The sequence below is a fragment of the Pelomonas candidula genome, assembly GCF_043555985.1.
Taxonomy (GTDB): Bacteria; Pseudomonadota; Gammaproteobacteria; order Burkholderiales; family Burkholderiaceae_C; genus Pelomonas; species Pelomonas candidula.
Genome location: NZ_JBIGIC010000002.1, coordinates 1 through 56988, shown reverse-complemented (window position 1 = coordinate 56988; position 56988 = coordinate 1). Strand labels below are relative to the sequence as shown.

Below are 56988 nucleotides of genomic sequence, written 5' to 3'. Positions count from 1 at the left end.
AACAGGCCCGCTTGCACGGCCATGCCTGCTACGCTGACTTCGCGCTGGAGGACACGATGGCGCGAAATCAGAGCGCCGTCATGAGCCTGCTGGAGCGTGTCTGGCAACCGGCGCTGGCCGCACAGGCGCGCGAGCGTGAGGCGGTGCAGGGCGCCATGGCCGCCGCCGGCGCCACGCACGCGCTGGAGCCCTGGGACTGGCGCTTCTACGCCGAGCAGGCGCGGCGCGCCCGCTTCGAACTGGACGAGGCCGAGGTCAAGCCCTATTTCCCGCTGGACCGCATGGTCGCGGCGATGTTCGACTGCGCCAGCCGCCTGTTCGGCCTGCAGTTCACGCCGCGGCCGGATATCGCCGCCTACCACGCCGACGTGCGCGCCTACGAGGTGCTGAACGCCGACGGTTCGCTGCGCGGCCTGTTCCTGCAGGACAACTTTGCACGGCCGCCCAAGCGCAGCGGCGCGTGGATGAACGCGCTGCGCAACCAGAGCCGCGCGCTCGGGGCCACCCCCATCATCCTGAACAACAACAATTTCGCGAGGGGCGCGGCCGGCGAGCCGACGCTGCTGAGCTTCGACGACGTGCGCACGCTGTTCCACGAGTTCGGCCACGGCCTGCACGGGCTGCTGTCCGATGTCGAGTACGAACGGCTGGCCGGCACGCAGGTGCTGCGCGATTTCGTCGAACTGCCGTCGCAGCTCTACGAGCACTGGATGGCCGAGCCCGAGGTGCTGAAGAAGTTCGCCCGCCACTGGCAGACCGACGAGCCCCTGCCCGACGCACTGCTCGCCAAGCTGCAGGCCGCACGCCAGTTCGGCCAGGGCTACGAGACGCTGCGCTACACGGCCAGCGCCCTCGTCGACATGGCCGCGCATGCGCTGCCCGGCGCGCCGGCCGATGTCGTGGCCTTCGAGCGCGACACGCTGGCCAAGTGGGGGCTGCCCGCCGAGGTCGGCATGAACCACCGGCTCACGCACTTCCAGCACCTGTTCAGCAGTGCAGGCTACGCGGCGGGCTACTACGTCTACCTGTGGGCGGAGGTGCTGGATTGCGACGCCTTCGACGCCTTCGTCGAGGCCGGCAATGTGTTCGACCTGGCCGTGGCGGCGCGGCTGCGAGAGTGCATCCTGTCGGCCGGCAACAGCGCGGAGCCGGGTGCGGCCTTCCGTGCCTTCCGCGGGCGCGATCCGGTGGTCGAGCCGATGCTCAAGGACCGGGGGCTGCTGCAACCTGCCGGCTGAGGCGGTGCCGCACGCGGGCGGCGACCAGCAACAGCGCCGCCGACAGCAGCACAGCGAAGAGCACGGCGGTCTCGCGGTCGCCGGCCTGCCAGCACAGCCCGGTCGCGCCCGCGCAGAGCGTCAGCGCGCTGAGCTTGGTGGCCCACCACAGCGGTTGCTCTTGGCGTTGCACCCAGGGCCAATCGCACCCGGCCTTCAGCCCCAGCAGCGCCCCGGTGCTGCCCACCTTGACGGCCATCGACAGCAGCACCAGCCAGCTCCAGGCGTCCTGTGGCGTCGTGAAGCCCAGCGACAGATGGGAGTCGAGTGCCATCTCTACACCTCGCGCCGGCGTGGCAGCCCGATCGTCACGGCCGTCATCATGATGGCGGCCCGCCACCTGGACCGGCGCGGCATGGCGCCGCGTCCGTGCCACAGCAGCCGTGCAGCAGACGGGCGCACCGCTACTTCAGGCCGCCGCTGAGGAACTGCTGCAGCCGCTCGCATTGCGGCTTGAGCAGCATCTCCTTCGGGTTGCCTTCTTCCTCGACCCGCCCCTGGTGCAGGAACAGACAGTGGTTGGAGACCTCGCGCGCGAAGCCCATCTCGTGCGTGACGACGATCATCGTGCGGCCTTCGGCCGCGAGGTCGCGCATGACCTTGAGCACTTCGCCGACCAGCTCCGGGTCCAGCGCCGACGTCGGTTCGTCGAACAGCATCACCTCGGGGTCCACTGCCAGCGCGCGGGCGATGGCGACGCGCTGCTGCTCGCCGCCCGACAGCTGTGCCGGGTAGACGCTCGCGCGGTGCGATACGCCCACGCGCGCCAGCAGCGCCTGCGCGCGCTCGACGGCTTCGGCCTTTGGCTTGCCCAGCACGTGGATGGGCGCCTCGATGACGTTTTCCAGCACCGTCATGTGGGCCCAGAGGTTGAAGTTCTGGAACACCATGGCCAGCCGCGCGCGCCAGCGCTGCAGTTGGTGGGCGTCGGCCGCCTTCAGGCTGCCGTCGCGGTCGCGCACGAGCTTCAGGGCCTCGCCGCCGAGCGCCAGTTCGCCTTCGTGCGGCTGCTCCAGCAGGTTCAGGCAGCGCAGGAAGGTGCTCTTGCCCGAGCCCGAAGAGCCGATCACCGTGACGACGTCGCCGCGCCTGGCCGCCAGCGAGATGCCTTTCAGCACCTCGCGGTCGCCGAAGCGTTTGTGGATATTGGCGGCTTGAAGCTGGATGTCGCTCATTCGGGTCAGGCCCCCAAAAGCTTGCCGGTACGCAGCGCGGTATGGCCGGCGACCTTGGCGACACGCATGCCGGCATTGGCGAAGCGCAGGAAATCGCGCGCGAAGAACAGGCCGTCGACGGGGCTCTTCAGCTCGGTGATTTGCGCCGTGATCGGGTCGATGACATGGGCCAGCACGTCGCCGGCCTTCACGTCGGCACCGACCGGTTGCAGGAAGGTCAGCACGCCGGCCACGGGCGACTTGATCGGCATGCTGCCGGCGAGTGGGCGGGCGTCGCCCACCGCGGCCGGCAGGGCCGGCTTGTCGCCCGAGATCAGGCCGCGCCAGCGCAGGAAGTCGACGATGTTCTTCGCATCGGCGGCGGCCAGCTCGTGGGTCACGTCGGTGGCGCCGCGCAGCTCCACGGTGACGGACAGGCAGGCCTGAGGGATGGGGAAGCGATTGCCGAACTGTGCCTTCCACTTCCACCAGACCTGCGAGCAGGCCTCGTCGAAGGGGTTGTCGCCCGAGTCCTGGGCCAGCAGCGTCAGGCGTGCGCCGAGGAAGCGCGCCAGCGGATCGCAGTCGGGCCAGCAGGGCGTCTCGGTGTAGAGGTGCATGACGGCCTGCGCGTCGCAGTGCAGGTCCAGCACGATGTCGGCGTCGCAGGACAGGCCCAGCAGCGTGCGGCGCTGCGACTGCAACTCGGTGTCGACCGGCGAGGCGGCCACGGCACGCTTGAGCGCTCTGCGAAGCAACGCGACGTTGGCCGCGGCGTCCTGGCCCAGCTGCGGCTCGACCTCGGCGGCGACGGCGGCGATCTGGTCCGGGTAGTGGCGGTTGAAGTTCTCGCCCGACATCAGCTCGAAGCGGCCCAGGTGGGCATGCAGCAGGAACTGGCTCAGGCCGATGGGATTGGCCATCGGCACCAGCACGATCTCGCCCGTGATCTGGCCGGAGGCCTCGAGCGCGTCGAGCTCCAGGCGCAGGTGGTGGGCCACCAGCATGCCGGGCAGCTCGTCGCCGTGCAGCGAAGCCTGGATGTAGGCCTTCTGGCCGCCTGTCTTGCCGTAGTGCAGCGAGACCAGTTCGCGTTGCGTGCCCGGCGCGGGGGAGAGGAGAGGGTGGCGAATGAGTTGCATGGTCAGCGGGACATCATCGGCTTGAGCCAGCGGTTCTCGGCCCAGCGGAACAGGCCCACCAGGCTGAGCGTCAGCACGAAGTAGAAGGCCCCGGCCGTGATGAAGGCCTCGAAGGGCAGGTAGTAGGTGGAGTTCACTTCGCGGGCGGCACCGGTGAGGTCCAGCAGCGTGACGACGCTGGCCAGCGACGTGCCGTGCAGCATGAAGATGGCCTCGTTGCCATAGGCCGGCAGCGCGCGGCGCAGCGCGGCGGGCAGCACGATGCGGCGCAGCATCATGCCGCGGCCCATGCCCAGCGCCTTGGCGGCCTCGATCTCGCCGGCCGGCAACGCGCGGATGCTGCCGGCGATGATTTCGGTCGTGTAGGCCGCAGTGTTCAGCGTGAAGGTCAGCCAGGCGCAGAACGTGGCCGACGACAGCCACGGCCAGGCGACGCTGTCCCTCACTGCGTCGAACTGAGCCAGGCCGTAGTAGCAGAGGAAGAGCTGCACCAGCATCGGCGTGCCGCGGAACACATAGGTGTAGGCCCAGACCAGCCTGGAGGCGATGCCGCGGGAGACCGTGCGCACGACGGCCAGCGGCACGGCCAGCAGCAGGCCGCAGCTCAGCGACAGTGCCAGCAACTTCAGCGTGACACCGAGCCCGTCCACGTACTTCGGCAGGTTCTCGGCGATGGTGTCGAAGTTCACAGCTTCGCCTCCTTGGCGCCAATGGCCAGCCGCTTGTTCGCCCAGCGGAAGGCGAGCTCCGACAGGCTGGTGAAGACGAGGTAGATCAGCGCCACGGCGAGGTAGAAGTTGAACGGCTCTCGCGTGGTGCCGGCGGCCTGCTGGCCACGCGTCATCACGTCCGACAGGCCGATGACCGACACGATGGCCGTGCTCTTGATGAGCACCAGCCAGTTGTTGGACAGCCCAGGCAGCGCGTGGCGCAGCATCTGCGGCAGCGTGATGCGCCACAGCACTTGGCGCGGGCTCATGCCGTAGGCAAGGCCCGCCTCGCGCTGGCCCGGCGGCACGGCCAGGAAGGCGCCGCGGAAGGCCTCGGTCAGGTAGGCGCCGAAGATGAAGCCGATGGTCAGCACGCCGGCGATGAAGGGGTCGATGTCGATGTAGTCGTCGTGGCCTAGCATCGGCGCCAGCGTGTTGATGCCAATCTGGCCGCCGTAGAAGACCAACAGCATGAGCACCAGGTCGGGCACGCCGCGGATCAGCGTCGTGTAGACGGCCGCCAGCGCCTGCGCCACGCGCGAGCGCGACAGCTTGGCCAGCGCGCCGGCCAGGCCCAGGGCGGCGGCGACGAGCAGCGACGACAGGGCCACGCCCATCGTGACGGCGGCGCCTTCGAGGAGGCTGGGAAGGAATCCGTGCAGCAGCATGTCTAGGGCTTCGGCGTCACGAGGTCGAAGCTGAAATAGCGGTCGTTCAAGGTCTTCAGCGCACCGCTGCCTCGCAGCGTGGCCAGGGCTTCGTCGATGCGCCGGCCCAGCGTCTGGGCCTCGGTCTTGCGCAGCCCGACACCGATGCCCTTGCCGTAGTAGCGCTCGTCGCGGCCGAAGTCCGGGCCGGCGAAGCCGAAGCCGCGGCCATCGCTCTGGTTCAAGAAACCGAACTGCGCAATGACGGCGTCCACCAGCGTGGCGTCCAGGCGGCCGGACTTGAGGTCCAGGAAGGCCTGGTCCTGAGTCGCGTAGCGCATCACCTGGCTGTCCTTGAACTGCTCGGCCAGGAATCGCTCATGGATGGTGCCGCGCTCCACGCCGATGCGCTTGCCCTTCAGGCTGGCGGGGCTCCCGTCCAGCCCGGTGCCACTGCGCATGACCAGGCGCACCGGCGAGAAGTAGTAGGGCGCCGAGAAGGCGATGACCCGCTGGCGCTCCGGCGTGATGGACATCGAGGCCATGATGGCGTCGATCTTGCGCGACTGCAGCGCCGGGATCAGACCGTCGAAGTCCAGCATGACCGGCACGCACTGCATCGCCAGGCGGTTGCACAGCGCCTGGGCCAGGTCGATCTCGAAGCCCTTGAGCTGGCCGTCGCTGCCCACCTCGCTGAACGGTGCATAGCCAACTGCGAAGCCCACGCGCAGGCGCAGCGGCGAGGTCTGGGCCATCGCCGGCAGGGCGACGGCCAGCGGAGCGGCCAGAGCAGAGCGTCGGCGCATCAAGGCTGCTTGGTGCGCGGTGCGATGTCGTAGTCGAAGTACTTGTCGGCCAGCTTCTTGAACGTGCCGTTGGCCTGCAGCGCGTCGATGGCGGCGTTGAACTTCTTGCCCAGCGTCGCCTCGTCGGCCTTGCGCATGCCCACGCCGGTGCCGACGCCGAAGATCTTGTCCTCGATGGCCGGGCCGGTGAAGGCGAAGCCCTTGCCCTCGGGCTTCTTCAGGAAGCCGAAGTCGGCGGCGGGCGTGTCCATCAGCGTCGCGTCGATGCGGCCGCTCTTGAGGTCCAGGAAGACCTGGTCCTGGCTGCCGTAGCGCACGATCTCGCTTTGCGTGAAGGTCTTGGCCGCGTAGGCCTCGTGCGTGGTGCCGCGCTGCACGCCGATCTTCCTGCCCTTGAGGCCGGCGGCGGTGGGGTCCAGCTTCAAACCGGCCTTGGCGACGAGGCGTGCCGGCGTGTTGTAGTAGGGCTTGGAGAAGGCGATGACCCGCTGGCGCTCGTCGGTGATGGCCACGCTGGCGAAGATGGCGTCCACCTTGCGCGACTGCAGCGCGGGAATGAGGCCGTCGAACTCCTGCTGCACGAGCGTGCACTGCGCCTGCATCTGCGCGCAGTAGGCCTGCAGCAGCTCGATCTCGAAGCCCTTGAGCTTGCCGTCGGGGCCGATCTCGGAGAACGGCGGGTAGGCGCCCTCGACGCCGATACGCAGTTTCTTCCATTCGGGAGCCTGGGCCTGGGCGACGGATGCGGCCAGGGCCAGCGCGAGCAAGACGGTTTTCTTCATGTCTGACCTTTTGGGTGGGACGGTGTTCAATGGGCGACTGCAGGTAGCCAGTCGCTCAAGGCCGCAAGGGTAGCAGCCGGGTCTTCCTCCTGAGGCACATGGCCCAGGCCCGGGAAAACCACCAGACGACTGCCCGGGATGGCCTGGTGGAAGGCCTCACCCCACTTCGGCAGGATCAACCGGTCCCTGCCTCCCCAGAGGATGAGGGTCGGCACCTTGATGTCGGGCAGTCGCTCGACGGGGCCGGGCGCGAGCTGGTCCATGCGCTGCATCAGGGCGATGCGGTTGCCTTCGCGCAACGTCAGCTCGTAGTAGCGGTCCACCAGCGCGGCGGTGACGCGCGTTGGATCGCCGTAGACGTTCATGACGCTCTCCTCGATGCTGCGGCGGGGCAGCACCCAGCGCATGGCCTGCCGGAGCACCGGGAGGCGAGCGATGCGGAAGCCCAGCGGCATGGACTCGGGCACGAAGGGATAGCCGCCGGCGTCGACCAGCACCAGGCCGGCCACGCGCGTCGGGTCGGCCAGGGCCAGCTGCCAGGCGATCTCTCCGCCCAGCGAATTGCCGCCGACGATGGCGCGGACTATGCCCAGCCGGGCCAGCAGGTTGCGCGTGAAGGCGACGTAGCGGGCGTCGCGGTAGTCGCCATCGGCGTTGGGGCCGGTCAGGCCGAAGCCGGGCAGGTCGAAGCTGATGACGCGGCGCGTCTGCGCGAGCTGCGTGGCCCAGCCTTCCCAGGTGTGCAGGCTGGCGCTGGTGCCGTGGATGAGGACGATGGGCAGCGGATCGCTGCTGGGGCCCTGGTCGCGGTAGTGCACCAGAAGGCCGTCCAGCTCGACGAAGTCCGACGGCGGCGGCGCCCAGCGCGGGACCAGGCTTTCCAGCGAGCGGTCCGGCGCCTTGCTGACGGCGAAGCCCAGCGCGGCCAGCATCATCAGGATGCCGACGACCTTCAGAGCGATGTCGCCGAGCTTCATCTGTGTTGACGTTTCGGGCCGAGCGCTGGGCCGCTCCCGAGCCGGCCCGTCCGGCGATGTGCGAGCGGCTCGACGCTGCGAGCATCGCCGTCCCCTCGGGGGACCGACCGAGCTTGCCCGCGTTCAGCGCGGCGAGACTGGGCGAGGGGTGGATTCACGTCGGTGTCAGATCGGCGTTGACGCCCCGGCGGTCGTCGAAGACGAAGCAGTTGCCGTGGTAGTGCTTGCCGCCGGTGTCCTCGAAGTACTTGAGGATGCCGCCGTCCAGCTGCCAGGCGGTCAGGCCTTGCTCCTGCAGCACCATCGCCGCCTTCTCGCAGCGGATGCCACCGGTGCAGTAGCTGACGACCGTCTTGCCCGCCAGCTCGTCGCGGTGGGCGGCCAGTGCGTCGGGGAAATCGCTGAACTTGTCGAGTCGCCAGTCGATGGCGCCGTCGAAGGCGCCGGCGTCGACCTCGAAGCCGTTGCGCGTGTCCAGCATGACGACCTCCCGGCCATCGTCGTCATGGCCCTGGTCCAGCCACCGCACCAGCGTGGCCGGCGGCAGTGCGGGTGCGCGCGGCGCCTGGTCGGGGCGAATGGCGGGCCGGTTCATGCGGATGATCTCGGGCTTGACCTTGACCTTCAGCCGCTGGAAGGGCTGCGCCTCGCTCCAGCTTTCCTTCGGCGTCAGTGTCGCGAAGCGGGCGTCGGCGCGCAGCTCGGCGACCCAGGCGTTCACCGCGTCGGCCGGGCCAGCCAGGAACAGGTTGATGCCCTCTTCGGCGATCAGCACGGTGCCCTTCAGGGCAAGGGCCAGCGCCCGCGCTTCGAGGCGGTCTCGCAGCGCCGCCGTGTCGGTCAGCGAGACGAAGAGGTAGCAGGAGATGTTGAGGATGGAGCCGGACTGCATGAGGGGGCGGATTATCAATCCGCCCATCGGGAGGCGATGCGCTTGACCTCGTCCACGCAGGCCTCCAGCGCTTCCACGACGCGCGGGTCGAAATGACTGCCGCTGCCGTTGCGGATGAAGGCCAGTGCCTCGTCGTGCGTCATGGCCTGCTTGTAGGGGCGCTCGCTGATCAGTGCGTCGTAGACGTCGGCCACCGCCATCAGCCGGGCGGACAGCGGGATGGCTTCGGCAGCCAGACCGTCGGGGTAGCCGCTGCCGTCCCAGCGCTCATGGTGATGGCGGGCGATCTGCTTGCCGAAGGTCAGCATCAGGCCGGCGTCGTCGCCGAGGCGGTCGATGGCGCGCTGCAGCAGGTCGGCGCCATGCTCGGCGTGGGTCTTCATGACGCGCCATTCGTCGGGCGACAGCTTGCCGGGTTTGAGCAGGATGCCATCGGGGATGGCGACCTTGCCGATGTCGTGCAGCGGCGCGGCCTTGGCCAGCTCGTCGATGGCGGCTTCGGTCAGGTCGTCCGGCCCGTCGGGCTGGGCGGCGATCCACTGCGCCAGCGTGCGCACGTATTCCTGCGTGCGCTGGATGTGATTGCCGGTGTCGGCGTCGCGGAACTCGGCCAGGCCCACCATGACGAACAGCGTCGTGTCGCGCAGCCGCTCGACCTCCCGGCGGCGCGCCTCCAGCTCGCCGCTGAGCTGCGCGTTGTGGTGCAGCAGGTGGTCTTCCGCGAGCTTGAGCTGCAGGTGGGTGCGCACGCGCGCCAGCACGGTGGCCGGGTTGAAGGGCTTGTGGATGAAGTCGGCACCGCCGGCCTCGAAACCGCTGCTCTCGTCCTCGGGGCGCGTCAACGCTGTCAGGAAGACCACGGGCACGCGGCGCGTGGCCGGGTCGGCCTTGAGGCGGCGACAGACCTCGTAGCCGTCCATCTCCGGCATCATGACGTCCAGCACGATCAGGTCGGGCGGCTGGCGGCGGCAGATCTCCAGCGCCTTGGCGCCGCTGACGGCCAGCTGTACGCGGTACTCGGGCTTGAGCACCTGGGCCAGCAGCGTCAGGTTGGCCGGCGTGTCGTCGACGACCAGGATGGTGGCTTGCGGCAGGACGATGTTCTCGTGCGGGATCATGGTTCGCTGTCACCTCGCAGTGCGGCCTGGGCCTCGTCGAAATCGAAGCGCTGCATGGCGCCGGCCAGCGCCTTGGCCTGGCGTGCCGGCAGCATGTCGAGGAAGGCCGGGCCATGCTGCTCCCACAGCGTCAGCGCGTGGCTGTCGGCCTCGCCCAGCAGCGTGTCGAGCTCGCTCATCAGCGTCGCCGGATCGGTGGTCGTGGCGACAGCCTCGGGCGGGGCCGCCGGCGGTGCCTCGATGGGCAGGGCGCGCTCCAGGTCCAGCAGGCGGCGCAGCGTGTGCGGCAGCAGCGGCTTGGGCGCCAGCGCGTGTGCCCCCTGGCGCAGCGCGCGGGCGCGCAGCACCGGCGTGTCGAAGGCGCTCAGCAGCACGACGCGGCGTGCGCCGCTGACGCCGGCGGCAGCCAGTCGGCGCAGCAGTTCGCCACCTTCCATGTCGGGCAATACCCAGTCGACCAACAGCAGGTCGGGCGGGGCGTCGCCCGATGCGTTCACGAGGCGGGCCAGCGCCTGGGTGCCCTGGGGCAGCAGTTCGAGGCGTGCCGTGGGCGCCAGCGCCTTGATGAGGCCCACCAGCGCGTCGTGCCCCGGGCTGTGCGGCGCCTGCACGACGAGGATGTGGTGCAGCCGTGCCAGCGGTGGCAGCGGCAGCTCGGGGCTGGGCGGCAACGGCAGCAGCAGCTCGAAGGCGCTGCCGCGGCCGGGCGTGCTGCGCGCCGTCAGCGTGCCGCCCATGCGCTCGGCCAGTGCGCGGCAGATGGCCAGGCCCAGCCCGGTGCCGCCGAAGCGCCGCGACGCGCCGGCCTCGGCCTGCGCGAACGGCGTGAAGATGTGGGCCAGCTGTTCGTCCGAGATGCCCACGCCGCTGTCGCGCACGCGCACCCGCCACGCACCGTTGGCCTCCAGGTTGACGCTGAGCTTGATCTGGCCCGCCGACGTGAACTTGACCGCGTTGACGAGCAGTTCGGTGATGAGCTGGGTCAGCCGGGCCGCATCGCCACGGCGCGCGCCGGCCGGGCCCAGCAGCTCGGGCGAGGCCACGTCGCAAAGCAGCTCCAGCTGCTTGGCCTGGGCGGCGGGGCGCACGGCGTCGAAGGCACTGCCGAGCAGCTGCTCCAGTCGCAGTGGCTCCTGCGCCAGCTGCATGCGACCGGCGTCGAGGTCGGAGTAGTCCAGCAGGCCGTCGATGAGCTTGACGAGGGACTCGCCGGCCAGCGCCACTTCCTGCAGCTGGCCGCGCTGGGCGGTCTGCAGACGGCCGGCCAGCAACAGCCGCGTCTGGCCCAGCACGGTGTTCATCGGCGTGCGGATTTCGTGGCCGATGGTGGCGAGGAAGTCGGACTTGGCGCGCGACGCCGCCTCGGCCGCGGCACGCGAGCGCTCCAGCTCCTGCAGCCGCGCCTTGACGAGGTCATCCGGCGTGGCCGGGCCGTCGCCGGCCGGCACTAGCAGCGTGAGCCGCGCGAACTGCCGGGACAGCCCCCACAGCGCGAGGCAGAACATCGTCTGGCACAGCGCCAGGTTGGCCAGCAACGGCCAGGACTGCAGCAGCCAGGCTGGCGAGTGGCCGGAGAAGCGCAGCAGCGTCGGTGGCGCCAGCATCAGCACCAGCAGGCCCAGCGAGATGGCCAGCGCCTGGCGCGCGCGCCAGGTGATGAACAGCAACAGGCAGCCGCCCAGCGTCCAGGGGGCGAGGCTGGCCAGCGTGTAGAGGCTGGGCCCGGGGTCGGGGCGCAGCGTGAAGGCCAGCAGGCCCAGGCTGAAGTACAGGGACAGCAGCGTGACGCCGGCGCGTTGCCACTGGCCCAGCCACTGCGGGCGCCACCAGGTCAGCGCGGTGAGCGCGGAGAAGGCCAGCACCAGGCAGGGGTAGGCGATGCGGTCGTTGGGGTCGATGACGCCCAGCGTCGATTCGCTGGCCCAGGCGCCCAGCGCCGACAGGACGATGAGGCCGAACAGCCAGCGAGTGCCGATGGGGCCGACGATGACGAGACTGACCGACCCCATCAGGCCTCGTCCTTGAGCGCCAGCAGCGCGGTGTCGAAGTCCAGCGCGGCCAGTGCCCGCGCCAGCCGGGCAGCTGTCGCGGGGGGCAGCCCGCTGTCGGCGCCATGCGCTTGCCACCAGTCCAGCGCGCGGCTGTCGCTTTGGGTCAGCAGTCGGCGCAGCTCGGCGATGTCGCCGGGACCTTGTGGCATTGGCGCGGCGGCCGCTTCGGCAAGAATCGCGCGGACTTCGTCCATCAGACGGGCCAGCCCGCTCTGCACGCGTTCCAGCTGGCCGGCGGCGGCGCCGGCATCGGCAGCGGCGGCGCTGCGTTCAAGTGCCAGCGCCTGGTGGTGCAGCGGCTGGGCGCCTATCGTGGCGGCCAGGCCCTGCAGCGTGTGCGCGGCGCGGCGCAGCTCGGTCCACTCGCCGCTCTGCAGCCAGGCGGACCAGTGGGCCACGCCGTCGGCGTACTGCGTGGCAAAACCCTGCAGCGTGCGGCGGTACAGCGCCGCCTGGCCGTCGAACTGGCGCAGGCCGGTGGCCATGTCCAGCGTGGGGGCCGGTGCAGGCGGCGGCTGGTAGCGCTGCAGCTCGCGGACGAGGCGGTTCACGTCCAGCGGCTTGGCAATGTGACCCTGCATGCCGGCGGCCAGGCACTGGGCGCGCTCCTCGGCCAGCGCATGGGCGGTCATGGCCAGCACGGGCAGGTGCTCGTAGCCAGGCAGCTCGCGCAGCCGGCGCGTCGCGCTGAGGCCGTCCAGCACGGGCATCTGCAGGTCCATCAGTACCAGGTCGTACGCCCCGGGGCCGCGGGCCAGCAGCTTGTCCAGCCCCTCCTGGCCATTGCTGGCGACCTCCACCTCGGCACCGCGGCTGCTGAGCAGGCGTAGCGCGATCTCCTGGTTGACGGGATGGTCCTCGACGAGCAGCACGCGCAGCTTGGCGAGCGACTGGCGGTCGAGGGCGGGGGCACGGTCGGCTGGCATGTCGCCGAGCAGGCGGCGCAGCTCGGTCGGCAGCAGCGGCTGGGGGCATAGCGAGCGGGCGCCGAAAGCGCGGGCCTGGGCGGGGGCGTCGTCGAGCACCGGCGTGTTCAGCACCGCGATGCGCAGGCCCGGGTGGTCGCGGCGCAGCCGGGCCAGCAGCTCGGCACCGGTCGGGCCCGGGCCCGGCAGATGCCAGTCCAGCAGCAGCCACTCGACCGCGCGGCCGGCCTGGCGGGCGGCGTCCAGCGCGCCGAAGGTGCCGGCGACGTCGGTCGCCGCGTCGACGCTGTCACGCAGGCCGAGGTGGCCCAGCAACGCCAGCGTGGCCCCGCGGCTGGCGGCGTGGCCTTCGGCCAGCAGAACGCGGCACGGTTTGAGCGGCGCGGGCGGCGTGGCGTTTTCATCGCGAGGGAGCGCCAGGCGGATCTCGAAATGGCTCCCGCGCCCGGGCTGGCTCTGCACCTCCAGGGTGCCACCCATCAGCTCGACGAGACGATGCGCGATGGCCAGGCCCAGGCCGGTGCCGCCGTAGCGGCGCGGGGGCGCGGCGCCGCCCGGCCGGAGCTCGCGGAACAGGCCGGCCACCTGCTCCGGGTTCATGCCGATGCCGCTGTCCTGAACGATGATGACCAGCGGTACGCGGCCCTGCTCATCGGCGGGCCGCGCGGCCAGGCGCAGCAGCACCTGGCCGGCGGGCGTGAACCTGACGGCGTTGGACAGCAGGTTGACCAGCACCTGCTGCAACCGCGGCGCATCGCCGCGCAGCAGGCCACGGGCGCCGAGCAGGCTGGCGTCGGCCCAGTCGCAGACCAGCGCCACGGCCGGATTGGTGTGCAGCGGCCTGACCAGCTCGACGGCCTGGGCGACGACGTCCTCCAGCCGCAGCGGCTGCGATTCGATCCGCATGTGGCCGGCCTCGATCCTGGAGACGTCCAGCACGTCGTTGACGAGGCCCAGCAGCGTGCGCGAAGCGGCGTCGGCCTTGGTCAGCAGGTCACGTTGCTCGGGCGTGAGCGAGGTCTGCAGCGCCAGCTGGGTCATGCCCATGATGGCGTTCATCGGCGTGCGGATCTCATGGCTGATCTGCGCGAGGAAACGCGTCGTGGCCTCGGCGGCCGCGTTGCGGGCCTGGGTATCGTCGTCGCGGCGGCGCAGCGCCGCCACGCCAAGCGGCGGCAGCGGCAGCAGCAGGAGGTTGAGTGCCAGAGCGGCATCCACGGCCGGGTGGCCGGTGCTGCGCAGACTGAGCAGCAGCGCCAGGAGCGCCAGCAGCGCCGCCATGGCAAGCAGGAGGAGTCCGAGCGTGATCTTGCGCTGGGGCATGGGCGAAGGGATTGGGCGCGCCGATTATGGTGGGGCGACCCCGGCGAATATGCGACGGAATCCACAGCTTTGCCCTGGGAAAAGCCTAGGGGCTGCGCCCGGTGGGACACATGATGCTGCGGTTATCCTGATTAGCCATGCCGCTCATCCTCGTTGTCGACGACCAGCCGAGCAACATCCACGTGCTCTACCAGCTGCTGGTGGACGAATGCGAGGTGTCCATGGCCACGAGCGGCGCCGAGGCGCTGGCCTTCTGCGCCGAACAGCTGCCCGACCTGATCCTGCTCGACGTGCTGATGCCCGAGATGAGCGGCTACGAGGTCTGCGACCGCCTCAAGGCAGACCCGCGCACGCGTGCCATTCCGGTCATCTTCGTCACCGTTCAGGGCGGTGCCGACGACGAGGCCGCCGGCTTTGCGCACGGGGCGGTGGACTACATCCCCAAGCCCTTCGTCGACGTGGTCGTGAAGGCCCGCGTGCGAACGCAGCTCGCGCTGAAGCTGGCGTCCGAGAGCTTCGCGCGCTCGCAGATCGAGTTGTTCCAGCGCGACAAGCTCGCCTCGGTGGGGCGCACCATCGCCGGCATCGCCCAGGAGCTGTCGTCCCCGCTGGGCAACGCGCTCATCTCCGCCTGCACGCTGCAGGACGACCTCGGTCATCTGCGCGGGCTGGCGCAGGGCGGCAACATGAAGCGCAGCGACCTCGACAAGCACCTGCGCGTCAGCGAGGAAAGCGTGGGCCTGGTGCTGTCCAACCTGCAGCGCACGCTGTCCATCGTCGACTCCTTCCTGCAGTCCACGGCGGACAACTTCGGCGACCAGCGCCGCAGCTTCTCGCTGCTGGAATTGGTGCACGAGGTCGTGGCCAGCCTGGCCGGCGCGCTGGAGGCGCACCAGGTCAGCTGCGAGCTGGACGCCGGCGACGACCTGCACCTGCTGAGCTTCCGCGGTGCGCTGGCCAAGGTGCTGGCCACGCTGATCCAGAACGCCATCAAGCACGCCTACCGCGAGGCGGGCGGCCAGGTCCACATCCGCGTGCGGCCACTGGGCACGGACCAGCTCACCATCGCCGTGCAGGATCACGGCGTCGGCATCCCGCCGGGCCTGGTGGGCCGGGTCTTCGACCCGTTCTTCTCGACGCGCTTCGGCACCAACCGCAGCGAGCCGGGCCTCTACATCGTGCGCAACCTAGTCACGTTCGCGCTGGGCGGGCAGATCCAGGTGGAGTCCACGCCTGGCGTCGGCACCACGGTGCGGCTGACGCTGCCGATGATCTCGCCCGAGGCGCGGCGCGCGGCCGGCTGAGGCGGGCCTGACGATGCGGGTCCGGCTCGCGCTGCTCGGTGCGCTGATCCTGCTGCTGGCCCTGGCGCTGGGCGCCTGGCTGTGGCGCAAGCCGGCGGCGGACGCGGCCCGCACGCCCATCGTCATCGGTCTGATCCACGCGCTGACCGGGCCGCTGGCGACCAGCGAGCAACCGTTGGTGGCCGCCGTCAAGCTGGCCGTGGACGAGATCAACCAGGGCGGCGGCCTGCTGGGGCGGCGCGTCGAGCTGCGCATCGAGGACACGCGCTCGCTTGCCGCGCAGACCGCGGCCGACGCGGCCCGCCGCCTCATCGACGAGCAGCATGCCGTGGCACTGTTCGGCTGCTGGAGTTCGGGCTGCCGCCAGGCGGTGCGCCCCGTCGTCGAGGAGCGGCGGCACCTGCTCTTCTATCCCATGGCTCACGAGGGCGTGGAGCGTTCCCCGAACATCGTCTACACCGGGCCCACGCCCAACCAGCAGGTGCTGCCGGCCGCCGACTGGGCCATGCAGGGCTTCGGCAGGCGGGTCTATCTCGTCGGCACGGATGGCCTATTCCCGCGCCGCGCCAACGCCATGCTGCGCGACTTCGTCCAGCTGTCAGGCGGTCAGGTGCTCGGCGAACGCTATGTGCCGCTGACATCGACGGACGTGAGCGCCGTCATCACCGACCTGCGGGCCTTGCAGCCGGACCTGGTGCTCAACACGCTCAACGGCGACGGCAACCGCGCCTTCTTCGATGCGCTGGTGGCCGCCGGGCTGACCGACCTGCCGCTGCTGTCCTTCACGGCGGCCGAGCCCGAGATGCGCGCCTACGGTGGCGGCCGGCTGGAGCGGCACTTCACCGCCTGGGGCTACCTGCAGTCGCTGCCCGGGCCAGCCAACACGGCCTTCCTGACCCGGCTGCGCGCACTGAACGGGGCCGATACCCAGGCCGGCGACCCGGCCGTGTCGGCCTACGTGGGCGTGCGGCTGTGGGCCGCGGCCGTGCGCGAGTTGGGCAGCGACCAGACCGAGGCCGTCAACGCCAACGTGCTGCAGCAGAGTGTGGAGGCGCCCTACGGCTTCGCGGCCGTGGATGCGCAGACCCGCCGTCTGTGGCGCCCGCTGCGCGTGGCCCAGGTGCGCCCTGACGGCCAGCTTGTGGAGGTCTGGCAGGCGACGCGCCACATCCGGCCGGCGCCCTGGCCCGCGTTCCGTTCGGCCGAGCACTGGAACGAGCTGCTGGCGGGCTCGGGAGCGCGCCCTTGATCGCCGCACCTGCCGTCGAGTCGAAGCGGCCGGCCTGGCGCGTGGGGCCGGCGCTGCTGCTGGGCCTGGTGCTGCTGTCCATGCTGCCGTTGGGCGTGATGGGGCTGTGGCAGCTCGGCAGTTTCGAGCGCAGCCTGCGCGAGACCGTCACCGACGGCCTTGTGGCCATCGCGCGGAAGAAGGTCGCAGAGATCAACGAATACCTCAACGAGGTGCAGACCGACGCGCAGATCGTGGCCCAGGCGGCCGACGCGCGTGAGCTGCTGGCGCAGAAGCGCGACGCCGTCGCCACCCGCGTGCCGGCGGCCAGCCGTGCCTTCTACGCGCGTGTCTATGACACCGGCAAGTACGTCAACCTGCTGCTGGTGCAGCCCGACGGCCGCATCAGCTTCGCGATGAAGCCGCTGGCCGGAGCCAGCCCGGAGCTGGCGCGGCTGGACGGCGGCGCCTTTGCCGGCACGGAGCTGTTCGCCGCCCACCGTCGCGCGATCGGCCGGCTGGACGTGCAGCTCACGTCGCTGGTGCGCCTGCGCGGAGAGACGACGCCGACGCTGTTCCTCGTCCATGCCGTCGTCGATGGTGACCGCGTGCTGGGCAGCATCGTGCTGCAGCTGGACCTGCCGCGGCTGCTTCACGTGGCCACCGACCGTGCGGGCCTGGCACTCAGCGGCGAGACGGTGCTGGTGCAGCGCAGCGGCGACCGTGCCTTCTTCGTCAACGACGAGTTGCGCATGCCCGCCGAGCTGGCGGCCCGCGCTCTGGACCCGCAGGCCACCGATGCCATTCCGGCGCTGCGTGGCCTGCGTGGCGAAAGCGGCAGCGGGCTGGCGCGCAACTACGCGGGCACGGAGGTCATCTCCTCGTGGCGCCACCTGCCGGCGCTGGACTGGGGCATTGCCGTCAACATCGATGCCGACGAAGCCTTCGCGCCGGCACGGGCGCTGCGCAACCGGCTGCTGGTCGCGATGTTGCTGGCGTTGCTGCTGTCGCTGGGCCTGGCACTGCTGCTCGGGCGGCGGCTGGTGGAGCCCGTGGTGCTGCTGAGCCGTGCGGTCGCGCGCATCGCCGGGGGCAACCTGGGCGAGCGCGCACCGATCTGCGGCTTCACCGAGTTCCGCGAGCTGGCGCGTGGCTTCAATCACATGACCGAACAGCTGGTCGTCGAGAAGCAGCTGCTGGAGGCGCGGGTGGAGCAGCGCACGCGCGCGCTGAACGATAGCGAGCAGCGCTTCCGCGGCGTCTTCGAGCGTGCGCAGGTGGGCATCGCGCTGTGCGACGCGCACGGCACCATCCTCGACGTGAACCAGGCGCTGACGGCCATGCTGTGCCGCACCGCCGACGAGCTGCGTGGCGCCAAGCTGGCCGATCTGCCGGACTTCCGTGCCGGCCGGCTGCTGGGCAGCGAACTGCACCGCCTGGCCAGCGGGCGGCTGGAGCATGTGCGCTTCGAGCGCGGCTTCGCGCTGCCGGGCGGCGGCGAGCTGTTCGTCGACGGCAGCGCCAGCGCCATCCGCGACCGCCGCGGCCGTCTCGTCAACGTCGTGCAGATGCTCATCGACGTGACCGAACGCCATCGGGCCGAGATCGAGCTCGTGCGCGCCCGCGTGGCGGCGGAGGCGGCCAGCCAGGCCAAGAGCGACTTCCTGGCCAACATGAGCCACGAGATCCGCACGCCGATGAGCGGTGCGCTCGGCATGCTCAACCTGCTGATGCGCACCGAACTGACGCCACGCCAGCACGACTACGCCAGCAAGGCGCGCACGGCGGCGCAGGCGCTGCTGGCCGTCATCAACGACGTGCTGGACTTCTCCAAGGTCGAGGCCGGCAAGATGGAGCTGGACCCGCACCGCTTCGAGCTCAGTGAGTTCATGCGCGAGCTGGCCGTCATCCTGTCGGCCAACGTGGGCCGCAAGGACATCGAGGTGCTGTTCCGCCTGGACCCGCGCCTGCCGCCGGCGTTGGTGGGTGACACGACGCGGCTGCGCCAGGTGCTGCTGAACCTGGCCGGCAACGCGCTGAAGTTCACCGAGCACGGCGAGGTGGTGCTCGCGTTGACCCTGCTGGACGAGCAGGGCGCCGAACCTCACAGGAAGGCGCGCATCCGCTTCGAGGTCCGCGACACCGGCATCGGCATCCCGTCGGACAAGCTGGAGCACATCTTCAGCGGCTTCAGCCAGGCCGAGCAGAGCACGTCGCGCCGCTACGGCGGCACGGGGCTGGGGCTGGCGATCAGCCGCCGGCTCGTCGCGCTGATGGGCGGCGAGCTGGGCGTGGCGAGCCGGGTGGGCGAGGGCAGCCGTTTCCACTTCGAGCTGGTGCTGGCCGAGGCGCCGGCCGAGCCGCACGGGGCGCTGCCCGACCGGCCGGGGCTCAAGGTCCTCATCGTCGACGACAACCCGATGGCCCGCGAGGTGCTCCAGGACATCGCCTCGAGCCTGGGCTGGGACTGCGACCTGGCCTCCAGCGGCGAGCAGGCGCTGGTGCTGGTGCACCTGGCCGCTGAGCGGGGCGAGCCGCACTATCAGCTCATCCTGATGGACTGGCGCATGCCGGGGCTGGACGGCTGGGAGACGTCGCGGCGCATCCGCGACAGCCACGAGTCCGACGCGCCGGTCATCATCATGGTCACGGCCCACGGTCGCGAGCTGCTGGCCGAGCGCAGCGAGCAGGAGATCGCCAGCCTGGGCGGCTACCTCGTCAAGCCGGTCACGGCGTCGATGCTGCAGGACGCCGTCGCCGAGGCCACGCGCGGCGGCCCGCGCGCGCGCCGCGCCGAGGGCGGCGCGCAGCGCCTGGCCGGCCTGCGGCTGCTGGTGGTGGAGGACAACGGCTTCAACCGGCAGGTGGCGCAGGAGCTGCTGGAGGACGAGGGGGCCGTCGTCACGCTGGCTGGCGGCGGCGTGGAGGGGGCGCACCTGGCGGTGGTCACGGAGCCGCCGTTCGACGCCATCCTGATGGACCTGCAGATGCCCGACCTGGACGGCTTCGAGGCCACGCAGCGCATCCTCAAGCGCCGTCCGAAGAGCCTCGTCATCGCGATGACGGCCAACGCCATGGATGCCGACCGCCAGGCCTGCCTGGCCGCCGGCATGCGCGACCACATCGCCAAGCCGGTGGACCTGGAGCAACTGGTGGCCTGCCTGCGGCGGCACGCGGGGCGGGGTGAGCCCGCCGGCCAGGCGGTCGCCGCGTCGTCGGCACCGCCGCTGCTGCTGGACCGCGCCGCTGCCCTGCAGCGCCTGGGGGGGCGGCAGCCGCTCTACGACCGCCTCGTCCAGTCCTTCGCGCAGGATGCGCCCGCCGAGATGGACGCGTTGCGCCGGTACGTGCGCCTGGCCAGCGTGGCCGACACGGTGCGCGTGCTTCACACGCTGCGCGGCCTGGCCGGCGCGGTCGGCGCCAATGCGCTGGCGGCGGAAGCCGGGGCGCAGGAGCAGGCCGTGCGCGCCCGCGGCGACGTGCTGGCCGCCGGCGCGGATGCACTGCAGCGCCGTCTGGACGAGACCCTCGCCGTGCTGACGCCGCCGCCCGCGCCCGCTGCGGCTGCCGAGGCGGTCGACCCGCTCGAGGGGCTGCGGCGGCTGCGCCAGCTGCTGGTGGAGCGCAACATGCGCTCGGTCGCCGCCTGCGAGGCACTGGCCGCTCAGGCCTCCGCGCTGGGACCGGAATTCACCGCGTTGTCCACGGCCGTCGGCCGGCTGGACTTCGCCAAGGCGCTGAAGGCCTGCGACGTGCTGCTGGAAAACCTCAATCCGCGCTGATTTCTTCGCGGCGGCGGCCGGGTATGGCGCGTACAATGAGAATCATTCGCATCAAAACGCTTGCCCGCCGAGCCGCCACCATGTCCGAGCCGCTGCCCTCCAGCCTCGCCGCCGCCCCTGCCGGGCAGGCACTGACCGTCCAGCAGGTCAGCGCACCCGTGCACTCGCCGGAATGGGCGTCCTGGCTGTCCGACCTGGGCTTCCTGCCGGGCGAGGCGGTGCGTGTGCTGCGCCGCGGCGCGCAGCGGACGGGCAACCTGGTGGTGCGCGTCGGGCAGTCGACGTTCGCGCTGCGCCATGCCGAGGCCGAGTGCATCGCGGTGACGCCGCGATGACCGAGGCCGTCGTCCACGTCCACCGCGGCGGCAAGCTTGTCGCCCTCGTCGGCAACCCGAACTGCGGCAAGACGGCCCTCTTCAACGGCCTGACCGGCAGCCACCAGAAGGTGGCCAACTACGCCGGTGTCACCGTCGAGCGCAAGGAAGGCCGCGTCATCTCGAGCGCCGGCAAGGCGCTGCGCCTGCTGGACCTGCCGGGCACCTACAGCCTGCACCCGCGCTCGCCGGACGAGCGCGTCACCTGCGACGTGCTGGCCGGCCGCGCCAAGGGCGAGAAAAAGCCCGACCTTGTCGTCATGGTGCTGGACGCGACCAACCTGCGCCGCAACCTGCGCCTGCTGCTGGCCGTGCGCCGCCAGGGGCTGCCGGTCGTCGTGGCACTCAACATGGCCGACCTGGCCGCCCGCCGCGGGCTGAAGGTGGACGCCGCGGCGCTGTCGGCGCAACTGGGCATGCCGGTCGTGCGCACCGTGGCCATCCACAAGGAAGGCCTGGACGAACTGCGTGCCCTGCTGGACAAGCCCGAGGTCTGGGATGTCGGCCACGCCGCGCACGCGGCCGAGCCGCCGGTGGACGATCACGTCACCGTGAAGACCTGGCTGCGCGCGATGGACCTGGACGAGGAGCTGCCCTCGTTGCCCAGTGACCGTGTCGACCGCGTGCTGCTGCACCCGGTGGCCGGTTCGGTCATCCTGGCGGTGCTGCTGTTCCTGCTGTTCCAGGCCGTGTTCTCCTGGGCCGAGCCGCCCAAGGACATGATCGAGAGCGGCATGGCCTGGCTGGGCCAGCAGGCTGGCAGCGTGCTGCCCGAGGGCTGGTTGCGCAGCCTTGTCGTCGACGGCGTCATCGCCGGTGCGGGGAGCGTGCTGGCCTTCCTGCCGCAGATCCTGATCCTGTTCTTCTTCATCCTCGTGCTGGAGGAGTCGGGCTATTTGCCGCGCGCGGCACTGCTGCTGGACCGGCTGATGGGCAGCGTGGGCCTGTCGGGCCGCAGCTTCATCCCGCTGCTGTCCAGCTTCGCCTGCGCCATCCCCGGCATCATGGCCACGCGGTCCATCGCCAACCCGCGCGACCGGCTCGTGACGATCATGATCGCGCCACTGATGACCTGCTCGGCCCGGCTGCCGGTGTACGCGCTGCTGATCGGCGCCTTCATCCCCAACCGCGAGGTGGCCGGCTTCGAGCTTCAGGGGCTGGTGCTGTTCGGCCTGTACGTGGCCGGTATCGTCGGCGCGATGGCGGTGGCCTGGGTGCTCAAGCGCTTCACCAGCGCCGGCCGTCTCGTGCGCCCGCTGATGATGGAACTGCCCAGCTACCACTGGCCGCACCCGCGCTCCATCGCCATCGGCCTGTGGCAGCGCGCGGTCATCTTCGTCAAGCGCGTCGGCGGCATCATCCTCGTGCTGACCATCGCGCTGTGGCTGTTGTCCAGCTTCCCCGGGCCGCCGGAGGGCGCCACCGGTGCGCCCATCCAGTACAGCATCGCCGGCTGGCTGGGGGCGGGCCTGGCCAAGGTCTTCGCGCCCATCGGCTTCAACTGGCAGATCAGCCTGGCGCTGGTGCCGGGCCTGGCCGCGCGTGAGGTCGCGATCAGTGCGCTGGGTACGGTCTACGCGCTGTCTGCCACGGGCGATGACGCTGCGCAGGCGCTCGCGCCGCTCATCCAGCACAGCTGGAGCCTGGCGACCGCGCTGTCGCTGCTGGCCTGGTATGTGTTCGCACCGCAGTGCATCGCCACGCTGGCCGCCATGAAGCGCGAGACCGGCGGCTACAAGATGCCGCTGATCGCGGCGGGCTACCTGTTCGGCCTGGCCTACCTGGCGTCGTTCGTCACCTACCGCGTCGCGGTCTACCTCGGCGCCTGACACCAGGTATTGGGGCCGAGCGCTGGGCCGCTCCCGAGCCGGCCCGTTTGACGATGCGTGCGGCTCAATGCCGCAAGCATCGCCGTCCCCTCGGGGGACCGGCTGGGCTCGCCCGCGTTCAGCGCGTGCGAGACCGGACGAGGGGCATCAGGGCATGGGCCGCGTCGGTACCGTGGCGCTGCAGACGTCGATGTGGCCCGGGCTGTGCACGAACCAGCCGCCGCGGTATCGGCGTGCGTCCAGCAATTGCGTCCAGGTGGCGGATTCGGTCTTCAGCACCTGCAGCGCCGGCCGCTCCTCGGGCGGCAGCTCGGCCAGCAGGCGCACGCGCTGGATGGCGGTGCGCTGCTCGGGCTTGTCGTAAAAGCCCATCGCCGCCGAGCCGCGGGGCAGGGCGGACAGCAGTTCCATGCCCTTGAGCACGCGCCCGACGACGGTGATGTTCAGGTCCAGCCCGCGCGGTGCCTGGCCGATGACGACGTAGAGCTCCGTGCCGTTGCTGGAGTCCACCGCGTCGCCGCGGCCGGCACCCACCATGCCGTAGCAGTGCGTCAGCCAGGCCTGGCCGGTTCGTGGGTCGGCGGCGACCGGAAAGCCCTCGGCGAAGCCGGTGCGCGGGGCCCAGCCGTCGACGTCGGGCAGCTTTGTGAAGCCGGCGGACTTGCCGATGCGGTCGATGGGCACGGAGAACTCGGCGGGCAGCTTCGGGCTGGCGCCCGCGGGCAGCGGGCGCGCCTTGGCGGCGTCATCCCCGTCGGGGTCGCCCCACTGGGTGACGAAGTTGTCCTGCACGCGCACGACCGCCAGGCCGTTCCAGTAGCCGCCGCGGGCCAGCGCGCGGATGTTGGCCGCGTGGGCCGGCGCGAAGCGCGGTGCCAGCTCGATGAGCACGTTGCCCGAGGCCAGCTCCATCAGCAGCGTGTTCTCGGGGTCCAGCGCCCGCCAGTCGCTGGCGGGCGACGCGGCCAGGATCTCCTGGGCAGACTTCTTGGGCGTGGTGGCCTTCGGCGCGGGCTTGGGTGCGGCCAGCGCGCTGGAGAGCAGGCCGGCGGTGGCCAGCGCGAGGGTGAGGTGTTTCATGGGCGCGCAGCTTAGCCGCCGTGAGCGGCCGGCCGAACTCGCGCAAACCTCAGGACGTCGGCAGGAAACGTTGCAACTCGCGCGCTCGCAGCGCGGCGGCGAGGCGTGTCGCCAGCGCCAGTGCCTCAGGGCTCTCCTGCTCGGCACGCGAGGCCATGCAGCCGTCGCCACGCAGGCAGGCCAGCCAGACCTCCGGGTCGCGCTCGTCGCAGGCCATGCCGAACTGGCAGGGCAGCAGCCGCAGCGCCGCCTGGGCGGTGGTGCGGCTGGTGTCGTCGTCGAAGCGCTGGCCGTCGAAATACAGCGTCGGCTGGCCATCGATGCGGCGCAGCAGCAGGCGCTCGCCGAGCTCGTCGAGCAGCAACGCGTCGGGCCGCGCGAACACGGCCCGCAGCAGCGCGGCGTCGTCGAGGTCGGACTGCTGCACGGCCAGCAGCGGGTCGCCGGTGCCGGTCTCGTCGGCCGGGCCGATGTTGACCAGCGCCAGCCACTCGGCAGCCGGGAACTGGCCGCAGCCGGTCGCGAGCGCGGACTGGCGGGCCACAGCGTGCTGGTGGCGGGCGTTGTTGATGTCGGGCGTTTCGGCCGCCTGCAGGCCCGCCAGCGTGGCGCAGCGCCGGGCCAGCGCGCGGGCGTAGAGGCGGCCGCCCTGGTCGCGGGCCGCGAGGGCGGCCTGCACCGTCGTGCGCAGGTCGGCCTCGGGGGCATCGAGCAGGCGGGCCAGATCCGTGGGCGCTGCCCGTGCCGACGCGGCAGCCGACGGGACCTCGGTGGTCGGCGCAACCGTCTCTCGTTGGGGCAGGGCCTTCATGGCCAGCGCGACGGCCGCCGTCGGCACGCGGGACGCGTCGGCTTCCGCCGATGGCCCCCACCAGGCCCAGCCCACCAGCGCGACGCCAAGCAGCAGGGCTGCTGGCGGGGCGATCACCAGACCGCGGCTGGCCACCCGTCGGACCCCCAGGTCACGTTGTTGATGAACAGCACCGGGGCGCCGTTGTTGTTGGCGTCGTAGGCATGCCAGGCCATCACCGAGCCGTCGGACAGCAGCGACTGTCCGCCCGGGCCCTTGAAGCGCGTGCCGCTGCTGGCGAGCACCGTACCGCCGCCCGACAGCATGGCCACGCCGGCCTTGTCGACATAGGGGCCGGTGATGGAGGTCGAGCGGCCGACGACGATGTAGTAGGTGCTGCTGGCGCCCTTGCAGCAGGCGCCCTTGGATGCGAACAGGTAGTAGTAGACGGTGCCGTTGATGGCCTTCTTGACGACGAAGCCGTTCTCGATGCCGTTGGTCGAGTCCTTGGCGATGTTGACGATGCCGCCGGTGGGCGGCTTCAGGTTGACCTTGCTGACGCGGGTGATGTGGATGCCGTTCCAGAACGAACCGAACACGAGGTAGGGGTCGCCGTTGTCGGCCAGCACGAACGCCGGATCGATGGCGTTGTAGGTGTCGCCGGACTTGGAGGTCAGGATGGCGCCCTGGTCCACCCACGCGCCCGCCGCGATGCCGCCGGCCGACGTCGCCAGGCCGATGGCCGACTTCTGCGAGCCGAAGCTGGAGATGGCGTAGTAGCAGTAGCCGTTGCCGGCGTACTCGCCGCAGCCGGGCGCCCAGACCATGGCCGTCTTGCCTGACGGCAGGTAGCTCGACCACCAGGACAGGCCGCCGCTGAAGATCGGCGTGCCCTGCGTCCACGCCGTGCCGTTGCTGGAGTACTTGACGCCGATGCCGCCGTTGTCGGTGGTCTCGAAGATCCACCAGGTCGAGCTGGTCTTGTAGATGTTGGGGTCGTGCGTCGTCAGCGCGCCGGTCAGCGTCCAGGGGGCGGCCTGGGAGGGGGCCAGGGCGGCGGCAAAGGCGCAGCCGACGGCCAAGCGCACAAGGCGCTTCAGGGTCAGGAACATGGGTTGTCTCCGGTCGTTGGTTCTTGGCTGCCTCGTCGGGCAGCTGAAATGAATTAAATATGACTATTCGCGGCGAGTGACCCCGAGATAACGCCGATCCGCGCTTTGATATCGATTAAAAGTAATACTTCATATTTCTGGCCGGAACCGTTTACAGCGTGCGGGAAGGTCCGTCCGAGAGCGGTGGCGAGCCGGCTTCCTACAATGCCGCGATGCCCGAGACTGCTGTTCAAGATCCGCCCTTCGTCCACCTGCGCATGCACACCGAGTTCTCGGTCGTGGATGGCACGCTCCGCACTGACGATGCCGCTGCGGCGGCGGCCAAGGACGGGCAGGTGGCGGCGGCCATCACGGACCTGGCCAACCTGTTCGGCGGCATCAAGTTCTATTCGGCCTGCCGCAAGAAGGGCGTTCAGCCCATCCTCGGCGCGGACTGCTGGCTGGAGCCCGACGCCACCGACAAGCCGCCCACCCGGCTGCTGCTGCTGGTGCAGAACAAGCAGGGCTACCTGAACATCAGCGAGCTGCTGTCCCGCGCGTGGATTCAGAACGTGCAGCGCAACCAGGCCTGCGTGACGTGGGAGTGGCTGCAGGAGCTGGGCGAGGGGTTGATCTGCCTGAGCGGCGCACAGCACGGCGGCCTGGGTCAAGCGTTGATGCAGGGCGACAAGGTGCGCGCGCGGGACTGGGCGCAGAAGCTGTCGGCCATCTTCCCCAATCGCTTCTACATCGAGCTGCAGCGCGCCGGCCTGCCCGGCCAGGAGGCGCTGGTGCAGGCCAGCGTGCCGCTCGCGGCCGAACTGGGCCTGCCCGTGGTGGCCACGCACCCGATCCAGTTCCTGACCGAGGACGACTTCGAGGCGCACGAGGCGCGCGTCTGCGTGGCCGAGGGTGAGACGCTGGCCAACCCCAAGCGCATCAAGCGCTTCCTGCCCAGCCAGCACTTCAAGACCCAGGCACAGATGCGGGAGCTGTTCAAGGACATTCCGAGCGCGATCCGCAACACGACCGAGATCGCGCGCCGCTGCTCGCTGACCTTGGTGCTGGGCAAGCCGCAGCTGCCCAACTTCCCGACGCCGCTGCTGGAAGACGGCACGCCCATGCCGATGGAGCAGTACTTCCGCGAGCTGAGCCACGACGGGCTCAAGGACCGGTTGATTCACCTGTTCCCCAACGAGGCCGAGCGCGAGAAGGAGCGGCCGCGCTATGTCGAGCGGCTGGAGTTCGAGCTGAACACCATCATCAAGATGGGCTTCCCGGGCTACTTCCTCATCGTGTCGGACTTCATCCGCTGGGCCAAGGAAAACGGCTGCCCGGTGGGCCCGGGCCGGGGCTCGGGGGCCGGCTCGCTGGTCGCCTACGCGCTGCTGATCACGGACCTGGACCCGCTGCGCTACAACCTGCTGTTCGAGCGCTTCCTGAATCCCGAGCGGGTCTCGATGCCCGACTTCGACATCGACTTCTGCCAGGGCAACCGCGACCGCGTCATCGACTACGTCAAGAACAAGTACGGCTTGCCGGCGGTCAGCCAGATCGCGACCTTCGGCACGATGGCCGCCAAGGGCGCGCTGCGCGACATCGGCCGCGTGCTGGGCATGGGCTTCGGCCATGTGGACAGCGTGGCCAAGCTCATCCCGGCACCGCCAGGAAAGACGGTGACGCTGGCCAAGCTGCCGCCCAACTTCGACCCCGACAAGGCCAAGATGGTCTATGCGCGGCATGAGTCGCCGGAAATCGAGGAGCGCGAGAAGTCCGACGAGGAAGTGGCCGGCCTGCTGGAGATGGCCGCGCGCGTGGAGGGCACCGTGCGCTCCATCGGCATGCACGCCGGCGGCGTGCTGATCGCCCCCGGCAAGATCACCGACTTCTGCCCGCAGTACCAGCAGCCCGGCTCGACGTCGGCCGTCAGCCAGTACGACAAGGACGACGTGGAGGCCATCGGCCTCGTGAAGTTCGACTTCCTGGGCCTGGCGACGCTGACCATCCTGGAGCTGGCCAAGGACTTCATCGTCCAGCGCCACCCGGAGCGCGCCGGCTTCGACTGGGCCAACGTGCCGCTGGACGACCGCAAGACCTTCGACCTGTTCGGCAAGGGCCTGTCGGAAAGCATCTTCCAGTTTGAATCGCCCGGCATGCAGCGCCTGCTGAAGGATGCCAAGCCGTCGCGCTTCGAGGACCTGATCGCGCTGGTGTCGCTGTACCGCCCGGGCCCGATGGACCTGATCCCGTCGTTCGTGGCCCGCAAGCACGGCAAGGAGGTCATCGAGTACCCGCACCCGCTGCTGGAGCAGGTGCTCGCCGAGACCTATGGCGTCTTCGTCTACCAGGAGCAGGTGATGCAGTCCGCCCAGGTGCTGGGTGGCTACAGCCTGGGCGGCGCCGACATGCTGCGTCGCGCGATGGGCAAGAAGAAGGCCGAAGAGATGGCCATGCACCGCGAGATCTTCCGCAAGGGCGCTGCGGAGAAGGGCATCGACCAGGCCAAGGCCGACGAGGTGTTCGACCTGATGGAGAAGTTCGCGGGCTACGGCTTCAACAAGTCGCACGCTGCCGCGTACGCCTTGCTGTCGTATCACACGGCCTGGCTGAAGCAGCACTACACGGCCGAGTTCTACGCGGCGAACATGACCATCGAAATGGACGACACCGACAAGCTCAAGGTGTTGCTCAACGACGCCAAGATCTTCGGCATCGACTTCCAGCCGCCCTGCGTGAACAAGGGCATGTACCGCTTCGAACCGCTGACCAGCCGCCTCGTCAACTACGGCCTGGGTGCCGTCAAGGGCACGGGCCGCGGTGCTATCGAGGCCATCATCGCGGCGCGCGAGGCTGGGGGGCCGTTCCTGAGCTTCTACGACTTCTGCCTGCGCGTGGACCGCAAGGCCGTCAACAAGCGCGTGGTGGAGGCGCTGATCAAGGCCGGCGCCTTCGACTCGATCAACCCGGAGCGCTCCAAGCTGCTGGCCAGCGTGGCCCGCGGCTACACGCATGCCGAGACGACCGAAGCCAATGCCGACCAGGGCGGCCTGTTCGACTTCGGCGACTCGCATGCCTCCAGCACGGCCGAACCGGACCTCGTCGACGCGCCGCAATGGAGCATCAAGGAGCGCCTGTCGCTGGAGAAGACGGCCATCGGCTTCTACCTGTCGGGCCACCTGTTCGACCAGAGCGGCGCCGAGGTCCGGCGCATCGTCAAGCGCCAGATCGCCGACCTGCAGGACAGCCGGGAGCCGGTGCTGGTGGCCGGCATCGTCAGCGGCATGCGCGTCATCAACGGCCAGCGCGGCCGCGTCGGCATCTTCAAGATCGACGACAAGAGCGACGCCATCGAGGCCGTGGCCAACGAGGAACTGCTGAACTCGGCCAAGGAGCTGCTGGCCGAGGACGAGCTCATCATTGCCCAGGGCAAGGTGCAGAACGACCGCTTCTCCGGCGGCCTGCGCATGAACGTGCAGGCGGTGTGGAGCCTGGCCGCTGCGCGCGCGAAGTTCGGCCGCCACCTGCTGCTGGCCAACGCGGGCGCGGCCGGCCTCATCCACGAGCTGGTGCAGCGCTTCCCGCCGCGTGAGGTCGAGACGGAAGAGGGGGGGCTGCGCAAGCAAGGCCTGCCAGTGCGCGTCAGCATGCGCGCCGAGCCCGAAGGCGGCCAGGTCGGCGCGCGCTGGCTGGTCGAACTGGGCGAGGCCAGCCGCTTCTGGCCGGCCGACGAGGCGCTGGCCAAGTTGGGCAGCGCGGCTGAGGTTATTTACGAAGCCGGTTGAGGGGCAGCATCGGCGATGATTTCGCCCGATGCTGCACGCTGTGCCCAAGCCCCTTTCGGGGCTGATCCGCTCGCAGCCGGTCACGGGCCTGATCCTGACCGGCGGCGGCGCGCGTGCGGCCTACCAGGTGGGCGTGCTGGCGGCCATCGCCCAGTTGCGTCGTGATGCCGGCGCCACGCAGCACAACCCCTTTCCCATCATCAGCGGCACGTCGGCCGGCGCCATCAATGCGTCGACGCTGGCCTGCCATGCCGACGACTTCGACGGCGCCGTCGATGGCCTCGTGCACCTCTGGCAGGGTCTGCATGTCGAGAGCATCTACCGCGCCGACGCCTTCGAGGCGGTGAAGAGCGGGGCGCGCTGGGTCAGCATGATGAGCCTGGGCTGGGCCCTCGCGCGCTGGACGCGCAGCCGCCCGCGCAGCCTGCTGGACAACGGACCGCTGCGCGAACTGCTGGGGCGCTACCTGAGGATGGACCGCATCGAGTCCATGCTGGACGGCGGCCACCTGCGCGCGCTGGCGCTGACGGGCTCCAGCTACACCTCGGGCCAGCACGTCACGTTCTTCCAGACCCACCACCACATCGTGCCGTGGCTGCGCGAGCAGCGCATGGCCGTGCAGACGCAACTGACGCTGGCCCACCTGATGGCTTCGGCGGCCATCCCCTTCATCTTTCCGGCCGAGTCGCTGGAGCTGGACGGCATGCCCGAGTGGTTCGGCGATGGCTCCATGCGCCAGAGCGCGCCGATCTCGCCGGCCGTGCACCTGGGTGCCGAGCGCATCCTCGTCATCGGCGCGGGCCGCATGAAGGAGCCCGAGGGCCGCCGCTACAAAGGTGCCGACGAACACCCCAGCATGGCGCAGATCGCCGGCCATGCGCTGTCCAACATCTTCCTGGACGCGCTGGCCGTGGACGTGGAGCGGCTGCGCCGCATCAACCGCACGCTGGCGCTGCTGCCGCACGAGACGCGCACGGCCACGGCGCTGCGGCCCATCGAGCTGCTGGTCATCGCGCCCAGCCGCCGCCTGGACGACCTGGCCGGCGAGCACCAGGCCAGCCTGCCCAAGTCCGTGCGGGCCATGCTGCGGGCCTTCGGCGTCAACGGCAAGGGTGACAAGACCAACGGCTCGGCGCTCGTCAGCTACCTGCTGTTCGAACCCAGCTTCGTCAACGAGCTGATCAACCTCGGCATGAGCGACACGCTGGCCAAGCGCGCCGAGGTGCAGCGTTTCTTCGGCTGGCCCACGCGCGCGCCGCAGATCGACCCGGCGTCGCTGCGGCGCAGCCGTTCGGCGGGCTTTGCCGCGAAGGTCTGACGCGGTGCGCCTGGCTGCCCTGGCCCTGCTCATCGGCGCGCTGGCGGCACCGGTGCAGGCCGCCGACATCGACTTCTGGAACACGCCGCGCCACGGCGGCAACAGCTTCAACGGCCAGCCTCCGGACGAGGCGTATTTCCGGGCGCTCAAGGCCACCGGCGCCACGTGGGTGCGGCTGACGTTCTCCAAGTGGAAGGGCGAGGGGCGCGACTTCCTCATCGGCGACGCCGACGGCTATCGCGGCATTCCCGCCGCGGACCTGGCCACGCTGCGCCGCACGATGGACGCCGCGCAGGCGGCCGGCATCCGGGTCGTGCTGGTGCCGCTGTCGCTGCCCGGCGACCGCTGGGTGCAGCACAACGGCGACAGGCAGGATGAGCGGCTCTGGAACGACCGCCGGTTCTGGGAGCAGTCGGCGGACTTCTGGCGCGACCTGGCTTCAGCCGTGAAAGACCACCCCGCGCTGGCCGGCTACAACCTGCTCAACGAGCCCACGCCGGAAAAAGGCAGCGGCCTGGATGAGCAGGCCGCGCCCGCCGTGCGCGAGGCCTGGTACGCGAAGCATCGCGGCACGGCGCGGGACCTGCCAGCGTTCTACGCGCAGCTGATCGCCGCCATCCGCAGCGTCGACGCCGACACGCCGGTCATGGTCGACGGCGGCTGGTACGCCCATGCCTGGAGCTTCAGCTACTGGACACCGCTGCCGGACGACAAGGTGCTCTACGCCTTCCACATGTACGAGCCGTGGAACCTCGCCAGCGCACCGCAGATCACGCGCAAGCCCCAGCTCCGGTATCCGGGCGCGGCCTTCGACAAGGCGGCGCTGCAGCGCTTCCTCGGCGAGCCCTTCGCGTGGGCGAAGGTCCATGGCGTGCCGGCCAGCCGCATGGTGGCCGGCGAGTTCGGCTGCGTGCGCGTGTGGGCGGACTGCGGCGCCTACCTTGGCGACGTGCTGAACACGTTGAACGGCTACGGCGCGCACTGGGCCTTCTACAGCTTCCGCGAGGACGTCTGGGAAGGCATGGACTACGAGATCCCACCGGCCTTCCCGGCGGGCCGGGTCTACACGCTGCGCGAGCAGGGGCAGGGCGGCAAGGTGCCGCTGGATGGTCCGCTGATGGGCGTCATCAGGCGCGCCATGCGTCAGTCGCCGTAGGCCTGCCCGCCGACGCGCAGCCCGGCCGCCGACAGCTTGCGGGCGCTCGCCGCGCGGATGCCCGGCACGCGCTTGATCAGGTCGGCCCAGTCCGCGAACGGCCGCGCGGCCAGCAGCCGCTGCACGAGCGCCGGGCCGAGGCCGGGCAGGGATTCGAGCTGGGCCCGCGTGGCCGTGTTGGCGTCGACCTCGGCCGGCTGCGCGAAGGCGGGTGCCGCCACCCACGTCAGCAGCGCCCGGCGCTTCATCAGTCCTCGCCCGCCTGCGCGCGCACCATCGCCGCGTAGGCGCCATCGCGGGCGATCAGCGCGGCGTGCGTGCCGGTCTCGATGAGCTTGCCGGCGCCCATCACGTGGATCGCGTCGGCGTCGCGGATGGTCGACAGCCGGTGCGCGATGACGATCAGCGTCTTGCGGCCCGACCACGCAGCCAGTGCCTGCTGCACGGCGCGCTCGCTCTCGGTGTCCAGCGCCGACGTGGCCTCGTCGAAGATCCAGATCGGCGCTTCCTTGTAGAGCGCGCGGGCGATGGCCAGGCGCTGGCGCTGGCCGCCGGACAGCTTGCTGCCGTTGGCGCCCACGGGCGTCTCGATGCCCTCGGGCAGCGCTTGCACGAAGTCCCACAGGTGAGCGGCGCGCAGCGCGGCCTCGAGTCGTGCGTCATCGCGAGGTTGTGCGTAGGCGATATTGGCGGCGACGGAGTCGTCGAACAACACGATGTCCTGCGACACGACCGCGAACTGGCGGCGCAGCGACGCGCGCGTCAGCGTCTCGATGTCGTCGCCGTCCAGCAGCACGCGGCCACCGTCGGGCAGGCCGAAGCCCAGCAGCAGGTTCACGATGGAGCTCTTGCCCGCACCCGAGGCGCCGACCAGTGCCGAGGTCTTGCCGGCGGGAAAGAGCAGGCTCAGCCCGTCCAGCGCGGGCTGGGCGGCGCCGGGGTAGGTCAGCCGCACCGCGTCGAGCTGAATCTCGCCGCGGGCCGGGCCTTCCAGCTCCCGCGTGCCGCGGTCGACCTCCTTGGGCGCATCCATCAGCTCGAAGCAGCCGTCGGCGATGACCAGCGCGCGCGTCACCGGCGCGGCCAGGTCGGACAGGTGGCGCAGCCGCGACGTCAGCAGCAGCAGCGCGGCGACGAACTCGGCGAAGTCACCCACGCCGGTGCCGGTGTGGCGGGCCTGCCAGAGCGCGATGCAGATGATGGCGGACAAGCCGACCGAGGCCACCAGTTGCGACAGCGGCTGCCCCAGCGCGCCGGCCGTGGTCGTCTTCAGATTGGTGCGGCGCACCTCCTGCGATACGTCCGTGAAGCGCTGCAGTTCGTGCTGTGCCGCGCCGAACTGCCGCACGACACGCCAGGCGCGCGTGATGTCGTCGACGCGGTTCACCAGCGCCAGCTGCGTGTCGTAGGAGCGCGAGGCCATCTGGCGCACGCGCTGGTTGACCTTCTTCATGACCAGCGCCATCAGCGGCGTGACGACGAGGCTCAGCAGCGTCAGCTTCCAGTTCACGTAGAACAGGTAGATCAACATCGCCAAGGCGGGCAGGCCGTCGCGCAGCACGTTGATGCCGACCTCGCCGACGAGCTGCAGGATCTGCTGCGGGTCGTTGACGACCTTGCTGACCGCCGTGCCGGGCTGCATGCGCGTGTAGACCTGGGCGTCCAGCCGCAGCAGCGCGTTGACCAGCGCGGTGCGGAAGTCCATCACGCAGCGCGACACGGTCCAGTTGAAGAGGTACTGGCCCGCGAAGCCGAACACGCCGCGGATGATGTACAGCCCGATCAGCACGACCGGCACCATCCACAGCTCGAAGGCATTCTTCGCGAAGCCCTCGCCGAAGGCGTACTTGATGAGCTTGGGGATGGCGGGCTCGGTGGCGGCCAGGCCGACGTAGGCCAGCACCGTCCACACGGCGCCCCAGCGGTGCGGGTAGACGAACTGGCCGAGGCGCCGGGCGGGAGAGACGTTGTCGGAAGACATGGGGCGCGATTGTCGTCGGTGTTCGGAGGGCGTTCGAGCGGCGCCGTGGCTTCACGAAACCTGCTGACGGGCAAGTTGCGCCCGCAAAGCGCTGTCTAGGCCGAATTCAGGCCCAGTGGGCGCGGATCGAGCAAGAAACCCGCGATAACTACGCCGCAGCGCTGCGAATTAAGTGCTGACTTCTCGATTGACCGTGATCACCGTGGCGTTTTGGATTTCGAGAGGCTCCGCTTCTCTCTTCGAGGCGAATCAATGGACCGAGTTTTCAGTCATCGCCGTGCTCAGATTTTCGGTGGCAACGCCAAAATTTAACCTGGCCGCAAAATTATTTTCATTCTCTGCGCACATGTGATTCCCTGGTGGCTGATATGCCAGTTTGGTTGGCTCGTCTCTCGCCTATCACCGCGGGGCGCAATTCAATGGGCTCGGAGATGATTTACAAATTGTTTCACCTAACGTTTCAAGATGTTGGAGTAAATTTCGATTGCCCGAGAGTTACTTGGGCTCTTTAGTCAGAAAATTCAGTGGAGTGGATGTATGAAAAAGTTCCTTTTTGCTGCTGGGGGGATTATTCTCTCCTTCAATATTTTTGCTGCGACACCGCCGGTGCTGACCAGTTCTGGAGCAGTGGTTTACGTGGGCCAGGCGTTTGAAGGCGCAAGTCGATCAGTTGGTATCGTTGGAACCGTAGGGGATAATGATCTGGCCGGCACACAATTTCAGGATTCAATCAAATCCGTTGTTGTCGGGCCGAACACTTGTTTGATCCTTAACGCGGATTCCCAATTTACCGGCGGTGCATTGTTTTTGACCGAGGGGCGCATACAGACTTGGGGATATACGGCGCTAGCAACATAACCTCCTCCGTGCAGGCTTTTGTGGTGCGGCCGGGTGATAGGTGCGACGAGGATGGTGTGGCCCGGTTGTATGTGGACTCCAACCAAAGAGGGCGTGCCGCTCGTGTTGCTCCACTCCATTGGAGCGGCACAAACCTAAACGGCTCTATTGGCAATATGAATGACCAAATTTCTTCACTCTATGTGCCGTCCGGTTATTGCTTGGTAGTTTGGAACGACAATACAATTGGGGATTTCCATCCGGGCACGACTGTCTCTAAGAGATTTGGGCCTGGATATTGGGACAACTTGTCTCTCTATGGTTTTAATGATGTCATCAGCGAATACCGTCTTGATAAACTTAGCGACTACCCGGGAGGTTGCTACCCGTGGGCTAGCTCATCTAGCTCAGGAAGCGATACACCTCCTTCGGACAACGGGAACCAGCAGCAATGAGCCACCCGGCCGCCAGACTTGTTGCAGTCGCCCCTGAGTGAGGGCGGTGGGCTAGGCGATGAGCGCGTTGGTCAAGCTCACTAAACTCCGCGCCCATGCCGAACGACATTCCGCCTGGAGCGCGCCCTAAGGTCGTCCACTTCGTCACCGGCGGCTTTTCTGGTGCCACGCAGGTGGCCATCGACCTGTGCATGTCCGCACTGCGCGATGGCCCCTACGAGCCGGTCCTGGTGCTGCGGCGAAAGCGTCAAACGCCGCAGTCCCGCATCGACGCGCTGCAAGACCGTGGGCTCACGGTCATGGTCGTGTCGGGCGGTTGGTCACACCTGCCCACCATTGCCGAACTCGCCCGCCTGCTGCGCGAGCTGCAGCCGGCGGCGTTGCTGGCGCACGGCTTTCCGGAGCATCTGATCGGCCGTCGTGCCGGCCTGCGGGCCGGGGTGCGCGTGATGATCCAGGTCGAGCACAACTCGCGCGAGCGCTACTCGCTCTGGAGTCGTTGGCTGAGCCGGCGGCTCGCGCGCGTGAGCGCCGCGCTGGTCGGCGTCAGCGAGGGCGTGCGCCAGAGGCTGATCGCGCAAGGCCTGCCACCCGAGAAGACCATCGCGATTCCCAACGGCATCGACCTCTCGCGGTTTGCTGGTCCCGGCGGTGAGCGTGAAGCCGGCCTGGTCATGTCGGCTCGGTTTGCGCGCCAGAAGGACCATGCCACGCTGATTGCTGCACTGGCCCGGCTCGTGGTGCGGGGGCTGAAGCCGCCGTTGCAACTGGCCGGTACTGGGCCGCTGATGGGCCGAATGCAGGCCCAGGTTGCACGCTGTGGGTTGCAGGCGCAGGTGCGGTTCCTGGGGCATCACGCTGACATGCCGGGGCTCCTGCGCTCGCAGCGCATCTTCGTGCTAGCCACGCATTTCGAGGGCATGCCGTTGGCGTTGGTTGAGGCCATGGCCTCGGGTTGTGCCTGCATCGCATCCGATGTCATCGGTGTGCGCGGTGTGCTTGATCACGAGCAGACCGGGCTGCTGGTGCCGGAGGGCGACGCCGATGCGCTGGCGGCGGCGGTCGAGAGGCTGCTGTTGGACCCGGCGCTGGCTGATCGACTCGGTGCCAGCGCTCGCCAGCGCGCGCTGGCCGAACACGGCCAGGCCTTGATGCGCCAGCGCTACGATACGTTGCTGGCGCAGGCCATCTCCGCAGACCGACGACCTTCTTCCGCATGAATCACTTTGGTGCCACTCCGGCGAGCCGCGGGGCGGCTGACACAAGGCCTCATACGGCGGTGCAACTGCAGCTCAACGGCATGGGCGACTTGGTCTGGCACGCGCAGTATTTCCGTTGCGTGGCTGAGCAGAGCCGCGACGGCCAGGTCAGCGTCATCGTCGCGCCGACGACGATGGCGCGCGAGCTGGTCGGCCACGAGCCCTGGGTGCGCGAGGTCATCGACTTCGACCGCCGGCCGCGCAAGAGCGAGCGCCGCAAGGGCCGCCACAGCGGCTGGGGCGGCGTGCTGCGCTTCGGCGCCGAGCTGGCGCCCAAGCGCTTCGACCGCATGGTGCTGTTCTCGGACCACCCAGGCCGCGCCATCCTCGCCTGCTGGCGCGCCGGCATCCGCACCATCATCGGCTTCGGCGATACCTGGCTGCAGCGGAGGCTGCTGACGAAATCGCCGTGGATCAGCCGCTACCGCGGCCCCGCCGTGGCCGGCTACAAGGACGCGACGGCCTTCTGCATCGCCCAGGGTTTCTGCAGCGCGCCCATCGTGCCGCGCATCAGCGTGCGGCCCGATGCGCTGGAGCGCATGCGTGAGCGCCTCGCGCCGCTGCGGCGGCCGCTGCACGCGCTGGCCATCGGTGCGTCGGAACCGTACAAGCAGTGGGGTGAGGGCAACTTCGTCGAGCTGGCCAACCGGCTGGCCGCGCGGGGCCACGGCGTGCTGCTGCTGGGCGGGCCGGCGGAAGGCGAGCTGGCGACGGCCATCCAGGCACGCGTCGACCCGGCGCTGCGCGGCCTCGTCGCGACGATGACCGACAGCACGGTGGCCGAGAGCGTGGCGGCGCTGTCGCTGGTGCAGTCCTGCATTGGCAACGACACCGGCGCCGTGCAGTTTGCGGCCGGCGTCGGCACGCATGCCTTCGTCGTGCTGGGCCCGCGGCCGCCGCTGGAACATGACCCGGAGCATGTGCACATGCTGCAGGCGCCGCGGCTGGCGGACATCAGCGCTGCGGACGTCGAGGCGCGTGTGCTGGCCGAGCTGGGCTTGCTCGATTAGCGAGAGAAGACGCGCCGCAGGCCGTAGCGCAGCGTGATCCAGAGCGTGTCGATGCGCATGCGCAGCGGCCCCGCCAGTCGGCGCAACAGGAGTTCCTGCACGACGGACCGGCGCCCCAGCAGCAGCGACTTCTTCAGCAGCACGCGGCCCTCGGTGGAGCGCACGATCTCGTCCGGTGCGGCGCGCAGGAAGGCCACCAGCCCGGCTTCGTCGTAGGCCTCGTTGAAGTTGCCGAAGCGATGGAAGCCGAAGGGCTGGTATTCGTAGCCGTCGGTCTCGGCCGAGAACTCACGCGCCAGGGGCAGCGGCGCGAAGCGCATGCCGAGGGCCTCCAGCTGCGGGCGGTTCCACAGGCAGATGAACGAGTCTTCGGGGTGGCATTCGGGCTGCGGCAGCGTCGACACGGCCTGGTGCAGCCGTACCGAGCGCAGCGAGAAGCCGCCGTTGCCGACGGCGTAGTCCCGGTGTGGCCAAGGCGCGCCGATGTAGTCCCAGTCCAGAAAGTCTTCCCGCCACTTGTCGGGATGGATGACGAAGCCGTCCCATTGCGCGACGAGGAAGTGCGGCGCGCGGATGTGCCGGTGGAAATCGCCCAGCATGAACTTCGAGTATTCCTCCGCCGAGCGGATGGGCTCGCAGCGCACGATCGTCACGCCGTCCACGGCCCAGTCCTGGTCGGTGAACAGCAGGATCTCGTCGAAGTGGAAGCGCTCGGTGCAGCGGCGGATGGCGTTCATCGCCAGCCCCAGGTGGCGTGTTTCCAGGCAGACGAGGGCGACGCGGCCGCGCAGGTCGGCGATGAGGGGTTCAGTCATGGAGCAGCGCGTCGACCGCGTCGGCAAGGCTGGCGAACGCGGGCTGCCCACCCTTGGCGGCCGCGAGGTTGGCGTTCTTCGCGAGCAGCACCGAACGGCCGACACCGGCGCGCTGGCCGGCTTCGATATCGGAGGGCTTGTCGCCGAACATCAGCGAGCGGCCCAGGTCGATGCCCAGCGCCTGCGCGCTGCGCAGGATCATGCCGGGCGCGGGCTTGCGGCAGTCGCAGTCGATGGCGTAGCGGGCGACCAAGCCTTCGGGCAGGTGAGGGCAGTGCTCGATGGCGTCCAGCGTGACGCCTTGTGCGGCGAGGTGCGCCCGCAGCGCGTCGTGCAGCGTCTGCAGCGCGGCCTCGTCGTAGTAGCCGCGGGCGATGCCGGACTGGTTGGTCACGATGACGAGGGCATAGCCGGCAGCCTGCAGCCGGCGCAGCGCGTCGACGGCGCCAGGAACGAACTCGAAGTCTTCCCAGCGGTACAGGTAGCCGTGGTCGATGTTGATGACGCCGTCGCGGTCGAGAAAGGCGGCGGGGCGCATCAGCTCTGCTTGCGGATGCGGTTGACGAGCGCGGTCGTCGAGTAGCCGTCGACGAAGGGAATGGCCAGCGCGTCGCCGCCCCAGGAGCGCACGAGGCGGGTCTCTTCGAGCTGCTCCATGTCGTAGTCGCCGCCCTTCACGTAGAGCTGCGGCTTCACGCGTTGCAGCAGCTCGCAGGGCGTGCGCTCGTCGAAGAACAGCACGGCGTCCACCGACGCGAGGCCGGCCAGCACGAGGGCACGGTCCACGTCACGGTTCAGCGGCCGGTCAGGGCCCTTGCCGAGCATGCGTGCCGACGCGTCGGAGTTGACGGCTACGACGAGGCTGGCGCCTTGCGCGCGGGCGTCGTGCAGGTAGGCGACGTGGCCACGATGCAGCACGTCGAACACGCCATTGGTGAACACCATCGGGCGGGCCAGCCGGCCCAGCCGGGCGGTCAGCGCTGCGTCGTCCAGCGCGGCGGCGTCGATGAGCTTGTCCTCCAGAGCGCTCATCCGGCCAGCTCCTCGTAGCTGACCGTCGCCGTGCCGAACTTGCCGACGACGATGCCGCCGGCCTTGTTGGCCAGGCGCATCGCGTCGGGCATCGTCACGCCCGCAGCCAGCAGCGCGGCCAGCGTGGCGATGACGGTGTCACCGGCGCCGGTCACGTCGAACACCTCGCGGGCGCGCGCGGGCTCGTGCGTGACGCCGGTGGCGTCGAACAGTGTCATGCCCTCCTCGGAGCGCGTCAGCAGCACGGCGCCGACGCCGATGTCGGCGCGCAGCTTCCCCACCTTGGCCAGCAGGTCCGGCTCACCCTTCCAGTTGCCGGTCACCTGTGCCAGTTCGCCGCGGTTGGGCGTGATGACGCTGGCGCCCGCGTACCGGCGGTAGTCGCTGCCCTTGGGGTCGATCAGCACCGGTTTGCCGGCCGCGCGGGCCAGTTCGATCATGCGCGGGATGTGCGTGAGGCCGCCCTTGCCGTAGTCGGAGAACAGCACGAGGTCGTGGCGCGGCAGCTGTTCCTCGAAGGCGTCCAGCATCTCGCCGAGCACCTCGTGGTCGGGCTCGTTTTCGAAGTCGATGCGGATGAGCTGCTGGGCGCGGCCGATGACGCGCAACTTGACGATGGTGTGCAGCTGCTTGTCGTCGCGCAGCACGGTCTCGATGTCCCGCTCGTGCAGCAGGCGGCGCAGCTGCTGGGCGGGTTCGTCCTGACCCACGACGGTCAGCAACGTGGCCCGCGTGCCGAGCGTGCGCACGTTCAGCGCGACGTTGGCGGCGCCGCCCAGGCGCAGTTCCTCGCGCTCCACGCGCACGACGGGCACCGGTGCCTCGGGCGAGATACGCTCGACGGCACCGTGCCAGTAGCGGTCTAGCATCACGTCGCCGACGACGAGCACGCGGCGCGCCGCGAGCTGTTCCTTGCTGGGGAGGGGGGCGCTCATTGGCCGACGCCCATCTCGGCTTCGATGACGCCACACAGCGTGTGGCCGATCAGCAGGTGCGCTTCCTGGATGCGGGCGGTGACACCGTGCGGCACGACGATGCTGGCGTCGCACAGCGCACCCAGCTTGCCGCCATCGCGGCCCAGCAGGCCCAGCGTGAAGATGCCCATCGCCTTGGCGGCTTCGACGGCCTTCAATACATTGCCTGAGTTGCCCGACGTCGAGATGCCGATCAGCGCGTCGCCGGCGCGGCCCAGGCCTTGCACCTGGCGCACGAAGACGTCGTCGAAGCTGTAGTCGTTGCCGATGCAGGTCAGCGCCGAGCTGTCGGTCGTCAGCGCCAGGCCGGCCAGCGGGCGGCGGTCCTTGATGAAGCGGCCGGTCAGTTCGGAGGCCAGGTGCTGGCTGTCGGCGGCCGAGCCGCCGTTGCCGCAGAACATGATCTTGCCGCCGGCGCTCAGCACGGCGGCCAGGCGCTTGCCGGCGGCCGACACCGGCGCGTCGAGCGTGCCGAGGACCTGCATCAGCTGCAGGTGCTCATCGAGATTGCGGAGAAACAGGGAACTCATGGGTGCCAAACCTCGGCAAACGTTGAAGGGCGCGCGGTCACTCGCGCCAGTGATCGGCGATCCAGCGCGCCGGGCGGGCGTGGCGCCAGTTGCCGTTGCTGCGGCCGGCCAGCGCGTCGGGCGGGTTCATGACGCCGTGGAAGATCAGGATGCGCGCGCCGCTCGGCACGAACGGGTCGCGCCAGTAGCTGGTGGGCCAGGCGGGGATGCAGTGGTACTTGTAGCTGGCGCACCAGGCGGCGTCCCAGTACTGCAGCTTGCCCTGGCGGTGCAGCACGGCGGACAGGAAGGCCTGCTCGTTGCGGAACTCGGCCTTGGCCTTGGCCTGGTCGGCGACGAACTCGGTCAGCACGTCCTGATGCGCGCCCAGTTCCCAGCGGTAGACCGACGAGTTGCCAGTGATGCGCCAGGGACGCTTCCAGTCGTGGATGACGAGGAACTCGCCCGGCACCTCGAAGAACGGCGTGATGTCGTCGACGATGACGACGTCCAGGTCCAGGAACAGCGCCGTGCCGCTCAGGCCGTACTCGTTGACGAGCACGGGGCTGAAGGTCGTCAGCTTCTTCCAGCCGCGCTCGGGCTCCCCGTTGGGCAGCATCAGCTCGGGGATGGGAAAGCAGGTCACCTCGCCGCGGATGCCTTCGGTGCGGTCCGTCAGGCAGACGAACGAGAACTCGCCCTTCAGGTGCCGGCGCACCATCGCGTACAGGCGGTTGACGTACTCGGGGCCGTACTTGGTGCCCCACTTCATGCAGACGATGGTGCGCTTAGAGTTCTTCGACATGGCGCGGGGGGTAAGAGTCCCAGTTCAGACAACCGGGACACTGCCAGAAATAGTGGGCGGCCTCGAAGCCGCAGGCGGCGCAGCGGTAGCGCAGCAATGGCTTCGTCGCCTTCTCCAGTGTCTGCACCATCGGGCCGGCCTCGTCGGCAGGCAGGGCGGCGGCATTGAGCTTGAGCAGCTCGGTCGCGGCCGACAGCGCGGGCTGTTCACGCAGATGCGCGGCGAGCCGCTCGCGTTGCGGTTCGGGTTGCAGCGTGGACAGGGCGCGCAGCAGGTGCATGCTAGGTGCGCGTTGGTATTGCTCGGTCAGCAGCGTGATGGCGCGTTCCGGCTGGCCCAGCGACCTGGCCGCCGCGGCGCAGTCGGCAGCGACGAGATTGAACGCTGGCGGGTTGGCCGTCAGCAGCCGGGTGAATGCGGCCAGAGCACCTTCGGCCTGGCCGGCTTTCAGCAGCAACTGGCCCTGCAGCACGTAGGCGCGGGCGGCTTCGGGCTCGCGGCGCTGGGCCTGGCCCAGCAGTTCCAGCGCGAGGTCGCCATGGCCCTGGGACTGCGCGACCAGCGCCTGCTCGCAGAGGTAATGCGCGATTCGGCCCGAGAACGAACCGGTGCCGGCGGCTTCCAGCTCGGCAGCGACTTCGGCGGCCTTGGACCAGTCGCGCGAGCGTTCGTACAGCGACAGCAATGCCAGGCGGGCCTCGCGCTCGAAGGCAGTGCCGCGCAGTTCCGCGTAGGCCGCCTCGGCACGGTCGAACAGGCCGGCCTTGAAGAAATCCTGCGCCAGCTCGTGTTGTGCACGGTCGCGGTCGGTCTTGGGCAGGTCGCCGCGGCGCAGCAGGTGCTCGTGCACGCGCACGGCGCGCTCGGTCTCGCCGCGGCGGCGGAACAGGCTGCCGAGTGCGAAGTGCAGCTCGGACGTATCGGGGTCGTTCTGGACGGCTTCGATGAAGGCGTCGATAGCCTTGTCCTGCTGCTCGTTCAGCAGCAGGTTCAGGCCCTTGAAGTAGGCCTTCGGCGACTCACGCTGTTCGAGCTTCCATTGCTTGGAATCGAGCTTGGAGGCCAGCCAGCCGAGGACGAAGACGACGGGCAGGACGAAGAGCAGCCAGCGCGGATCAAACTCCATCTTGGTGGGCGGCGAAGGGCGTTGCGGGCGCGTCGGGCGCCGGGGTGGGAGCGGTGGGCAGGGGCTCGATGCGCTGGGCGGCGCGGCGGTGCCGCCACCACGACGGCACCATGGCCAGCACACCGAAGGCGGCACCGAGGCCGAAGGCCAGCAGCACGATGATGACCTGTGGCGCACGCCACTCGTGGCCGAAGAACCAGCGGACGGTGGCGTCGTGGCTGTTGTTAAGCGCGAACGCGAACAGCGTGAAGAAGAGCAGGGCTCGCAGGAGCCAGACGAGGGTGCGCATGGCCCGGGATTTTGCGTCAGGTCGGCTCAGGCGTCGGTAACGGGCAGATGCTTGTCGACGGCCTCGCGCAGCGCCTTGCCGGGCTTGAAATGGGGGGCCAGCTTCTCGGGGATCATGACCTGCTCGCCACTGCGTGGGTTGCGGCCCACGCGGGGGGGGCGGCGGCTGATCGAGAAGCTGCCGAAGCCGCGGATCTCGATGCGGTGGCCGCGCGCCAGCGCGTCGCTCATCGCGTCGAGGATGGTCTTGACCGCGAACTCGGTATCGCGCTGGGTCAGTTGGCCAAATCGTTCGGCGAGCACGGCGACGAGGTCGGAGCGGGTCATGTGAGGGCTCGATTCAAAAGGCAGTCACAGTGGCACGGAAAGTGGCGGACGCCGTGGCGCTGTGGTTGCCTTCGTGGGCTTCAATTGAAACAGGCCCGCTGGCGAGGCCGGCGAGCCTGTGGGGAGCATACCCGGCCTGCAAGCAGGCCGGGCGGGCTGCGAGGGCTTAGTTGCCCTGGTTGTCCAGCTTGGCGCGGAGCAGGGCGCCCAGGCTGGTCGTGCCGGCGTTTTCACGCTCGTTCGACTGGCTGATGCGCTGCATGGCTTCCTGCTGGTCGGCGTTGTCCTTGGCCTTGATCGACAGCTGGATGTTGCGGGTCTTGCGATCCACGTTGACGATGACGGCGGTGACTTCGTCGCCTTCCTTCAGCACGTTGCGGGCGTCTTCCACGCGGTCGCGGGAGATTTCCGAAGCGCGCAGGTAGGCCATCACGCCTTCGGCCAGCTCGACTTCAGCGCCGCGCGGGTCGACGGTCTTGACCTTGCCGGTCACCGAGGCGCCACGGTCGTTGATCGTGGTGTAGGCGGTGAACGGGTCGCTGTCCAGCTGCTTGATGCCCAGCGAAATGCGCTCGCGCTCGACGTCCACGGCCAGCACGACGGCTTCGACTTCCTGGCCCTTCTTGAAGTTGCGAACGGCGGTTTCGCCGGACTCGTCCCAAGACAGGTCGGACAGGTGCACCAGACCGTCGATGCCCTGGGCCAGGCCCACGAACACGCCGAAGTCGGTGATGGACTTGACCGGACCCTTGACCTTGTCGCCGCGCTTGACGTTCTCGGCGAACTCTTCCCACGGGTTGGCCTTGCACTGCTTCATGCCCAGGCTGATGCGGCGCTTGTCTTCGTCGATTTCCAGGACCATGACTTCGACTTCGTCGCCCAGCGAGACCAGCTTGCTGGGGGCGATGTTCTTGTTGGTCCAGTCCATTTCGGAGACGTGCACCAGGCCTTCGATGCCCGGTTCGATCTCGACGAACGCGCCGTAATCAGCGATGTTCGTGACCTTGCCGAACAGGCGGGTGCTGGTCGGGTAGCGGCGGGCCACGCCGAACCACGGGTCGTCGCCCAGCTGCTTGATGCCCAGCGAGACGCGGTTCTTCTCGGCGTCGAACTTCAGGACCTTGGCGGTCAGTTCCTGACCGACCGTCACCACTTCGCTCGGGTGACGGACACGGCGCCAGGCCATGTCGGTGATGTGCAGCAGGCCGTCGATGCCGCCCAGGTCCACGAACGCACCGTACTCAGTGATGTTCTTGACCACGCCATTGACGATGGCGCCTTCGGACAGCGTTTCGAGCAGCTTGGCGCGCTCTTCACCCATGGAGGCTTCGACCACGGCACGACGCGACAGCACAACGTTGTTGCGCTTGCGGTCGAGCTTGATGACCTTGAATTCCATGGTCTTGCCCTCGAACGGGCTCATGTCCTTCACCGGGCGGGTGTCCAGGAGCGATCCGGGCAGGAAGGCGCGGATGCCGTTGACCAGAACAGTCAGGCCGCCCTTGACCTTGCCGGAGACGGTGCCGGTCACGAAGTCGCCGGACTCCAGGGCCGTTTCCAGGCTCAGCCACGATGCCAGGCGCTTGGCCTTGTCGCGCGACAGGATGGTGTCGCCGTAGCCATTTTCGATGGCGTCGATGGCGACGGAGACGAAGTCGCCGACCTGGACTTCCAGTTCGCCTTGGTCGTTCTTGAACTCTTCGATAGGCACGTAGGCTTCGGACTTGAGGCCTGCGTTGACGACGACGAAGTTGTGTTCGACACGAACGACTTCAGCCGAGATCACTTCGCCAGCGCGCATGTCGGAGCGCTGCAGCGACTCCTCGAACATGGCGGCGAAGGATTCCATGCCGGAAGCGGCGGTTTGGGTTTGGGACATGTTGATGGACCTTGTGCGGCGGGGAGCCCCGACGCGGCGTGCAGACGAGCTGCGGGTTGAGTTGTTGACATCGCCCCTCTCGGTGAACTGACGTTCGGAGGGAAGAAGGGCGGGCCGTGGCTTCTCGGGCCTGGGCCGAACCGACCGGTTTATTGAATTCCGATCAGAACGGCCGGCGCGTTTGCCACCAAACCAGCATCTGATCCACCGAGGCTTCGATGGTCAGCGCCGAGTTGTCGAGCAGCTGCGCGTCCTGCGCGGGCTCCAGAGGCGAGGCCGAGCGGTTCTTGTCCCGTTCGTCCCGCGCCTCCAAATCTTCGCGCAAGCCTTTGATATTAGCGGAAATCCCTTTGGAAATCAATTGCTTATACCGCCGCTCGGCGCGCGTCGCGGCGCTGGCGGTCAGGAAGACCTTCAGCGTGGCGTCCGGGAAGATGGCCGTGCCCATGTCGCGGCCGTCTGCCACCAGCCCGGGCAGGCGGCGGAAGTCCAGCTGCAACTGGTGCAGCGCCTGGCGCACCTCGGGGTGGACGGCGACCTGGGAGGCCAGCAGGCCGGTGGCCTCGGCGCGCAGGCGGGCGGTGACGTCTTCCTGGCCCAGGAAGACCAGGCCATCGGCAAAGCGGAGCTGCAGCGTCGGCACGATGGACGCGACGGCTGGCCCGTCGTCGAGGTTGAGGCCGGCGCGGCGCGCGGCCAGGCCGGTGACGCGGTACAGCGCGCCGGAATCCAGCACGCCGAAGCCCAGCGCCTTGCCCACCTCGTCGGCCAGCGTGCCCTTGCCGGATGCGGTGGGGCCGTCGATCGTGATGACGGGAATGTCGGCGGCGTTGGCCGTCACGACACCGAACAGCGTCTCGAAGTAGTCCGGGAAGGTCTTGGCGACGCAGTGCGGCTCGAGGATGCGCACCGGCACCGCAGCGTCGGTGACGAGGCCGTTGAAGGCGGCCAGCGAGAAGCACATCGCGACGCGATGGTCGTCGTAGGTGTGGACGGACGCCGCCTTCCAACTTTGCAGCGGTTGCACGCGGATCCAGTCCGGGCCTTCGTCGACCGTCGCGCCCAGCTTGCGCAGCTCGGTCGCCATCGCGGCGATGCGGTCGGTCTCCTTGACGCGCCAACTGGCGATGTTGGTCAGCGTCGTCGGGCCGTCGGCGTACAGCGCCATGACGCTCAACGTCATCGCCGCGTCGGGGATGTGGTTGCAGTCCAGCGTGATGCCCTTCAGCGGCCAGGCGCCACGGCGGACCTCCAGCCAGTTCGGGCCGGTCTTGACCTCGGCCCCCATCGCGGCGGCGGCCTCGATGAAGCGCACGTCGCCCTGCAGCGACTCGCTGCCGACGCCTTCGATGCGGATCGGCGTGTCGACCGCGGCGATGGCGCCCAGGCCGACGAAGTAGGACGCCGACGACGCGTCGCCCTCGACGAAGACCTCGCCGGGCGAGACGTAGCGGCTGCCGGCCGGAATGACAAAGGCGGCCCAGCCCTCGCGCTTCACGGCGATGCCGAAGCGCTCCAGCAGCGCCAGCGTGATCTGGATGTAGGGCTTGGAGATCAGCTCGCCGATGACCTCGATGCGGATGTCGCGTTCGGCCACCAGCGGCAGCGCCAGCAGCAGCGCGGTGAGGAACTGGCTGGACACGTCGCCGCGCACGCGTACGGGCGTGTCCAGCGCGAGGGCAGACGGGCCGCGCAGGCGCAGCGGCGGGTAGCCGGGGTTGCCCAGGTCGTCGATCTCGCAACCCAGCCCGCGCAGCGCGTCGACGAGGTCGCCGATGGGGCGCTCGTGCATGCGCGGCACACCCGAGACCTCGAAGCTGCCGCCTTGCGTGGCGGCCAGCACGGCCAGCGCGGCCGTCAGCGGGCGCATCGCGGTGCCGGCGTTGCCGAGGAAGAGCTTGGCGTCCTTGGCGCGCAGCCGGCCGCCCAGGCCGTCGATGACGACCGCGTCGCCCTCGCGCCAGACGCCGCAGCCCAGCGTGCGCAGCGATTCCAGCATGACGGCGGTGTCGTCCGACGCCAGCAGGTCGCGCACGAAGGTCTTGCCTTCGCTCAGCGCCGCCAGCAGCAGCACGCGGTTGGAGATGCTCTTGGAGCCGGGCAGGCGCACCGTGCCCGCGGCACCGCGCAGCGGCGGCAGGTCGAGGAAGGGGATCTTGAACATCACTTAGCCGCGGGACGGCCGGGAGGGACTGCGGGAAGGGAGGGAAGGTTCCAGGCCGCGCGGCCTTCGGCGATGGGGCGCAGCGCGGCCTCCAGCGCGGCGGCGTCGCCGGTTTCGATCAGCGCTTCGAGCTGGTCCAGCATCGTGCGGAAGCGCTTGGACTGGGCCAGCACCTCGTGCTTGTTGGCCAGCAGGATGTCGCGCCAGACCGACGGCTCGCCGGCGGCGATGCGGGTGAAGTCGCGGAAGCCCGGGCCGGCGAGGCTGAGGTAGTCACGTGCGGCGGGCTGTTCGGCGATGGCCTGGAAGTAGGCGAAAGCCAGCAGGTGGGGCAGGTGGCTGACGGCGGCAAACGCCGCGTCGTGGTTGTGCGGCCGCATCTTCAGCACGGTGGTGCCCAGCGCTGACCAGACATCGGTTGCGAGCTGCACAAGCTGCGGGTTCGTGAAGGGCTGCGGCGTCAGGATGACCTGCCGCCCCTCGTACAGCGTGGCGTCGGCGTGCTGCACGCCGCCCGACTCCTTGCCGGCGATGGGGTGGCAGGGCACGAAACTGGCGGCCCGCTCACCCAGCGCGCGCCGCGCGGCCTCGATGACGTCGCATTTGGTCGAGCCCACGTCCATGAAGAGGACGCCGGGATTGACCAGGTGGCGGATGGCCTTGAGCGTGCTCTCGGTGGCCGACACCGGCACGGCGATCAGCACGATGTCCGAGCCCGACACGGCCAGCAGCGCCGATTCGGCCGCGACGTCGATGACGCCCAGCTTCTTGGCCTGCTTGGTCGTCGACGGCGACTTGCTGTAGCCGACGACACGCTTGACGAGGCCGGCTTTCTTCATCGCCAGCGCGAAGCTGCCGCCCATCAGGCCGCATCCGATGACGCCGAGCTGTTGGAACATCAGTTCTTCACCGGGTAGGCGCCCAGCATCTTGAAGAAGGCGCAGATCTGGCGCAGCTCGGCGAGCGCGTCGGCCACGTGCGGCTGGGTGGGGTGGCCGTCGAGGTCGATGTAGAAGTAGTACTCCCACTGGCCGTTGCGTGCCGGGCGGGACTCCAGGCGTGTCATGGACACGCCGTGCTTCTTCAGCGGCACGAGCAGGTCGTGCATGGCGCCCGGGCGGTTGGCCACGGAGACGACCAGGCTGGTGCAGTCGCGGCCGGTGGCAGGCGGCGTGGCCATGGTCTGTGGCAGGCAGATGACGGCGAAGCGCGTGCGGTTGTAGGCCTCGTCCTGGATGGCGTGGGCCGTGATGTGCAGGCCGAACAGCGTCGACGCGCGCTCGGCGCCGATGGCGGCCCAGGCCGGGTTCGTCGCGGCCAGGCGGGCGCCCTCGGCGTTGCTGGACACGGCACGGCGCTCGACGTCGGGCAGGTGCTTGTTCAGCCAGTTCTGGCACTGGGCCAGCGCCTGCGGATGCGCCAGCACGGCCTCGATGCCGTGCATCGACGGCTCCTTGCGCATCAGGTTGTGGCGGATCAGCAGGCTGACCTCGCCGACGACGTGGCAGGGCGTGTGCAGGAACAGGTCCAGCGAGCGCGTGACGACGCCCTCGGTCATGTTCTCGACGCCAACGACGCCGAACTGCGCGCTGCCCGACGCGGTAGCGTGGAAGACCTCGTCGAAGGTCGCGCAATACGTCATGTCGGCCGCGCCGCCGAAGTACTCGATGGCGGCCTGCTCGCAGAACGTGCCGACCGGGCCCAGCACGGCGACGCGCTGCGGCGACTCCAGCGCCAGGCAGGCGGACATGATCTCGCGCCAGATCGCCGACACGTGGTCGGCCTTCAGCGGGCCGGGGTTGGCGGCGCGGATCTTGTCGATGACCTGGGCGACGCGGTCCGGGCGGAAGAACGGCGTGCCCTCGGCGCGCTTGATCTCGCCGACCTGTTCGGCCACGCGGGCACGCTGGTTCAGCAGCTGCAGCAGCTGTTTATCGAGGCCGTCGATCTGGTCGCGCAGCGCGAGCAGGGCCTGGGAGGCGACAGGTTCAACCATGACGGGCCTCGAAGTCCTTCAGGAATCCGACCAGCGCCTGCACGCCTTCCAGCGGCATCGCGTTGTAAATGGAGGCGCGCATGCCGCCCACGGACTTGTGCCCCTTCAGCGACAGCAGGCCGGCGCTCTTGGCCTCGGCAAGGAAGGTCTCGTTGAGGCGGTCGTCCTTCAGCAGGAAGGGCACGTTCATGCGCGAGCGGCAGCTGGGGTCGATGTGGTTCTTGAAGAAGCCGGACGCGTCCAGTGCGCCGTAGAGCAGGGCGGCCTTGTCGATGTTGCGCTGTTCGATGGCGGCCAGGCCGCGCTTGCCGGCGTACTCCAGGCCTTTGACCCACTGGAACACCAGGCCGGCGACGTAGATCGCAAACGTCGGCGGCGTGTTGAACATGGACTGGTTGGCGGCCACGGTCTCGTAGTTGAAGGCCGAGGGGCAGATATCCAGCGCGTGGCCCAGCAGGTCGTCGCGCACGAAGACCATGGTCATGCCGGCCGGGCCGATGTTCTTCTGCGCGCCACCGAACGCCAGGCCCACACGGCTCCAGTCGATGGGGCGGGACAGCAGGTGCGAGGACACGTCGATGACCAGCGGTACGCCGGTGGCAAGCTGCGGCAGCTCATGGAACTCGACGCCGTCGATGGTCTCGTTGGTGCAGACGTGCACGTAGGCCGCGTCGTCGCGCAACGCCCAGTCGCGCGGGATGACGCCGGTCTTGCCGATGTCCGCGGCGATCTGCACGTCGGCGTAGCGGCGCGCCTCGGCCGCGCTCTTGCGCGACCACGAGCCGGTGACGACCACATCGACCTTGCCGCCGCGGCTCAGGTTCATCGGCACGATGGCGTTCTCGCCCAGGCCACCGCCCTGCATGAACAGGATGCGGAAGTTGGCTGGTACGGCGAGCAGCTCGCGCAGATCGCGCTCGGCGGCCTCGAGGATGCTGCCGAACTCCTTGCCGCGGTGGCTCATCTCCATGACGCTCATACCGCTGCCGTGCCAATCCAGCATCTCGGCAGCGACCTGGCGCAGGACGGGCTCCGGCAGGGTCGCAGGACCGGGGGCGAAATTGAACGGACGGGCTGAGGTCATCGATGGGGTGGCTGCAGGCTTACTTCTTGGGGACGGCGGAGGCTGCGGGCTTGGGTGCGGAGCCGGCCTGCGGCTGGGGCGGTATGCCGAGCTGCTTGGCGAGGTTGCCCTGCAGCGTCTTGAAGCGGCCTTCCAGCGTCGGGCCGGCCTCGGTCATGACTTTCTGCGCGATGGCCTTCTGCAGCTCGATGCTGGCCATGCCGAACTTCTGGCTCACCGGGGATTCTGCCCAGGCCAGGATCTGCTTCAGTTCGTCCTCGTTGAAGCGTTCGTCCAGCAGCGCCGAAGCCGTAGCCGGCACGGCCTTGGAGATCTTGTCCTTCAGGTAAGGCACGTTCTCGTCGACGAACTTCTTCAGCTCGGCGTCCATGGCCTTGGCCGTGGCCTCGCGCTTTTCGGTCGGCACCTGCTGCAGGGCTTGGCGCCCTGCCTGCGTCAGTTGCGCCAGCGGCGCCTGGATGATGCTGGCGGACAGGCCGTCACCCAGGCCATGCTGCTGCAGCGCCACGATCTTGTCGATCAAGGCCTTCTTGGCCGGCGACGGTTGGGCCAGCGCGGTGCCGGCGGCCAGGGCGAGAGCAAGGGCCAGGCCCAGCTTGCGAGAGGTCATGTCAGTCCTTGGGGGCTTCGGGGGTGTCGCTGGCCTCGCCGGTATCGGCGGCGCCATCAGGCTCGGTGGTGTCGTTGGCGTCGTTCTCGACGATGCGTTGCAGGCCCGACAGCTTGGCGCCGTCGTCCAGCGCGATCAGCGTGACGCCCTGTGTCGCGCGGCCGAGTTCGCGGATCTCGGCGACGCGGGTGCGCACCAGCACGCCCTTGTCGGTGATCAGCATGATCTCGTCCTCGGCGTGCACCAGCGTTGCAGCGACGACGCGGCCGTTGCGCTCGCTCTGCTGGATGGCAATCATGCCCTTGGTGCCGCGGCCATGGCGGGTGTATTCAGTGATGGCCGTACGCTTGCCGTAGCCGTTCTCGGTGGCGGTCAGCACCGACTGGTTCTCGTCCTCGGCCACCAGCATGGCGATCAGTCGCTGGTCGGGCTCCAGCATCATGCCGCGCACGCCTCGGGCGGTGCGGCCCATCGGGCGCACGTCGTCCTCGTCGAAGCGCACGGCCTTGCCGCCGTCGCTGAACAGCATCACGTCGTGGCGACCGTCGGTCAGCGCAGCACCAATCAGGTGATCGCCCTCGTCCAGGTCGACGGCGATGATGCCGGCCTTGCGTGGGTTGCTGAAGTCCTTCAGCGAAGTCTTCTTGACCGTGCCCATGGCCGTGGCCATGAAGATGAAGTGATCTTCAGGGAAGCTGCGGAACTCGCCGGTCAGCGGCAGCACGACGGTGATCTTCTCGCCGGCCTGGAGCGGGAACATGTTGACGATGGGCTTGCCGCGCGAGTTGCGCGAGCCCTGTGGCACCTCCCAGACCTTGAGCCAGTAGACGCGGCCGCGGTCGGAGAAGCACAGGATCCAATCGTGCGTGTTGGCGATGAAGAGCTGGTCGATCCAGTCGTCATCCTTGGTCGCCGTGGCCTGCTTGCCGCGGCCGCCGCGGCGCTGCGAGCGGTACTCGCTGAGCGCCTGGCTCTTGATGTAGCCGGTGTGCGAGAGCGTCACGACCATGTCGGTCGGCGTGATCAGGTCTTCGGTGCCGAGTTCCTGCGCGTTGTGCTCGATGACCGAGCGGCGTGCGCCGACCTTGGTCTGGCCGAACTCGGTCTTCAGCTGGGTCAGTTCGTCGCCGATGATCGTGGTCACGCGGGACGGCGTGGCCAGGATGTCCAGCAGGTCGGCGATCTCGGCCATCACGTCGCGGTATTCGCCGACGATCTTGTCCTGCTCCAGGCCGGTCAGGCGCTGCAGGCGCATCTGCAGGATTTCGCCGGCCTGCGCTTCGGACAGGCGGTAGAGGCCGTCGGGCTGCATGCCGAACTGGGCTTCAAGGCCTTCGGGTCGATAGGCCTGGCTGCCGCCTTCGGCGCGGGACAGCATCTCGCGCACCAGCGATGAGTCCCAGCTCTTGGACATCAGCGCCGCCTTGGCGACCGGCGGTGTCGGCGACGTCTTGATGGTCTCGATGAACTCGTCGATGTTGGCCAGCGCAACGGCCAAGCCCTCCAGCACATGGCCGCGCTCGCGGGCCTTGCGCAGTTCAAAGATCGTGCGGCGGGTCACCACCTCGCGGCGGTGTTCCAGGAACACGATGACCATGTCGCGCAGATTGCACAGCTTGGGCTGGCCGTCGACCAGCGCGACCATGTTCATGCCGAAGCTGTCCTGCAGCTGGGTCTGCTTGTAGAGGTTGTTCAGCACCACCTCGGGGACTTCACCGCGCTTGAGCTCGATGACGACGCGCATGCCCGACTTGTCGGACTCGTCCTGGATGTGGCTGATGCCCTCGATCTTCTTCTCGTGCACCAGCTCGGCGATGCGCTCCAGCAGGCTCTTCTTGTTGACCTGATAGGGGATCTCGTCAACGATGATCGCCTGCCGGTTGCCCTTGTCGATGTCCTCGAAGTGCACCTTGGCTCGCATCACCACGCGGCCACGGCCCGTGCGATAACCGTCGCGCACGCCGGCCAGGCCGTAGATGATGCCGGCGGTCGGGAAGTCCGGTGCCGGGATGATCTCCATCAGCTCGTCAACCGTGCAGTCCGGCTTGCGAAGAGCGAACAGGCAAGCGTCGACGACTTCGTTGAGGTTGTGCGGCGGGATATTCGTCGCCATGCCCACGGCGATACCCGCCGAGCCGTTTACCAGCAGATTCGGCAAACGGGTCGGGAGGACCAGGGGTTCCTTATGGCTGCCGTCGTAATTCGGGCCGAAGTCGACAGTTTCCTTGTCGATATCGGCCAGCATTTCGTGGGCGATTTTGTCGAGGCGGATTTCGGTGTATCGCATCGCCGCGGCGTTATCGCCGTCGATGGAGCCGAAGTTGCCCTGACCGTCGATCAGCATGTGCCGCAGGCTGAACGGCTGCGCCATGCGGACGATCGTGTCGTAAATAGCCGAGTCGCCGTGAGGGTGGTATTTACCCATCGTTTCACCCACCGCCTGTGCCGACTTGCGGTACTTGGCGTTGTAGGTGTTGCCCATCTCGTTCATCGCGTAGAGCACGCGACGGTGCACCGGCTTGAGGCCGTCGCGGGCGTCGGGCAGGGCTCGGCCGACGATCACGCTCATCGCGTAATCGAGGTAGGAGCGGCGCATCTCCTCCTCAAGGCTGATCGGCAGGGTTTCCTTGGCGAACTGGGTCATGCGGGCTCGATCTTCTGCGTGCGCGGCCTGGCCTCACGGCGGGCGGCATCAGGGGTGGCGAAAGGTGCGGATTCTATGCGGCTCGCTACCTTGTAGCAGCAGCGCAACATCGCCGCCGTGCCCATGAACGTAGGCCGCCACAATGCGTTTGTCTCGGTGGCCCCATGGCACAATCGTCGAGTCCCTAGGAGAAACCCTAAAGGCTCTCCTGCGGTTTGAGTACTGACTCTCGCAGGGCAACTGCGGCATTCCTTGAGAGGAGAATCATGAAGAAACTGAATCGCGTGGCGTCGCTGTTTGCGGTGGCTGCAGTCGCCGTTGCGGCATCGTCCGGCGCGTCGGCGCAAACCATCGACAACTGGCGCGCAACCGACGGTACCGTCTGGAAGAACGGCACGAACGAATACTGCTGGCGCGACAACTTCTGGACGCCGGCCACGGCTGCCCAGGGTTGCGACGGCGAAATCAAGCCCGCACCGAAGGTCGAGCCGCCCAAGCCGGTCGCTCCCCCGCCCCCGTCGCCTCCGCCGGCTCCTCCGAAGCCCGTGACACCCCCGCCGCCGGTCGTTCCGGTCAGCGAAAAGGTTACTTTCGCCGCTGACGCGTTCTTCGACTTCGACAAGTCGACGCTGAAGCCCGAAGCTACCGCGAAGCTGGATGACCTGGTCAGCAAGACCAAGGCCATCAATCTGGAAGTCATCATTGCCGTGGGCCACACTGACTCGGTGGGCAGCGACGAATACAACCAGAAGCTGTCGATTCGCCGCTCGGAAGCTGTCAAGGCTTATCTGGTGAAGCACGGCGTCGAGCCGAACCGTGTCTACACGGAAGGCAAGGGCGAGAAGCAACCTGTGGCCGACAACAAGACAGCCGAAGGTCGCGCCAAGAACCGTCGCACCGAGATCGAAGTCGTCGGTACGCGCAACAAGTAAGCTCTGCGCCTTCGGGCGCTTTGCGCAAAGCCCCGCACGGCCCGCCCGTCGGGGCTTTTCCTTTTTCTGAATCTGTCATGACGATCAATGCCGACCCGCAAGAGCTCGCCAAGTTCGGCGAGCTGGCCCACCGTTGGTGGGACCCCGAGAGCGATTTCAAGCCGCTGCACCAGATCAATCCGCTGAGGCTGGGCTGGATTCAGCAGTTGTGCCCGCTGGCGGGCAAGCGCGTCGTCGACGTGGGTTGCGGGGGCGGCATCCTGAGTGATTCGATGGCTCGCGTGGGGGCGCAGGTGCTGGGCATCGACCTGTCCACCAAGCCCCTGCGGGTGGCCGAGTTGCATGCGATGGAGGCAGGCACCGAAGGCGTCGAGTACCGCGAGATCGCTGTCGAAGCACTGGCCGAGGAGCAGCCGGCTTCGTTCGACGCTGTCACCTGCATGGAGATGCTGGAGCACGTGCCTGACCCGGCCTCCGTCGTGCGCGCCCTGGCGGCGCTGGTCAAGCCTGGTGGTTGGGTGTTCCTCTCCACGCTGAACCGCAATGCCAAGTCCTTCCTGCTGGCCATCGTGGGCGCGGAATACGTGTTGAACATGTTGCCCAAGGGCACGCACGAGTATGCGCGCTTCCTGAAGCCGTCCGAGCTGGCCCAGTTCTGCCGCGATGCCGGCCTCGAACTGCAGGCCAGCCGTGGCCTCGGCTACAACCCGCTGACGCAGCGCTACAGCATAGGCAGCGATACCGGCGTCAACTACCTCATCGCCTGCCAGCGTCCGCTGTGAAGCCGCTGGGCGCGCGCTGGACGCATCTGCGGGCCGTGCTGTTCGACCTCGACGGCACGCTGATCGACAGCGCCGAGGACCTGGCCCGCGCGGCGAACGCGATGCGTGTCGACCGCGGGCTGGCACCGCTGCCGTTGGCGCAGTGCCGGCCACATGGCGGCTCGGGCGCGCGCGGCATGCTGGGGCAGGCGTTCGCCGTCGCGCCCGACCATGCCGAGTACGAGGCACTCAAGCGCGAGTTCCTCGATCGCTACGAGGCGCTGATGCACGACAGCACGTTGCCGTTTGCCGGCATCCCTGCCGAGCTGGCTGGCCTGTCGGCGGCCGGACTTTTGTGGGGCATCGTCACCAACAAGGCCGAGCGCTTCGCGCTGCCGCTCAACCAAGCGCTTGGACTCGGGGCGCGAGTGGTCGTCGGTGGCGACACGACCGGCCATGCCAAGCCCCACCCCGCACCGCTGCTGGAGGCGGCGCTACGGCTGGGCGTATCACCTCAGGACTGTCTCTACGTGGGCGACGACGAGCGCGATGTCGCCGCGGGGCGCGCGGCCGGCATGGCTACTGCGGTTGCGACCTGGGGCTACCTTGGCCCGCAGGCGGATCACCGTCGCTGGAATGCCGACCTTGAACTGATTGCGCCGGGCGACCTCTTGAAGCAGCTGGGACTGGCCTAAAATACGTGGCTCTGGGGCCGACCTGGTTTCGACGTGGGTGCGGATCCGGAGTAGGGCATGCCGAGCACCAGTCCGCTCGTAAAACCACTGGAAACAAAGTAACTGCAAACGACTCTACGTTCGCACTCGCCGCTTAATTGCGGATGAGCTTCTCAACGGCAGGCCGATGGGCCGGGCTGAGTTCCGCAAGGGGCAAGGCTGAGAAGTCACTCACATCGGCTGGCGTCTGACCGGGTCACTCGGTCGGGCGTGAGATCAAGTGACTGGCGGGAAAGCTAGCGTGCCACTGCGCGAGTTGACCGTGAGATTCAAACCAGCCGGCTAAGCATGTAGATCTGCCCGGTGATGGCTTGCGGACGGGGGTTCAATTCCCCCCGGCTCCACCATTACAGAGTTCAGCGAAGTTCGCTGAAGTCCAAAAGGCCTAAGTCAATCAACGACTTAGGCCTTTTTCTTTGTTCCACGCTGTCCCGCGATGTCCACTGACTTCCTGCGATTGGTGCAAGAACTTTTGCAAGAACTCCTAAAATACGAGTTCTTGCAGGCAAAAGTTCTTGCACCTTTGGTGGGGTAGGGCCATGGCGAAGCAGCTTATTTCGGGCGACCGGACTCTTCAGGCGATCAAGCCGGGTGACGAGCGCAAGCGCATCAATGACGGTGCAGGCCTCTATCTTCAACTTTTTGTCAAAGGCGGATCCCATGGCTGGCGTTTTGCGTACAGCCTGAACGGTCGCCGGAACATCCTGAGCTTGGGGACCTATCCTGATGTCGGGCTGGCCCTGGCCAGAAAGAAGGCCGACGCGGCGCGCAAGCAGGTTGCTGAAGGCATCGACCCAAGTGCAACGCGTCAGGAGGCCAAGGCTAAGTTGGAGGCCCAACGCCATGCCGAGCGTTTGGCTGATGCGGGAGTTCCGCCCGAGAACTCATTCGAGGCGGTTGCACGCGATTGGCTCAAGACGGTCCATCAAGTGAAGGTCAGTGAGGGGCATGCCGAGCGGACCCGAATTCGTCTGGAGCAGGATGCATTTCCGTGGATCGGTCGTCGGCCCATTGCCGATATCGAAGCGCCGGAGTTGCTAGCGGCGCTGCGTCGGGTTGAGTCGCGCGGGGCTATCGAAACGGCGCATCGCATCAAAGATTGTTGACGCCGACTGAAATTTGACCCACCCGTGAGGGCCCTGCCGACCCAAATTTGACCCAGGTGTTCAACCTACCCTGCCCGAGATATCCACAGCTGGGCGGGGGTGTGAGGAGTGATCACCATGG

General features: G+C 68.8%; 49 protein-coding genes and 1 other RNA gene (1 of these 50 only partly in view). 17 read left to right on the top strand and 33 right to left on the bottom strand.

The window, feature by feature from the left end; genetic code table 11:
- Positions 1–1238 carry the 3' portion of a M3 family metallopeptidase gene (locus ACG04R_RS03785; protein ID WP_394406537.1) on the top strand. 808 nt of this gene lie to the left of the window's left edge, so the window shows 1238 of its 2046 coding nt (coding positions 809–2046); its start codon lies off the left edge, out of view; its stop codon occupies positions 1236–1238.
- On the opposite strand, the gene ACG04R_RS03780 is transcribed toward ACG04R_RS03785, so the two are convergent.
- The 12 genes from ACG04R_RS03780 to ACG04R_RS03725 all read right to left on the bottom strand — a co-directional run bounded on the left by ACG04R_RS03780 (position 1204) and on the right by ACG04R_RS03725 (position 13805).
- Positions 1204–1551, bottom strand: a complete 348-nt coding sequence (locus ACG04R_RS03780) for a hypothetical protein (protein ID WP_394406536.1) — start codon at positions 1549–1551, stop codon at positions 1204–1206. The two genes, ACG04R_RS03785 and ACG04R_RS03780, sit on opposite strands and share 35 nt — an antisense overlap.
- A gap of 130 nt (positions 1552–1681) precedes the next feature.
- Positions 1682–2452: an ABC transporter ATP-binding protein gene (locus tag ACG04R_RS03775; protein ID WP_394406535.1), complete on the bottom strand. Its 771-nt coding sequence runs from the start codon at positions 2450–2452 to the stop codon at positions 1682–1684.
- 5 nt (positions 2453–2457) lie between these two features.
- Positions 2458–3573 (bottom strand): succinylglutamate desuccinylase/aspartoacylase family protein, encoded by a 1116-nt coding sequence (locus ACG04R_RS03770; RefSeq protein WP_394406534.1) that lies wholly within the window; start codon positions 3571–3573, stop codon positions 2458–2460.
- Between the two features lie 2 nt (positions 3574–3575).
- Positions 3576–4262, bottom strand: coding sequence for an ABC transporter permease (locus ACG04R_RS03765; protein WP_394406533.1), 687 nt, complete (start codon positions 4260–4262; stop codon positions 3576–3578).
- Positions 4259–4951, bottom strand: coding sequence for an ABC transporter permease (locus tag ACG04R_RS03760; RefSeq protein WP_394406532.1), 693 nt, complete (start codon positions 4949–4951; stop codon positions 4259–4261). The genes ACG04R_RS03765 and ACG04R_RS03760 overlap by 4 nt, the downstream gene beginning before the upstream one ends.
- A gap of 2 nt (positions 4952–4953) precedes the next feature.
- Positions 4954–5736, bottom strand: coding sequence for a transporter substrate-binding domain-containing protein (locus ACG04R_RS03755; protein ID WP_394406531.1), 783 nt, complete (start codon positions 5734–5736; stop codon positions 4954–4956).
- Positions 5736–6518: an ABC transporter substrate-binding protein gene (locus tag ACG04R_RS03750; protein WP_394406530.1), complete on the bottom strand. Its 783-nt coding sequence runs from the start codon at positions 6516–6518 to the stop codon at positions 5736–5738. The genes ACG04R_RS03755 and ACG04R_RS03750 overlap by 1 nt, the downstream gene beginning before the upstream one ends.
- A 26-nt stretch (positions 6519–6544) precedes the next feature.
- Positions 6545–7495, bottom strand: coding sequence for an alpha/beta fold hydrolase (locus ACG04R_RS03745; protein WP_394406529.1), 951 nt, complete (start codon positions 7493–7495; stop codon positions 6545–6547).
- A 154-nt stretch (positions 7496–7649) separates the two neighbouring features.
- Positions 7650–8387, bottom strand: coding sequence for a sulfurtransferase (locus tag ACG04R_RS03740; protein WP_394406528.1), 738 nt, complete (start codon positions 8385–8387; stop codon positions 7650–7652).
- Positions 8388–8401: 14 nt separating this feature from the next.
- The gene (locus tag ACG04R_RS03735; RefSeq protein WP_394406527.1) at positions 8402–9505 is read right to left on the bottom strand and encodes an HD-GYP domain-containing protein; all 1104 of its coding nucleotides are present in this window, start codon (positions 9503–9505) and stop codon (positions 8402–8404) included.
- On the bottom strand, positions 9502–11514 hold the full coding sequence (locus ACG04R_RS03730; RefSeq protein WP_394406526.1) for a hybrid sensor histidine kinase/response regulator: 2013 nt from the start codon (positions 11512–11514) through the stop codon (positions 9502–9504). Before ACG04R_RS03730 ends, ACG04R_RS03735 begins: the two co-directional genes overlap by 4 nt.
- On the bottom strand, positions 11514–13805 hold the full coding sequence (locus tag ACG04R_RS03725; protein ID WP_394406525.1) for a hybrid sensor histidine kinase/response regulator: 2292 nt from the start codon (positions 13803–13805) through the stop codon (positions 11514–11516). Before ACG04R_RS03725 ends, ACG04R_RS03730 begins: the two co-directional genes overlap by 1 nt.
- Before the next feature lie 137 nt (positions 13806–13942).
- Here ACG04R_RS03725 and ACG04R_RS03720 point away from each other — a divergent pair, with 137 nt between their 5' ends.
- The 5 genes from ACG04R_RS03720 to feoB all read left to right on the top strand — a co-directional run bounded on the left by ACG04R_RS03720 (position 13943) and on the right by feoB (position 22322).
- Positions 13943–15109 carry a response regulator gene (locus ACG04R_RS03720; protein ID WP_394406524.1) on the top strand — a complete coding sequence of 389 codons (1167 nt, stop codon included), beginning with the start codon at positions 13943–13945 and terminating at the stop codon, positions 15107–15109.
- Positions 15110–15122: 13 nt separating this feature from the next.
- The gene (locus tag ACG04R_RS03715) at positions 15123–16358 is read left to right on the top strand and encodes an urea ABC transporter substrate-binding protein (RefSeq protein WP_394406523.1); all 1236 of its coding nucleotides are present in this window, start codon (positions 15123–15125) and stop codon (positions 16356–16358) included.
- Positions 16355–20119: a response regulator gene (locus tag ACG04R_RS03710; RefSeq protein ID WP_394406522.1), complete on the top strand. Its 3765-nt coding sequence runs from the start codon at positions 16355–16357 to the stop codon at positions 20117–20119. The genes ACG04R_RS03715 and ACG04R_RS03710 overlap by 4 nt, the downstream gene beginning before the upstream one ends.
- An 80-nt stretch (positions 20120–20199) precedes the next feature.
- Complete coding sequence (locus ACG04R_RS03705; protein WP_394406521.1) at positions 20200–20454, top strand: FeoA family protein; 255 nt, start codon at positions 20200–20202, stop codon at positions 20452–20454.
- The gene (feoB, locus tag ACG04R_RS03700; protein ID WP_394406520.1) at positions 20451–22322 is read left to right on the top strand and encodes a ferrous iron transporter B; all 1872 of its coding nucleotides are present in this window, start codon (positions 20451–20453) and stop codon (positions 22320–22322) included. The genes ACG04R_RS03705 and feoB overlap by 4 nt, the downstream gene beginning before the upstream one ends.
- 147 nt (positions 22323–22469) lie before the next feature.
- Here feoB and ACG04R_RS03695 read toward each other — a convergent pair whose 3' ends face one another.
- From ACG04R_RS03695 to ACG04R_RS03685, 3 genes are read right to left on the bottom strand one after another with little or no spacing between them, the layout of a single operon-like run.
- A complete protein-coding gene (locus ACG04R_RS03695; RefSeq protein WP_394406519.1) occupies positions 22470–23402 on the bottom strand; it encodes a peptidylprolyl isomerase in 933 nt (310 codons plus the stop codon).
- A gap of 49 nt (positions 23403–23451) precedes the next feature.
- A complete protein-coding gene (locus ACG04R_RS03690; RefSeq protein ID WP_394406518.1) occupies positions 23452–24330 on the bottom strand; it encodes a hypothetical protein in 879 nt (292 codons plus the stop codon).
- Positions 24327–25304: a family 43 glycosylhydrolase gene (locus ACG04R_RS03685; RefSeq protein WP_394406517.1), complete on the bottom strand. Its 978-nt coding sequence runs from the start codon at positions 25302–25304 to the stop codon at positions 24327–24329. The genes ACG04R_RS03690 and ACG04R_RS03685 overlap by 4 nt, the downstream gene beginning before the upstream one ends.
- A gap of 212 nt (positions 25305–25516) precedes the next feature.
- On the opposite strand from ACG04R_RS03685, the gene dnaE reads away from it, so the two are divergent.
- Genes dnaE through ACG04R_RS03670 form a run of 3 tightly spaced genes read left to right on the top strand, consistent with a single transcriptional unit; the run spans position 25517 to position 31539 of the window.
- Positions 25517–29065 (top strand): DNA polymerase III subunit alpha, encoded by a 3549-nt coding sequence (gene dnaE / locus ACG04R_RS03680; protein ID WP_394406516.1) that lies wholly within the window; start codon positions 25517–25519, stop codon positions 29063–29065.
- Between the two features lie 28 nt (positions 29066–29093).
- Complete coding sequence (locus ACG04R_RS03675) at positions 29094–30383, top strand: patatin-like phospholipase family protein (RefSeq protein ID WP_394406515.1); 1290 nt, start codon at positions 29094–29096, stop codon at positions 30381–30383.
- Between the two features lie 4 nt (positions 30384–30387).
- Positions 30388–31539, top strand: a complete 1152-nt coding sequence (locus tag ACG04R_RS03670) for a glycoside hydrolase family 5 protein (RefSeq protein ID WP_394406514.1) — start codon at positions 30388–30390, stop codon at positions 31537–31539.
- On the opposite strand, the gene ACG04R_RS03665 is transcribed toward ACG04R_RS03670, so the two are convergent.
- Positions 31527–31787: a ComEA family DNA-binding protein gene (locus ACG04R_RS03665; RefSeq protein ID WP_394406513.1), complete on the bottom strand. Its 261-nt coding sequence runs from the start codon at positions 31785–31787 to the stop codon at positions 31527–31529. The two genes, ACG04R_RS03670 and ACG04R_RS03665, sit on opposite strands and share 13 nt — an antisense overlap.
- The gene (msbA, locus tag ACG04R_RS03660; RefSeq protein ID WP_394406512.1) at positions 31787–33520 is read right to left on the bottom strand and encodes a lipid A export permease/ATP-binding protein MsbA; all 1734 of its coding nucleotides are present in this window, start codon (positions 33518–33520) and stop codon (positions 31787–31789) included. The genes ACG04R_RS03665 and msbA overlap by 1 nt, the downstream gene beginning before the upstream one ends.
- 537 nt (positions 33521–34057) lie before the next feature.
- Here msbA and ACG04R_RS03655 point away from each other — a divergent pair.
- From ACG04R_RS03655 to ACG04R_RS03645, 3 genes are all read left to right on the top strand, one after another.
- Complete coding sequence (locus ACG04R_RS03655; RefSeq protein WP_394406511.1) at positions 34058–34378, top strand: hypothetical protein; 321 nt, start codon at positions 34058–34060, stop codon at positions 34376–34378.
- A 529-nt stretch (positions 34379–34907) separates the two neighbouring features.
- Positions 34908–36032, top strand: coding sequence for a glycosyltransferase (locus ACG04R_RS03650; protein WP_394406510.1), 1125 nt, complete (start codon positions 34908–34910; stop codon positions 36030–36032).
- Between the two features lie 59 nt (positions 36033–36091).
- Entirely contained in the window at positions 36092–37081 is a 990-nt protein-coding gene (locus tag ACG04R_RS03645; protein ID WP_394406509.1) for a glycosyltransferase family 9 protein, read from the top strand.
- Here the strand turns inward: ACG04R_RS03645 and ACG04R_RS03640 are convergent.
- The 16 genes from ACG04R_RS03640 to gyrA form a co-directional block, all read right to left on the bottom strand.
- Positions 37078–37896: a DUF5672 family protein gene (locus ACG04R_RS03640; RefSeq protein WP_394406508.1), complete on the bottom strand. Its 819-nt coding sequence runs from the start codon at positions 37894–37896 to the stop codon at positions 37078–37080. The two genes, ACG04R_RS03645 and ACG04R_RS03640, sit on opposite strands and share 4 nt — an antisense overlap.
- On the bottom strand, positions 37889–38434 hold the full coding sequence (gene gmhB / locus ACG04R_RS03635; RefSeq protein WP_394406507.1) for a D-glycero-beta-D-manno-heptose 1,7-bisphosphate 7-phosphatase: 546 nt from the start codon (positions 38432–38434) through the stop codon (positions 37889–37891). Before gmhB ends, ACG04R_RS03640 begins: the two co-directional genes overlap by 8 nt.
- Positions 38434–38928, bottom strand: a complete 495-nt coding sequence (rfaE2, locus tag ACG04R_RS03630) for a D-glycero-beta-D-manno-heptose 1-phosphate adenylyltransferase (protein ID WP_394406506.1) — start codon at positions 38926–38928, stop codon at positions 38434–38436. Before rfaE2 ends, gmhB begins: the two co-directional genes overlap by 1 nt.
- Positions 38925–39863: a D-glycero-beta-D-manno-heptose-7-phosphate kinase gene (rfaE1, locus tag ACG04R_RS03625; protein ID WP_394406505.1), complete on the bottom strand. Its 939-nt coding sequence runs from the start codon at positions 39861–39863 to the stop codon at positions 38925–38927. Before rfaE1 ends, rfaE2 begins: the two co-directional genes overlap by 4 nt.
- Entirely contained in the window at positions 39860–40432 is a 573-nt protein-coding gene (locus ACG04R_RS03620) for a D-sedoheptulose-7-phosphate isomerase (RefSeq protein ID WP_394406504.1), read from the bottom strand. Before ACG04R_RS03620 ends, rfaE1 begins: the two co-directional genes overlap by 4 nt.
- A 37-nt stretch (positions 40433–40469) precedes the next feature.
- Complete coding sequence (locus ACG04R_RS03615) at positions 40470–41216, bottom strand: glycosyltransferase (protein WP_394406503.1); 747 nt, start codon at positions 41214–41216, stop codon at positions 40470–40472.
- Entirely contained in the window at positions 41200–42342 is a 1143-nt protein-coding gene (gene lapB / locus ACG04R_RS03610) for a lipopolysaccharide assembly protein LapB (protein ID WP_394406502.1), read from the bottom strand. Before lapB ends, ACG04R_RS03615 begins: the two co-directional genes overlap by 17 nt.
- Complete coding sequence (locus ACG04R_RS03605; protein ID WP_394406501.1) at positions 42332–42631, bottom strand: LapA family protein; 300 nt, start codon at positions 42629–42631, stop codon at positions 42332–42334. Before ACG04R_RS03605 ends, lapB begins: the two co-directional genes overlap by 11 nt.
- Before the next feature lie 26 nt (positions 42632–42657).
- Positions 42658–42957: an integration host factor subunit beta gene (locus tag ACG04R_RS03600; protein ID WP_056202110.1), complete on the bottom strand. Its 300-nt coding sequence runs from the start codon at positions 42955–42957 to the stop codon at positions 42658–42660.
- A gap of 166 nt (positions 42958–43123) precedes the next feature.
- Positions 43124–44836, bottom strand: a complete 1713-nt coding sequence (rpsA, locus tag ACG04R_RS03595; protein WP_394406500.1) for a 30S ribosomal protein S1 — start codon at positions 44834–44836, stop codon at positions 43124–43126.
- Between the two features lie 163 nt (positions 44837–44999).
- Positions 45000–47000 carry a bifunctional 3-phosphoshikimate 1-carboxyvinyltransferase/cytidylate kinase gene (locus tag ACG04R_RS03590; protein ID WP_394406499.1) on the bottom strand — a complete coding sequence of 667 codons (2001 nt, stop codon included), beginning with the start codon at positions 46998–47000 and terminating at the stop codon, positions 45000–45002.
- Positions 47000–47899 carry a prephenate dehydrogenase gene (locus ACG04R_RS03585; protein ID WP_394406498.1) on the bottom strand — a complete coding sequence of 300 codons (900 nt, stop codon included), beginning with the start codon at positions 47897–47899 and terminating at the stop codon, positions 47000–47002. The genes ACG04R_RS03590 and ACG04R_RS03585 overlap by 1 nt, the downstream gene beginning before the upstream one ends.
- Positions 47899–48996 (bottom strand): prephenate dehydratase, encoded by a 1098-nt coding sequence (gene pheA, locus ACG04R_RS03580; protein ID WP_394406497.1) that lies wholly within the window; start codon positions 48994–48996, stop codon positions 47899–47901. The genes ACG04R_RS03585 and pheA overlap by 1 nt, the downstream gene beginning before the upstream one ends.
- Complete coding sequence (gene serC / locus ACG04R_RS03575; RefSeq protein ID WP_394406496.1) at positions 48989–50080, bottom strand: 3-phosphoserine/phosphohydroxythreonine transaminase; 1092 nt, start codon at positions 50078–50080, stop codon at positions 48989–48991. The genes pheA and serC overlap by 8 nt, the downstream gene beginning before the upstream one ends.
- A 19-nt stretch (positions 50081–50099) precedes the next feature.
- Complete coding sequence (locus ACG04R_RS03570; RefSeq protein WP_394406495.1) at positions 50100–50690, bottom strand: DUF2059 domain-containing protein; 591 nt, start codon at positions 50688–50690, stop codon at positions 50100–50102.
- A 1-nt stretch (position 50691) separates the two neighbouring features.
- Positions 50692–53334: a DNA gyrase subunit A gene (gyrA, locus tag ACG04R_RS03565; protein WP_394406494.1), complete on the bottom strand. Its 2643-nt coding sequence runs from the start codon at positions 53332–53334 to the stop codon at positions 50692–50694.
- A gap of 266 nt (positions 53335–53600) precedes the next feature.
- Here gyrA and ompA point away from each other — a divergent pair, with 266 nt between their 5' ends.
- The 5 genes from ompA (at position 53601) to ACG04R_RS03540 (ending at position 56867) form a co-directional block, all read left to right on the top strand.
- Positions 53601–54266 carry an outer membrane protein OmpA gene (ompA, locus tag ACG04R_RS03560; protein WP_394406493.1) on the top strand — a complete coding sequence of 222 codons (666 nt, stop codon included), beginning with the start codon at positions 53601–53603 and terminating at the stop codon, positions 54264–54266.
- Positions 54267–54343: 77 nt separating this feature from the next.
- The gene (gene ubiG / locus ACG04R_RS03555) at positions 54344–55048 is read left to right on the top strand and encodes a bifunctional 2-polyprenyl-6-hydroxyphenol methylase/3-demethylubiquinol 3-O-methyltransferase UbiG (protein WP_394406492.1); all 705 of its coding nucleotides are present in this window, start codon (positions 54344–54346) and stop codon (positions 55046–55048) included.
- A gap of 5 nt (positions 55049–55053) precedes the next feature.
- On the top strand, positions 55054–55722 hold the full coding sequence (gph, locus tag ACG04R_RS03550; protein WP_394407255.1) for a phosphoglycolate phosphatase: 669 nt from the start codon (positions 55054–55056) through the stop codon (positions 55720–55722).
- A 13-nt stretch (positions 55723–55735) separates the two neighbouring features.
- Positions 55736–56108: a transfer-messenger RNA gene (gene ssrA / locus ACG04R_RS03545) on the top strand.
- 192 nt (positions 56109–56300) lie between these two features.
- Complete coding sequence (locus tag ACG04R_RS03540; RefSeq protein WP_394406491.1) at positions 56301–56867, top strand: tyrosine-type recombinase/integrase; 567 nt, start codon at positions 56301–56303, stop codon at positions 56865–56867.
- Positions 56868–56988 lie beyond the last annotated feature (121 nt).

Coding starts and splice junctions, on each gene's coding strand:
- ACG04R_RS03780 (WP_394406536.1), bottom strand. CDS start 1,551: ATGGCACTCGACTCCCATCTGTCGCTGGGCTTCACGACGCCACAGGAC.
- ACG04R_RS03775 (WP_394406535.1), bottom strand. CDS start 2,452: ATGAGCGACATCCAGCTTCAAGCCGCCAATATCCACAAACGCTTCGGC.
- ACG04R_RS03770 (WP_394406534.1), bottom strand. CDS start 3,573: ATGCAACTCATTCGCCACCCTCTCCTCTCCCCCGCGCCGGGCACGCAA.
- ACG04R_RS03760 (WP_394406532.1), bottom strand. CDS start 4,951: ATGCTGCTGCACGGATTCCTTCCCAGCCTCCTCGAAGGCGCCGCCGTC.
- ACG04R_RS03755 (WP_394406531.1), bottom strand. CDS start 5,736: ATGCGCCGACGCTCTGCTCTGGCCGCTCCGCTGGCCGTCGCCCTGCCG.
- ACG04R_RS03750 (WP_394406530.1), bottom strand. CDS start 6,518: ATGAAGAAAACCGTCTTGCTCGCGCTGGCCCTGGCCGCATCCGTCGCC.
- ACG04R_RS03745 (WP_394406529.1), bottom strand. CDS start 7,495: ATGAAGCTCGGCGACATCGCTCTGAAGGTCGTCGGCATCCTGATGATG.
- ACG04R_RS03740 (WP_394406528.1), bottom strand. CDS start 8,387: ATGCAGTCCGGCTCCATCCTCAACATCTCCTGCTACCTCTTCGTCTCG.
- ACG04R_RS03735 (WP_394406527.1), bottom strand. CDS start 9,505: ATGATCCCGCACGAGAACATCGTCCTGCCGCAAGCCACCATCCTGGTC.
- ACG04R_RS03730 (WP_394406526.1), bottom strand. CDS start 11,514: ATGGGGTCGGTCAGTCTCGTCATCGTCGGCCCCATCGGCACTCGCTGG.
- ACG04R_RS03725 (WP_394406525.1), bottom strand. CDS start 13,805: ATGCCCCAGCGCAAGATCACGCTCGGACTCCTCCTGCTTGCCATGGCG.
- ACG04R_RS03720 (WP_394406524.1), top strand. CDS start 13,943: ATGCCGCTCATCCTCGTTGTCGACGACCAGCCGAGCAACATCCACGTG.
- ACG04R_RS03715 (WP_394406523.1), top strand. CDS start 15,123: ATGCGGGTCCGGCTCGCGCTGCTCGGTGCGCTGATCCTGCTGCTGGCC.
- ACG04R_RS03705 (WP_394406521.1), top strand. CDS start 20,200: ATGTCCGAGCCGCTGCCCTCCAGCCTCGCCGCCGCCCCTGCCGGGCAG.
- feoB (WP_394406520.1), top strand. CDS start 20,451: ATGACCGAGGCCGTCGTCCACGTCCACCGCGGCGGCAAGCTTGTCGCC.
- ACG04R_RS03695 (WP_394406519.1), bottom strand. CDS start 23,402: ATGAAACACCTCACCCTCGCGCTGGCCACCGCCGGCCTGCTCTCCAGC.
- ACG04R_RS03685 (WP_394406517.1), bottom strand. CDS start 25,304: ATGTTCCTGACCCTGAAGCGCCTTGTGCGCTTGGCCGTCGGCTGCGCC.
- dnaE (WP_394406516.1), top strand. CDS start 25,517: ATGCCCGAGACTGCTGTTCAAGATCCGCCCTTCGTCCACCTGCGCATG.
- ACG04R_RS03675 (WP_394406515.1), top strand. CDS start 29,094: ATGCTGCACGCTGTGCCCAAGCCCCTTTCGGGGCTGATCCGCTCGCAG.
- ACG04R_RS03665 (WP_394406513.1), bottom strand. CDS start 31,787: ATGAAGCGCCGGGCGCTGCTGACGTGGGTGGCGGCACCCGCCTTCGCG.
- msbA (WP_394406512.1), bottom strand. CDS start 33,520: ATGTCTTCCGACAACGTCTCTCCCGCCCGGCGCCTCGGCCAGTTCGTC.
- ACG04R_RS03655 (WP_394406511.1), top strand. CDS start 34,058: ATGAAAAAGTTCCTTTTTGCTGCTGGGGGGATTATTCTCTCCTTCAAT.
- ACG04R_RS03650 (WP_394406510.1), top strand. CDS start 34,908: ATGCCGAACGACATTCCGCCTGGAGCGCGCCCTAAGGTCGTCCACTTC.
- ACG04R_RS03640 (WP_394406508.1), bottom strand. CDS start 37,896: ATGACTGAACCCCTCATCGCCGACCTGCGCGGCCGCGTCGCCCTCGTC.
- gmhB (WP_394406507.1), bottom strand. CDS start 38,434: ATGCGCCCCGCCGCCTTTCTCGACCGCGACGGCGTCATCAACATCGAC.
- rfaE2 (WP_394406506.1), bottom strand. CDS start 38,928: ATGAGCGCTCTGGAGGACAAGCTCATCGACGCCGCCGCGCTGGACGAC.
- rfaE1 (WP_394406505.1), bottom strand. CDS start 39,863: ATGAGCGCCCCCCTCCCCAGCAAGGAACAGCTCGCGGCGCGCCGCGTG.
- ACG04R_RS03620 (WP_394406504.1), bottom strand. CDS start 40,432: ATGAGTTCCCTGTTTCTCCGCAATCTCGATGAGCACCTGCAGCTGATG.
- ACG04R_RS03615 (WP_394406503.1), bottom strand. CDS start 41,216: ATGTCGAAGAACTCTAAGCGCACCATCGTCTGCATGAAGTGGGGCACC.
- lapB (WP_394406502.1), bottom strand. CDS start 42,342: ATGGAGTTTGATCCGCGCTGGCTGCTCTTCGTCCTGCCCGTCGTCTTC.
- ACG04R_RS03605 (WP_394406501.1), bottom strand. CDS start 42,631: ATGCGCACCCTCGTCTGGCTCCTGCGAGCCCTGCTCTTCTTCACGCTG.
- ACG04R_RS03600 (WP_056202110.1), bottom strand. CDS start 42,957: ATGACCCGCTCCGACCTCGTCGCCGTGCTCGCCGAACGATTTGGCCAA.
- rpsA (WP_394406500.1), bottom strand. CDS start 44,836: ATGTCCCAAACCCAAACCGCCGCTTCCGGCATGGAATCCTTCGCCGCC.
- ACG04R_RS03590 (WP_394406499.1), bottom strand. CDS start 47,000: ATGTTCAAGATCCCCTTCCTCGACCTGCCGCCGCTGCGCGGTGCCGCG.
- ACG04R_RS03585 (WP_394406498.1), bottom strand. CDS start 47,899: ATGTTCCAACAGCTCGGCGTCATCGGATGCGGCCTGATGGGCGGCAGC.
- pheA (WP_394406497.1), bottom strand. CDS start 48,996: ATGGTTGAACCTGTCGCCTCCCAGGCCCTGCTCGCGCTGCGCGACCAG.
- serC (WP_394406496.1), bottom strand. CDS start 50,080: ATGACCTCAGCCCGTCCGTTCAATTTCGCCCCCGGTCCTGCGACCCTG.
- ACG04R_RS03570 (WP_394406495.1), bottom strand. CDS start 50,690: ATGACCTCTCGCAAGCTGGGCCTGGCCCTTGCTCTCGCCCTGGCCGCC.
- gyrA (WP_394406494.1), bottom strand. CDS start 53,334: ATGACCCAGTTCGCCAAGGAAACCCTGCCGATCAGCCTTGAGGAGGAG.
- ompA (WP_394406493.1), top strand. CDS start 53,601: ATGAAGAAACTGAATCGCGTGGCGTCGCTGTTTGCGGTGGCTGCAGTC.
- ubiG (WP_394406492.1), top strand. CDS start 54,344: ATGACGATCAATGCCGACCCGCAAGAGCTCGCCAAGTTCGGCGAGCTG.
- ACG04R_RS03540 (WP_394406491.1), top strand. CDS start 56,301: ATGGCGAAGCAGCTTATTTCGGGCGACCGGACTCTTCAGGCGATCAAG.